The sequence below is a fragment of the Nocardia sp. NPDC127606 genome (assembly GCF_042671725.1).
Classification (GTDB): Bacteria; Actinomycetota; Actinomycetes; order Mycobacteriales; family Mycobacteriaceae; genus Nocardia.
On record NZ_JBHXWQ010000011.1, the window covers coordinates 145,946 to 201,714 of the forward strand.

The following is a 55,769-nucleotide window of genomic DNA, read 5'->3' on the forward strand; positions in this document are numbered from 1 at the left end:
GGTTCCACCACCCCTTATTTTTTTATCTGGCGGCCCCCCTGGCCAATCGGGTACCCCCGCCGCGACGCGGCTTTTTTATTTTTCCGGCGGGGTGCGGGGGGGGGGGGGGGGGGGCTCCCCCCCCCCCCCCACCGCTGCACACGTCATCGGAACTACTTGACCTGGTACATCCAGATCTGGATGTTGGCCAGCTCGCCGGTCTCGCCCCACTTGTACTGGCGGGCGACACCGGTGCCGTCGTAGTTGCGGACGTAGTCGACCAGCTCGGCGCGGGTGACCTTACCGGCATCGATCCCCTTGAGCAGGATCGTGGTCAGGTCGTAGCCCTCGACGGAGTAGACGCCGGGGGCCTGGCCGTTGAGCGCCTTGTAATCGGCGGCGAACTTCTCCGGCGCCGGGCTGCACGGGCACGACAGCAGCGCGTCCTTGGACGAGGAACCGGCCTGACGGACGAACTCGGGATCGTTGCTGCCGTCGGCGGAAACGAAGGCCGCGGTCACGCCGCCGGAACGCAGCTGCTGCACGAACGGCGCCGCCTCCGCGTAGTACCCGGCGTAGAAGATGGCGTCGGGCTTGGCCGCGGACAGCTTGGAAACCGCTGCCGAGAAGTCCTTGTCACCTTCCTTGACGCTCGTCCCGCAGGAGGCGTCGGCCGCGGGACCCGCGGCGGTGATGAACGCCTGCGCCAGACCGGCACCGTAGTCGGTGTTGTCCTGCACGACGCAGATCTTCTTGAAGCCCTTCTCGCCGGTCAGGTAGTTCGCGACCGCCGGGCCCTGCGAGTTGTCGTTACCCAGGCCGCGGAAGAAGGTCTTCCAGCCGTTCTGGGTCAGCGTGGGGTTCGTGGCCGACGCCGTCAGCGTGGGCATGCCTGCCTCGCTGAGGATTTGGCCGGTCGCCTTGGTCTCGCCCGAGAAGGTCGGGCCGACCAGCGCCACGATGTTCGGGTCGGCGACGATCGTCGGGACCACCTGGCTGGCGATCTGCGGCTTGCCCTCGGTGTCGAACTGCTTCACCGAGACCTGACAGTCCGGGTTGGCCTTGTTGTGCTTGTCGAGCGCCAGCTTCACGCCCATGATGATGTTGATGCCGAGGGCGGCGTTGCCGCCGGTCAGCGGGCCCGCCATGCCGAGGGTCAGGGGCGCGCACTTGGCCTTGCCGTCGCCTGCGGGGTCCGCGGCCGCACCGGCGTCGGTTGTCGCGACAGCCTTGCCCTGGGTATCGAGCTGAACGACCGACTGGATGGAGAGATCGGTGTTGCCGCCACCGCCGCCATCCGACGACTTGTCACTGCATCCGGACAACACCAACGACGCGGCAGCTCCGATTACCAGAACTCCCCGCGTCGACCGACTGCGCCATGTCGAACTGAGCACGTCTCACCTCTATGTCCTGTGCTCCCCGGGTTCACCGAGGGGGCCGACCACGTTCAGCCCGCAGAGAACATATCGCCGCTTTGTTAGATCCGCATCACATTCGCATCATGTCGGACGCCTCTTGTCCAGCAATAGTTCACATTATTGTTTCGCTTACGTAAACATTTTCTGCTTTCGGCCCGCGCGGCGGTAAGAGCCGAACCGCGTCACTGCGGGGTGAGGTTCTCCAGCACGACTTCGGCGACCGCCTTCATGGTCGTGCGGCGATCCATCGCGGTGCGCTGAATCCATTTGAACGCCTGCGGCTCCGAGAGACCCTGAGTCTGCATGAGCACACCCTTGGCCCGCTCGACCAGTTTGCGCGTCTCCAAACGGTCCGAGAGATTCGCGACTTCTGTTTCCAACGCGGTGATCTCGTGAAAACGACTGGCCGCCAGTTCGATCGCGGGGACCAGATCGGACTTGGTGAACGGCTTCACCAGATAGGCCATCGCGCCGGCGTCACGCGCGCGCTCGACCAGATCACGCTGACTGAAAGCGGTCAGGATCACCACGGGCGCAACACGTTTCGACGCGATCTCGGCGGCGGCGTCGATGCCGTCACGGCGCGGCATCTTCACGTCCATGATGACCAGATCGGGGCGAAGTTCCTCGGCGAGCTCGACGGCCTGCTGACCGTCGCCCGCTTCGCCGACGACGTCGTAGCCCTCTTCCTTGAGCATCTCGACGAGGTCCATCCGGATCAAGGCCTCATCCTCGGCGACGACGACCCGCTTGGCCGCGGCCTCACGCGTGGCGCCGGCTGCATTCGTGCTCATAGGTTCGACCCCTCTGGATTCCGATGCCTGTCGATCACACCACGACTGGCGATGTAAAGAGTACCTTTTGCTTCCGCGCAGAGAATGCGCCTGCGATGAGATCGCGCACACCCTGCGCCGGATACTCCCCCGCGGAGCGCGGCTACTTGCGCCGCGCTTCCGCCGTGGTGCCGAGTGTGGGACTCGAACCCACACGTCCTTCCGGACAACGGTTTTTGAGACCGTCGCGTCTGCCAGTTCCGCCAACCCGGCGCACCGCGGTCACTATAGCGTCTCGGCGCGCCGGGAAGCGAACCGCCGGTCGAACCGGACGTCCACCTCCCCCGTAGTACCTCGAAAGAGCACCGTGAAAGGGGCTGCGATCATGCGCGTGCACAGAACTACGGTCGACCTGGATGCCTACCCCGACCTGGTGATGATCCTGCTCGGCATGCGGGTACGCACCCCACGCGGCGTGCTGCGGCTGCTCGGCGTGGGCCCGAAGTTGTATCGCTCACATGTCGACCGGCCCGACGGTTTGCTGCTGCATGAGGACATCGTGTGGTCGATGTTTCCGCCGCATTGGGGCGCCCGGCAGTACTGGCGCGATCTGGATTCGCTCGAGCGCTGGACGCGATCGCAACCGCACCGGCAGTGGTGGGGCGAATTCCTGCGCGATTCCGGCGGCACCGGTTTCTGGCACGAGGCCTACTTCCGCCGCGGCGGCATCGACGCGGTCTACGACGACATGTCGACATCGACGGGACTGGCGGCGTTCGCGCCGGTCGTCCCCGCGCGCGGGCCGATGTTCTCCACCAGGGGCCGCGTGCACGGCACCCCACCGGCCGTGCCGCCGGTTATTTCCGAATCGAATTTTTATGACCCGAAAGAGTGATCACCGACACATATCACTGCGAGGTTTCCTTCCCCTATCTCGCGGGTATCACGGTCACACACAACAGATTTGCGCATCGTGAATGATGTACGGCGTTCAACCGAAAGGTGAATAAGTAGTACCGCGCTTGTGATGGTTACAATTCCTGCCTACTCCGTGACAATCGACCCGATTACGGTGTCGGTATGCACGTGCTCTTCGTCTGCAACTCCAATGTCTGCCGGTCGGTGATCGCCGAACGGCTCACCCGGGCGTTCGCGACGGAGCACGGTCTACCCGGCCTCACCGCGGAGAGCGCGGGCACCAGGGCCCTGGTCGGCTTCCCGCCCGATCCGATGGCCGTCGAGACCATCCTGGGCCTCGGCGGGGACACCACCGGCTTCAAGGCCCGAAAGCTCAAGCCCGAGATGGTCGATCGCGCCGATCTGGTGCTGACGATGACAGATTCCTTACGCGACCAGGTCGGCGAACTGGCCTTCGGTATCGCCCCGCGCACCTTCACCCTCGCCGAGGCCCATCGCATCGCCAAGGTCACCGGTGCGAAATCCATTGCCGCACTGCACCACGCGCGCAACAACCTGGCCTATGTGGGCCGCGAGAACATCGCCGACCCGATCGGCCTGTCGCCCGCGGCGTTCCTCGAGGTCGGCGACCGCATCGCCGAATTGCTGTTCCCCGTGCTGGGCGCGCTCGCCCCCCACGAGCAGACGAAACTCTCCGGCGACACCGATCGCCCCGGCCTCGTGATAGCTCCCGGTGGACCCGGCGGCCCACTGTCGGCATTCCTCGCCGCGCAGCGCAGGCGCTGAGCTAGGGCTGTTCGCCACGGCGCGCAGGGATTAGACTTCGGCGCGGACGTGGGTGGTTACCCCTTGCAGGTTCGACACACGACGGGACTACAGACTTGCCGAAACGCATTTCGGATGTTTCGCTCCATGTGTATGTGACGCCGGAGATCCTCGACCGCATCGTCGCCAGTGTCCGGACGGTCCTCGACGACCACGTACACGAGCGCGACGTCTACGCCTGGCGGTTCACCATGCCCGTCGACGCGAGCGATCCGGTGCATCACGAACTCGAATCACAGTGGCGCGGTAGCTATCCCGGCCTCGAGCCGAGCGCGGAGAGCACCTATGAGATCGCGCTGAGCCTGGTCGGCGATCCGGCCGATCTCACCGACGCCGACATCGCCGACCTCGAGCGCGGGCTGGCGCTGGCCGTGTACGGCGCGGCCCCACCGCACCACACGCACGGTGTGCCCTTCACGTTGCGCGCCCATCAGCGCACCGACGTCGTCGCACCCGAACTCGACCACGAACTGCGTTGAGCTGTCCGGCCGGGTGAGCCCTCAGCGCGGCCCCGCCGCGGCGCTCAGCGGGCCGGGAAGTGCCGGATGACGCCTTCCTGCACAGTGGTGGCGATCAATTCGCCTGTGCGCGAATAGAACCGGCCCGTCGCCAGACCACGCGAACCGGCCGCGACCGGCGACTCGGTGGAGTAGAGCACCCAGTCGTCGAACCGGAACGGGCGATGGAACCACATCGAGTGATTCACCGTCGCCGCGAGAATCCGGTCCAGCCCCCACGACAAACCGTGCGTGGTGATGATCGAATCGAGCACGGTGGTGTCGGAGGAATAGCCCAGCGCGGCCACGTGCAGCAGTTGATCATCCGGCAACGCGCCGTCGGTGCGCATCCAGACCCGGTTGTGGTTGAGCTTCTCGCCGGTGCCCTTGAGAATCCACGACGGATCGTTGGTGTAGCGCATATCGATCGGGTGCGGCGCCTTGATGAACATCTCCAGCTTGTCCTCGAAGCCGACGAAGCTCTCCTCCACCCGGGGCAGCGTTTCGGGATCCGGCACGTCCGGGCCCTCGTGCGCGTGCTCGAGGCCCTTGCCCCAGTCCTGGAACGCGGCCAGCATGACGAACAGCTCCTGGCCGTCCTGGCTGGCGGTCACCGTCCGGTTGGCGAGCGCGCGGCCGTCGCGGTGGCGCTGCACGTGGTATTCGATCGGCTTCTTCACATCGCCGCCGCGCACGAAATGCGCGTTGATCGCGTGCAGCGGCCGATCCCCCGCCGTGCGTCCGGCGGCGATGATCGCCTGCGACACCAGCTGCCCGCCGAAGGTCCGGCTCCACACCTTCTCGGGGTGGTTGCCCAAGAAGGTGTCCTCGCCGATCGACTCGAGATCGAGCAGGTCGAGCAACACCCGCAGATCGGGTGTCGGCTCGCCCTGCGTGGTCTCGATATCGATCGAACTGCTCACTATCAGTGGTCCTCTTCGCCGATGCGGTGCACGTGGATCAGGTTGGTGGAACCGACGGTACCCGGAGGGGAACCGGCGACGATGACCACCAGGTCACCCTTGCGATAACGCTCCAGCGACAATAGCGCCTGATCCACCTGGTGGATCATCGCGTCGGTGGTGTCCACCATGGGCACGATGAACGTTTCGGTGCCCCAGGTCAGCGTGAGCTGGCTGCGGACCTCCGGCATCGGGGTGAACGCCAGCAGCGGCAGCGGGGTGTGCAGGCGGGCCAGGCGGCGCACCGTGTCACCGGACTGGGTGAACGCCACGAGCGCCTTGGCGTTGAGCCGCTCGCCGATGTCGCGGGCGGCGTAGGAGATCACGCCGCGCTTGGTGCGCGGCACGTGGGTCAGGGGTGGCACCCGCGACGTCTCGGACTCGACCGCGGTGACGATGCGGGCCATGGTCCGCACCGCGTCGATCGGCCACGCGCCGACCGAGGTCTCTCCCGACAGCATCACCGCGTCGGCGCCGTCGAGCACCGCGTTGGCGACGTCGGAGGCTTCCGCGCGGGTCGGCCGGGAGTTCTCGATCATCGATTCGAGCATCTGGGTGGCGACGATGACCGGCTTGGCGTTCTCGCGCGCCATCTGGATCGCGCGCTTCTGCACCAGCGGCACCTGCTCAAGGGGCAGCTCGACGCCGAGGTCACCGCGGGCGACCATCACCGCGTCGAAGGCGAGCACGATCGCCTCGAGGTTCTCGATCGCCTCCGGCTTCTCCAGCTTGGCGATCACCGGGACACGACGGCCGACGCGGTCCATGATGTCGTGGACGAGTTCGATGTCGGACGGCGAGCGCACGAACGACAGTGCGATGAAGTCGACGCCCAGCTCCAGGGCGAATTCCAGGTCGGCGATGTCCTTTTCGGACAGGGCGGGCACCGACACGTTCATGCCGGGCAGCGACAGACCCTTGTTGTTGCTGACGGGGCCGCCCTCGGTCACCCGGCAGACGACGTCGTTGCCCTCGACCGATTCCACCGTGAGGCCGACCTTGCCGTCGTCGACGAGCAGCCGGTCACCGGCCTTGGCATCCTGGGCGAGCTCTTTGTACGTGGTCGAGACGCGGTCGTGGGTGCCGTCGACCTCGTCGACGGTGATCCGCACCTGCTCGCCGTTGGCCCACACGGTCTTGCCGTCGGCGAAGCGGCCGAGGCGGATCTTGGGGCCCTGGAGATCGGCGAGGATGCCGACCGCGCGGCCGGTCTCGTCCGAGGCCGCGCGAACCATCTTGTAGTTGTCGGCGTGGTCGGCGTGGTCGCCGTGGCTGAAGTTCAGCCGGGCTACATCCATGCCACTTTCGACGAGTTCACGAATACGATCCTGGGTGGCAGTGGCCGGGCCCAAGGTGCACACAATCTTCGTCCGTCGCATCACGGCCCCTAGCCTAGTACTCGGGCAGCGCCGAGTCTTTTCGCCTGCCGAGTTGCACGCCGAGTTCGACTCGTGTTCACGAAAACGCTTGCTACCGAACGGCAACGTGGCGCGACAGCCGCGTCTCGAGACGGCTCTGGCCGAAGCCGAGAATCAGGCAGATGACCCAGTAGTAGATCGCCGCGACGCCGTAGAGGGCGAAGAAGTCGAAGGTGGGCGCGGCGGCCAGCTGGGCGGTGCGCAGCAATTCGGTGACCAGGATGGTCGAGGCCAGCGAAGTGTCCTTGACCAGGGAGATCAGCGTGTTCGACAGCGGCGGCACCGCGATCCGCGCGGCTTGCGGGAACACGACGTACCAGAGCGTCTGGACATAGGTCATGCCCAGCGATTCCGCCGCCTCCCACTGCCCGTGCGCCACGCTCATGATCGACGAGCGCACCACCTCCGCGGCGTACCCGCCGACATTGAGACTGAACGCGATCACCGCGGCCGGGAAGGGATCGATGACGATCCCGAACTGCGGCAGCGCGTAGAACACGATGAACAGCTGCACCAGCAGCGGAGTGCCGCGGATGATCGAGATGTAGAAGCGGGCGGGCACCGACATCACCCGCCGCGTCGACATCCTGGCCAGCGCGACACCCACCGCGATGGCGAGGCCGAGAACGAAACTGATCGCGGTCAACGGCAACGTCATCGTGACCGTGGCCTTCAGCATCGGCACCAGGTTGTGCCGGATCAGCTCCCAGGTAGCCGGATCCATCCGTTATCTGCTGACGTCGGTGCCGAAGTACTTCTCCGACAGACGGGCCAGGGTGCCGTCGGCACGCAGCTCGGCGAGCGCCTTGTCGACGTCGGCGATCAGCGCGGTGTCGTCCTTGCGGGCGGCGAAGGCCTGCTTGCTGGTCTCGCCGGTCCGCGCCGCGATCTTGATGCCGGTGTCACCGGTCTTCTTGGTGTACTCCCCGACCGCGAGGGTGTCGTTGACGGTGGCGTCGACCCGACCGGCCTTCAGCAGCTGCACCGCCTGCACGAACCCTTCCACCGCTTCGACCTTCGCGCCGGCGCCCGAGGCGACCTTGCTCCAGTTGCTGGTGGCCGACTGCGCGGTGGTCTTGCCCGCCAGGCTCGCCAGCGAGGTGATGGTGGTGTTGTCGGACTTGGTGACGATCACGCCCTCGGAGGTCGTATACGGCTGCGACAGCGCGTACTTGGCCGTGCGCTCGGGGTTCACGGTGACCTGGTTGGCGACCAGATCGAAGCGCTTGGACTCGAGACCGGCGAAGATCGAGTCCCACGGGGTCTGCACGAATTCCACCTTCTTGCCGAGCTTCTCGCCGACCGCGCGCGCGACCTCGACGTCGTAGCCGGTGAGCGTGCCGCCCTCCTGGTAGCTGAACGGCGCGTAGGTGCCTTCCGTACCGATCTTCAGCACATTCGGGTCGGACGCGGACGAGCAGGCCGACAGGCCCGTCGCGGCGACGACAGCGAGTACGGCGGCGGCAATGAATTTGCGCACGGACATCCCTTTCTCCGCTGCGCGTAGGGGGCACGCGCAGGCCAAGCGACGCTACGGCGCCGCCACAGACCGACACAGAGTATCGCTCACCGTGATCGGAATACCGGCGGGGAAACACGAAACGGGCGCCCCGCCGTAGCAGAGCACCCGTTCATCCCCGTGTGGGCAGGATCAGTCGCGCAGCGGGCGACCCTGCGGGTCGGGCACCTTGCCGGTGAGCATCATGATGCCGTCGATCAGCGGCCAGATGGCGCCGAGACCACAGGTCAGCCAGGTCACCGCGATCTGGGCGATGCCGAGACCGGTGTAACCGAGGTAGAAGCGACCGACGCCGAAGCTGCCGAGGAAGATCTGCAGCAGACCGGCCATCAGCTTCTGCTTGTCCGAGAACGGCACACCGTACATGTCCCGGCCGTAGGGGGCTTCCGGGTCGTTCGGGTTGTAGCCCTGCGGCATGGCCCCGTACGGCGCGGCGCCGTAGCCCGGCTGCGGCTGCTGGGCGTACGGGTCGGCGGGCTGACCGTACTGCGGCTGCGGCGCACCGTACTGCGGCTGACCGTAGCCGGGCTGCTGCGGCTGCTGGGCATACGGATCGGAGGGCTGACCGTAGGCCGGCTGACCGTACTGCGGCTGCGAACCGGAGTCGGGCTGCTTGCTCAGGTCAGGGCCGTACTGTGGATTGGGGTTGTAGGGGTCGGTCACTCATGTCCTCCATCATTCGTGCGGGTACCCGTCGTGGCCCCCGGCCAGTGGCGATCGGCCGAACGGCGGTGCGCCCGCGACGATCACGGGTCATTGTTGCCGGTCCTGCCCACTGTTGTCTTGTCGGGTGCCACCCGATCCGCTCTCGCCATACATCAGGAATATCGCGGCGGGCGCCCGCGATGTTGCCGGGCGCCCGCCGATTCCACGAAAACTGTCGCGGATCAGGACTTCTTCGCGTCGCTGACCCTCTTCGCGTCATCAGCGTCGACGGAATCGGACACGTCGTCCGAATCGACCGAATCCTGGTCCACCGCAGTGGAATCCACCTTCTTCGTGACGTCGACGGTCTCGGTCTCGGACTCGGATTCCGTCGTCGCCACGGCGCCGGCCGCACCGGCGGCCCGCAGCGCGGAGAACTGCCACGGCCAGGGACGCGGCTCACCGTCGGGCTGCAACTGTGCCGGCGTCTCGCGGCCCTTGGTCGCCAAGGCGAAGTAGGCCATGGCGCCGAGGAAGACGAGTGCGGCGGTGAAGGAGTTGATCCTGATGCCGAGGATGTGGGTGGCTTCGTCGCTGCGCAGCAACTCGACGAAGAACCGGCCGAAGCTGTAGCCCGCGACGTAGAGCGCGAACAGGCGCCCGTGGCCGATCTTGTAGCGCTTGTCGAGCAGCACCAGGCCGATGACGACCAGGACGTTCCAGACGAGCTCGTACAGGAATGTCGGCTGCACGACCTCGAGCACCCGCCCGGTCGACACCCCGTTCATCATGTCGCGCGCGCCGGTCTCCGGGTCGAACCGCTCGTAGATCTCCAGACCCCATGGGACCTCGGTGGCGCGCCCGTACAGCTCCTGGTTGAAGTAGTTGCCGAGCCGGCCGATGGCCTGGGCGAGCAGCACCGCGGGCGCGACGGCGTCGCCGAGCGCGGGCAGCGGGATCTTGTACATCCGGCAGCCGATCCAGGCACCGATGGCACCGAAGAACACCGCACCCCAGATGCCGAGGCCGCCCTGCCAGATGTAGAGCGCCTCGACGGGATGCTTGCCCTCGCCGAAGTACTTCTGCCAGTCGGTGGCCACGTGATAGATCCGGCCGCCGACCAGGCCGAACGGCACCGCGAACATCGCGACATCGAGCACGGCGCCCGGCTGACCACCGCGCTCGCGCCACCGGCGTTCGCCCCACCAGATGGCGACGACGATGCCGAGAATGATGAACAGTGCGTACGCCCGCAGCGGGAAGGGTCCGAGGTGCCAGACCCCCTGGGGCGGACTCGGAATATAGGCCAGGACTGAGTTCACCCGGCCCACGTTAGTGGAGAGGCTTACGGGCGTGTTGCCGCGACCCGGACGGCGGACGACGGGCCGGTGACGAGCGATGGGCCCGGCCGCTGATCAGCGGCCGGGCCCATCGTGCGAACTGTCAGGAGCGAACGGTCGCCGAGCGCACGCCCTCGGCCAGTTCCGCCGTCAGTGCGCGGACCGCGTCGAGGCCCTCGGGTACGGCCGAGACCAGCGCCGAACCGACGATGACGCCGTCGGCGTACGCGGCGATCTCGGCGGCCTGCGCGCCCGAGCGCACGCCGAGGCCGACGCCGATCGGGATGTCGGAGTGCGCGCGGATGCGCGAGCACAGCGCGGGTGCGGCCGAGGAGACCGCGTCGCGCGCACCGGTGACGCCCATGGTCGAGGCCGCGTAGATGAAGCCACGCGAGGCCTCGAGGGTCTTGACCAGACGCTCTTCGGTCGAGGACGGTGCGACCAGGAAGATGCGATCGAGGTTGTGGGTGGACGAGGCGACGAACCAGTCGTCGGCCTCGTCGGGAATCAGGTTCGGGGTGATCATCCCGGCGCCACCGGCCGCGGCCAGATCGCGGGCGAAGGTGTCGACGCCGTACTTGAGCACCGGGTTCCAGTAGCTCATCACCACGGCCTGACCACCGGCGTCGGCGATGGCCTCGACGACGGAGAACACGTCGCGCACGCGCACCCCACTGCGCAGCGCCTGCTCGGCGGCGGCCTGGATGACCGGGCCGTCCATCACCGGATCGGAGTAGGCCACGCCCACTTCGACGATGTCGCAACCGGCTTCGACCAGGGCGCGGCAGGCGGCGATGGATCCGGCGAGGTCGGGAAAGCCCGCGGGCAGGTAGCCGATCAGGGCGGCCCGACCCTCGCTACGCGCGGCGGCGAAGGTGTTCGCGAGACGGGACTGCTGACTCACGGCCGTTCCTCGCTGACGCTCGTCGCGGCCGAAGTCACGGACGCTGTGTTGTTGGTTCGCTCGCTGCGCTCGCTCACTGCTTGTTCTCCTCGGCGGCGTCGTCATCGAACAGGCCGAACCAGCGGCCCGCGGTGTCCATGTCCTTGTCGCCACGACCGGACAGGTTGACCAGGATGACCGCGCCCTCGCCGAGCTCGGTGCCCAGCTTCAGCGCGCCCGCCACCGCGTGCGCGGACTCGATCGCCGGGATGATGCCCTCGGTGCGCGAGAGCAGCAGCAGCGCGTCCATCGCCTCGGTATCGGTGATCGGCCGGTATTCGGCGCGGCCGATGTCCTTGAGGTGGGCGTGCTCGGGACCGACGCCCGGGTAGTCCAGACCGGCCGAGATCGAATGCGATTCGATGGTCTGGCCGTCCTCGTCCTGCAGCAGGTACGAGTAGGCGCCCTGGAACGCGCCTGGCGTGCCACCGGTGAAGGTGGCAGCGTGGCGTCCGGTCTCGACGCCGTCACCGGCCGCTTCGAAACCGACGAGGCGCACGCCCGCGTCGGGAATGAAGGCGTGGAAGATGCCGATGGCGTTGGAACCGCCGCCGACACAGGCCACGACGGCATCGGGCAGCCTGCCCGCCTGCTCCTGGGTCTGGATCTGCTCGCGCGCTTCCAAGCCGATCACGCGCTGGAAATCACGCACCAGCAGCGGGAACGGGTGCGGGCCCGCGGCGGTGCCGAAGCAGTAGAAGGTGTCGTCGGCGTGGCTGACCCAGTCGCGCAACGCCTCGTTGATCGCGTCCTTGAGGGTCTGCGAACCCGAAGTCACCGGAATCACCTCGGCGCCGAGCAGCCGCATCCGGGCCACGTTCAGCGCCTGGCGGGCGGTGTCGACCGCGCCCATGTAGATCACGCAGTCGAGGCCGAGCAGCGCGCACGCGGTGGCGGTCGCGACGCCGTGCTGGCCGGCGCCGGTCTCGGCGATGACGCGGGTCTTGCCCATCCGCTTGGCGAGCAGGGCTTGGCCGAGCACATTGTTGATCTTGTGCGAGCCGGTGTGGTTGAGGTCCTCACGCTTGAGGAAGATCCGCGCGCCACCGGCGTGCGCGGCCAGCCGGGTGCATTCGAACACCGGCGACGGACGGCCGGTGTAGTCGCGCTGCAGCCGGTCGAGCTCGTCGAGGAAGCCGCGGTCGGTGCGGATCTTGTCGTACTCGGCGGTGACCTCTTCGATCACGGCCATCAGCGCCTCGGGGACGTGACGCCCGCCGTAGACGCCGAAGTGGCCGCCCGCGTCGGGTTCGTAGTCGGAGTGCTGGGCGACACCGGCGCTCGCCGGGGGAAGCACCGTCACCGGATGCTCCGGCGGGCCGGCTTCGGGCAGGACGGGTGCGTGCCCGCGGTCACCAGTTCCGACACGGCCGAACGCGGGTTGCCGCTGGTCACCAGGCCTTCGCCGACGAGCACGGCATCGGCGCCCGCACCGGCGTAGGCCAGCAGGTCGGCGGTGCCGCGGATGCCGGACTCGGCCACCCGGATGACCTCGGAGGGCAGACCGGGCGCGATCCGCGCGAACACATCGCGGTCGACCTCGAGGGTCTTGAGGTTGCGCGCGTTGATGCCGATCACCGTCGCACCGGCTTCGAGGGCGCGATCGGCCTCTTCCTCGGTGTGCACCTCCACCAGGGCGGTCATGCCGAGGGATTCGGTGCGGTCGATCAGCGAGGCCAGCACGTCCTGTTCGAGCGCGGCCACGATCAGCAGGATCACGTCGGCGCCGTGGGCACGGGCCTCGTGGATCTGGTACGGGCCGACGACGAAGTCCTTGCGCAGCACCGGGATGTTCACGGCGGCGCGCACGGCGTCGAGATCGTCGAGCGATCCACCGAAGCGGCGGCCCTCGGTGAGCACGCTGATGATGCGCGCGCCACCGTCTTCGTAGGCCTTGGCCAGCACGGCGGGATCGGGGATGTCGGCCAGCGCGCCCTTGGAGGGGCTGGCACGCTTCACCTCGGCGATGACACCGATTCCGTCCTCGTGCAGCGCGGCGTGTGCGTCCAGCGGTCCCTTGACCGCGGCAGCAGCAGCTTTGATCGCTTGAAAATCGAGGAGGGCTTCGCGAGCGGCAACATCCGCTCGGACCCCGTCGAGAATCGAGTCGAGTACCGTCATCTGGCTCGAATCCTTTCTGGGGAGACGCACTTCTCGCCCGAGAGTCCCCTCGGGCGCTGTCTCACCGATGCTGGTAAAGAATAAATGCCCGCCGCGCGTGTCACTGCGGCGGGGGTGCTGCCGGTCACTTGTTCTCCCCGGCCGGACCGCGCTCGGCGCCGGGGGTGTCAGGGGTATCGGTCGGGTCGGTGCCCGCGTCGAGCGCGTCCCACAGCACCCGGTCCGACAGTGGCGCCGCGGTTCCGGTCTCCGCGTTCTGCTTGCTCACCGCGGCGCTGGCGTCGGCCTTACGGAACACGGGGTTGTCGTACTTGTCGGAGACTTCGGCGCGTTCGCCGGTGCGGCGGGTGAGCAGGATGCCCGCGGCCAGCGCCAGGCTCGCCGCGACGATCGACAGGATCGCGGGACCCAGGTGCGTGTCGGCGGAGCTGACCACCGCGCGCACCGGCAGTTCGGCCAGCGTGCCCGCCCGGTCGGCGGTCTTGCCCGCACCGACGGCCAGCGCGAAGCCCGGCACCGCGGCGGCCGCGGCCACGACCGAGATCACCACCCCGAGCAGCTGCCGCAGCACGCCCTTGACCGCGAACACCGCCGCGATCGAGGCGACAAGCACCAGCGCGAGCGGGGTGAGCGCGCCGAACCACACGCCACCGTTGAGGTCGTCGGTGCGCGGTTCGGTGAGGCCGTCGGCCGAGTACACCGTCACCCATGTCATCCGCGAGGACGCCCACAGCCCTGCTGCCGCCAGCGCGAGCAAGACGACCGGAACGATGGGCTTGGCGGCCGGGGCGTCTCCTGGCGTTGCCGTCATAGGGCCCCGCCTTCGTAGGTGCGCAGGGTCTGCGCCGCCGCGATCGCCTTGAGTACCGCCATGGCCTTGTTGCGGGCCTCGGTGTCCTCGTAGACCGGATCGGAGTCGGCGACCACGCCCGCGCCCGCCTGGACGTAGGCGGTGCCGTCCTTGAGCAGGGCGGTGCGGATGGCGATGGCGGTGTCGGCGTCGCCGGCGAAGTCGAGGTAGCCGACCACGCCGCCGTAGACGCCGCGCCGGGTCGGTTCCAGCTCCTCGATCAGCTCCATCGCCCGCACCTTCGGCGCGCCCGACAATGTGCCGGCGGGGAAGCAGGCCCGCACCGCGTCGAGCGCGATCTTGCCCTCGGCGAGCATCCCGGACACCGTCGAGACCAGGTGCATCACGTGGCTGTACCGCTCGACGTGGCGGTACTGGGTGACCTTCACCGTGCCGGGACGGCAGACCCGGCCCAGATCGTTGCGACCGAGGTCGACGAGCATCAGGTGCTCGGCGTTCTCCTTCTCGTCGGCCAGCAGGTCCTTCTCGAGCAGGATGTCGTCCTCGGCGCTGTCGCCGCGCCAGCGGGTGCCCGCGATCGGATGTGTCGTGGCCACCCCGTCTTTCACGGTGACCAGCGATTCGGGACTCGAGCCGACGATCGAGAAGGCGGTGCCGCCCTCGCCGTCGGGGATGTGCATCAGATACATGTACGGGCTCGGGTTCGAGGCCCGCAGCATCCGGTAGACCGCGAGCGGGGACCCGGTGTAGTCCATTTCGAAGCGCTGCGAGAGCACCACCTGGAACGCCTCGCCCGCCTCGATCTCCTTGATCAGGCGGCGCACGCCCGCACCGAATTCCTCGGTGGTGCGCCTGCGCAGGAACTGCGGTTCGGGCTGGTCGAAGACCGACACCGTCGACGGCGCGGGGGTGGCCAGCGCGGCGGTCATCCGGTCGAGCCGGGCGACGGCGTCGTCGTAGGCGGCGTCGACCCGGGAGTCGGTGCCGTCCCAGTTCACCGCGTTGGCGATGAGGGTGATCGCGCCTTCGTGGTGGTCGAACGCGGCCAGATCGGTGGCCAGCATGAGCACCAGTTCGGGCAGCCGCAGATCGTCGGCGGCGAGCTCGGGCAGCCGTTCGATCCGGCGCACCGCGTCGTAGCCGAGGAAGCCGACCATGCCGCCGGTGAGCGGCGGCAGACCGGGCAGCCGTTCGGTGCGCAGCAATTCGAGGGTCTCGTGCAGCACGCGCAGCGGGTCACCACCGGTGGGTGCGTCGGCGGGCACCGTGCCGAGCCAGGCGGCTTCGCCGTCGACGACGGTCAGCGCCGACGGGCTGCCCGCGCCGATGAACGACCAGCGCGACCACGAACGGCCGTTCTCCGCGGATTCGAACAGGAAGGTGCCCGGCCGGTCACCCGCCAGTTTGGAATAGGCCGAGAGCGGAGTTTCGGAGTCCGCCAGCACCTTTCGGGTCACCGGGACGACCCGGTGCTCGGCGGCGAGCAGCCGGAACTGTTCGCGGGTCGTGGTGGTTGGTGTCGACGCGCCCTGCATGGGCCCATCATCCCAGGCGTGCCGCCGCCGACGCGCGCGGACCCGACCCCGCGCCGAATCGGGCGGTGACCGGCATCACTACACTCGCGCGCGTTCCATGTCGCATGCGGTAATCCCCTTTCCGAGAGGAGCAATGTTGTACCCCTCGCACCAGGGCGCACAGGACGGCCGGCTGGCCGTCCCGTCGCAGCAACACTTCGGTCCCGGCCAGCAGGCGGTGGCGACGAGCGCGATCAATTCGTTCGTCACCTACGCCAAGGCCATCCAGGACCTCGACAAGAAGAATTTCCCCGACGAGTACGCCGGGCACAGCGACCGTATCCGCGAGCTGGAACCACTGCTGCGCGCGCACGGCATCCTCGACGTGATGCAGATCCGCAATCCCGACATCGCGGCACTGCTCGGGCAATAGGACCCCAGATCCCCGTTCGTGGACGCGAACGGGGATCTTCCTTACTCGGCCGCCGGTCGTTACTGTCTGGGACATGCAGCCAGGCCAGCGCGCTCCGCAATTCGAGCTCCCCGATCAGTCCGCCCAGCTCCGCTCGCTCGACGGCTTGCTCGCCGACGGCCCGGTGGTGCTCTTCTTCTATCCCGCCGCCAATACCCCGGTGTGCACCGCCGAGGCCTGCCACTTCCGTGATCTGAGCGGCGAGTTCGCCGCGCTGGGCGCCTCGTGTGTCGGGATCAGCACCGACAGCACCGAGGTGCAGGCCGGTTTCGCCACCAAGCAGCGCCTCGACTACCCGGTGCTGTCCGACAGCGACGGCGCGGTGGCCGCCGCGTTCGGCGTGAAGCGTGGGCTGCTCGGCAAGCTCGCCCCGGTCAAGCGGCACACCTTCGTCATCGACACCGACCGCACGATTCTCAAGATCGTCACCGGCGAGCTGAGGGCGGCCGTACATGCCGACGAAGCGCTGGCCTTCCTGCGCGAACGCAGCATCACTCCGGAGTAGTACCGGTCGGCGAATCGCCGGGCGGCGGATCGACGCCCGGCGACCCCGACGCACTTACGCTGGGCAGATGACAACCGGCGAGGTGCAGTCGAGCGGTCAGAAGTCCACGGCCGTCGTATGGCGTAACCGGGCGATCATGACGCTGGCCACGGTGGTGGTGCTGGTGGCCGCCTACTTCATCCTGTCCTCGTTCATCCCCCGATGGTGGGCACAGCGGCTGGCCAACACCGTGCACGGCAGTTTCAGCTCGGGCATCTGGTGGGGCCTGGTCTACGGCTTCGTCTTCACCCTGCTGCCGCTGTTGCTGCTGATATTCGCGGTGCGGGTGTGGAAGCGCAAGGGCGGCAAGTTCATGGCGGGCGCGGCGGTGATCGTCGCGCTGGCCTGCTCGCTGCCGAATCTGATGACGTTGACGATCGTGCTCGGTGGCAACAATGCCGCACACGCGGGTCAGCGCATTCTGGATGTCGACGCGCCCGCGTTCCGCGGCGCCTGCCTGGTCGGCGCCATCGTCGCGGCGGTGGTGTTCGCGCTGGTGCTCGCCCTGATGGGCAAGCGTGGATTCAGCCGTCACAAGGCCGCCAAGGCCGCCGCGCAGCCACTGGAGCCCACCACACCGCCGATGACCGGCGATCGGTAACCTCACCCCGTACCCCGCGGTGATGTGAGTGACCTCACGACCACCGCCAACTCGCGGACGCCACAGCGACGTCGTGGCAAACTCTTCCCTGTGCGCGCCTCACTCCACCATGTCCGCCGTCCGGCCGCGAGGCAGTACCGGCGATGACCCAGTGGCTCGACCCCGTCGAACAACGCGCATGGCAGGCGATCGTCGCGCTCATGACCCGGATTCCCGGCGCGCTGGACACCCGGCTGCAGCGCGAGTCCGGGCTCACCCATTTCGAGTTCCGGGTGCTCAGCCTGCTCTCCGAGGAGGCGGGCCATCGGCTGCAATTGAGTGATCTCGCCCACAAGGCAAATGCGTCGCTATCGCGGTTGTCCCATGTGGTCTCGAAGCTGGAACGCCTCGGCTGGGTGCGGCGCGACACCACCGCGGGCAGACGCGGGGTGTACGCGGTTCTCACCGACGCGGGTTTCGAGAAGGTGATCGAGGCGGCCCCCGGCTATGTGGACGCGGTACGCAGGCTCGTTCTGGACGGTCTCACCGATAAGCAGACCGCGCAACTCGCGGTGCTCGGGGAATCCCTGTCCGACCGTTTGAACCGGGTCCTCGCCGAAGACGGCGACTAGTCGGCGGCGAGCAGTACGTCGGTGTCGAAGCAGGTGTGGGTGCCGGTGTGGCAGGCCGCGCCCTCCTGATCGACGATCAGCAGCAGCGTGTCGCCGTCGCAATCCAGGCGTACCTCGTGCACGTACTGGGTGTGCCCGGAGGTCTCGCCCTTGACCCAGTACTGCTGACGCGACCGCGAATAGTAGGTCGCCTTGCGGGTTTCCAGCGTGCGGGCCAGCGCCTCGTCGTCCATCCAGGCCATCATCAGCACGTCGCCGGTGGCCTTTTCCTGCGCGATCGCGGCGATCAGTCCGTCCTCGGTGCGCTTGAGGCGGGCGGCGATGGCGGGGTCGAGGCTCATGCCTCGTTTATAACAGCAGCCAGTTCGATGGCCACCAGCAGTTCCACGAGGTCGTTCACGCTGCGCACATTGCGACCGGTGAGCTCCTGGATCCGGCCCAGCCGGTACTTGGCCGTATTGAGGTGGATGTGGAGGGTATCGGCGGCTTCGCGCAGATTCATGTCGGCGGCCGCGAACGCGCGGATCGTCTCGGCCAATGTCCCGCCGCGAACGCGATCCTCGGCCAGCGCGCTCCCGATGCGGGGGTCGACCAGCTGACGGGTGGTGTCATCGGCGCGCAGGAGCAGGTATTCGAACGGCGTGAGCTGCGGTAACGCGAGTACCCCGCCGTCTTCGGGCAGCAGTTCGAGCGCGGCCTGCGCCTGCCGGTAGGCACGCGGGATCTGGGCGACCTCGGTGACCGCGGTGCTCACCCCGATGGCCAGGGTGATGCCCTCGGCGCCCAACTCGTCCTGCGTCGCGCGCAGGCGCTCGCACAGTCCGTCGGCCGCGCCGCCCGCACCGAGCGCGGGCACGGCGACGATCTCGGATCCGCGCACCACCGACAGCGTCCGCAATCCGTTGACCGTGCACCGGGCCACCGCGGCGGATACCAATTGCCTTGCCTGACCCAGACTTTCGGACGAATCCTCGCTCCGCTCCGCCCGATCGAGCACCACGGCGGTGACCACCACCACCGGTGCGGTGCGTTCGGCGCCGATTCCGTGCGCGGTGGCCACGGACAGATGCGGACCGCTCGCGGGCAGCGCGCCGTCGAGCAGCGCGTCCATCAGCGCCTGCGAGTCGCGTCCGGATTCGGCGGCCACGTACTGCTGGAATTCCAGATACGCGTCGGTGGCCTGGGTACTGATCAGATCGGTGTAGCGGGCCAGCGGCCCGGCCAAGGACAGCACGGCGGCCTGCCCTGCCTCGGAGTCGCCCGCGTGCGCGAGCAGCGTTTTCCAGATGGCGCGCTGGCCGAGGCGGAACGCGGCGATGTAGTCGACCAGCGGCAGCCCGGTGCGGGCTCGTCGCGCCGCCGCCTGCCGGGCGTAGGCGACGTCGGCCGGGCAGACGCGTCGGTGTTCGAGCAGCGCGCCGAGCCCGGTGCGGCTGAGCCGGGCGAGCTGATCGTGTACATCGTCGAGGACGCCGGGTCCCGCGGTGGCGTATCCGGGCAGCTCGGCGCGGATCTTGGCCATCACGTCGTCGGCGATCTCGTCGGCGTGTTCATAGGCGCAGCCCGCTATCCGCCGACGCTCGGCCTGCACCTGAGCAGACTCGGACGAAACGGATAAACGTGATCCAGCTGACATGTTCGGGGAGTGTGCATGGACGCGCTCACAGTGTCAACCACGTCACACTGTCCGCAGCGGACGAGCAACGGCCCGGTTCTTGGTCCCTAACGTCCGATGTGGGCTCCGACCTGCGATCTTAGTGTTCTCCGCATGCTCGAGATAACCAACCTGACGGTGCGCTTCGGCGGTATCACCGCCCTGCAGGACGTCGGGTTCACGGTCGCCCCCGGCGACATGGTCGGCCTGATCGGACCCAACGGCGCGGGCAAGACCACCCTGTTCAATTGCCTGACGCGGCGCAATCGGCCGACGTCGGGCACCCTGCGCTACCGCGATACCGATCTGTCGACAGTGCGTCCCGACGCTCTCGCCGGGCTCGGCATCGCCCGCACTTTCCAGAACCTCGGCCTGTTCCCCCGCCTTTCGGTGCGCGACAACATCCTCGTCGGCGCCCATCACCGGGCCTGCGCGGGCTTCGTGTCGGCGGGACTGCGGTTGCCGAAGGTCCGCCGGGAGGAAAAGCTGCTGCGCGCCGAAGCCGACGAGCTGCTCGAGCGCCTCGAGCTGACCGCGGTCGCCGACCATGTGGCCGCGGGCCTGCCTTTCGGCACCCTCAAGCGCATCGAACTGGCCAGGGCGCTCGCGGTGCGCCCACAACTGCTGCTGCTCGACGAACCGGTGAACGGTCTGAGCCACGGTGAGGTCGACGAATTCGCCGACCGGCTGCGCGCGCTGCAAGCCGACCTCGCACTGACCGTGATCGTGGTCGAACACCACATGGGTTTCGTGATGGGCACCTGCGATCGGGTGATCTGCCTCGAGTTCGGCCAGGTGATCGCCGAAGGCGAACCCGAAGCGGTGCAGCGCAACCCCGCCGTCATCCGCGCCTACCTCGGAGCTTCGGCATGAGCGGTCAGCGGCCGGAGGCGGAAGCGGAGCGTAACCACGCAGGCCGCCCGAGCATGCCCGAGGAAAACAGCATGAGCGAATTCTTGACGGTCACCGACCTGCACGCCGGATACGGTGCGGCGAAAGTCCTGCACGGGGTGAGTTTTTCGGTCGAGCAGGGCACCGTGTGCGCGATCCTCGGTCCCAACGGTGCGGGCAAGACCACCTTGTTGCGCGCCCTGTGCGGCATGGTCAAGGTTCGCGGCAGCCTGCTGCTCGACGGCGACGAGGTGTCCGGTCGCGCGCCGGAATCCATGGCGCGCCGCGGCGTCGCCCATGTTCCGGAGGGCCGCGGCACCTTCGCCCCGCTCACCGTCGAGGAGAACCTGCGCCTGGGCGCCTACCCCCGACGCGACCGCGCCGGCGTCGAAGCCGACCTGCGCCGGGTCTACGACTACTTCCCGATCCTGCGCGACAAGCGGCGCGACGCGGCGGGCGGCCTGTCCGGCGGACAGCAGCAGATGCTGGCCATCGGCCGAGCGCTGATGCTGCGTCCGCGGCTGTTGCTGCTGGACGAACCCTCGCTCGGTCTCTCACCGCTGGTGACCCAGGAGCTGTTCGGGATCGTGCACACCATCAACGAAGAGGAACGCACCACCGTGATAGTCGTCGAACAGAACGCCCACCTCGCCCTCGGCGTCGCGCATCAGGCGCATGTGCTCGAGACCGGCCGAGTCGTGTTGTCGGGCACTGCGGATCGGATCAGGGCCGACGAGCAGGTTATCCGCTCCTACCTGGGATACAAGGTGGCCCCGTGACCGAATTCGTCCAGCAACTCGTCGAGGGACTCTCGGCGGGCGCGATCTACGCGGGCCTGGCGCTGGCGCTGGTGCTGATCTACCGGTTCACCGGGATCGTCAACTTCGCCCAGGGTGAGCTGGCCATGTTCTCGGCGTTCCTGGCCTGGCAGTTGAGCCAGACCATGCCGTTCTGGGCGGCGCTGATCCTCACCCTGGCGATCTCGCTCGCCGCGGGCGCGGTGATCGAACGGGTGGTGATCCGGCCGGTCGAGGGTGCGCCCGAGATCACCCTGGTGATCGTCACCGTCGGCTTGTTCTTCACCGTCAACGCCGCCGCGGGCTGGATCTGGTCGTACCAGGTGAAGTCGTTCCCCAATCCCTTTCCCGACGGCGCGTTGCGCGGTGGCGGGATCAGCGTCGGCTACGGCAGCCTCGGCATTCTCGCCGTGGTGGCCGTGGTGATGACGCTGCTGTATCTGCTGTTCCGCTACACCAGGATCGGGCTCGCGATGCGGGCGGTGGCGTGTAATCCGCAGTCGGCCCGACTAGTCGGGATCCGGGTCGGCACCGTGCTCGCCCTCGGCTGGGGTCTGGCCGCGCTGGTCGGCTCGGTATCGGGCGTGCTGTCGGCGCCACTGCTGTTCCTCGAACCCAACATGATGGGCGGGGTCCTCATCTACGCCTTCGCGGCGGCCACGCTGGGCGGGTTCGACTCCCCCGGCGGCGCGGTGGCGGGCGGTCTGATCGTCGGCGTCGCCGAAACCCTCACCGGCGCTTACGTCGACGCGATCGGCACCGAACTCAAGATCGGTGTGCCGCTGGTGATCATCCTGGGCGTGCTGTTGCTGCGCCCGCAAGGTCTGTTCGGACACGCGGCGGTGGAAAGAGTATGAGCGAAGTGAAACTCTCCGACAAGCCAGTGACCACGACACCGGTTGCCGCACAGAAGAATTCCGTCCCAACTCGTATCGGTGCCATCCGGTGGCCACTGCTCGCGACGGCAGCGCTACTGCTGCTCGCCTGCGCGGCCCCGTTCCAGCTGGTGCCGTTCCACACCTTCCAGCTGGCCATGGCGATGATCTACGCGGTCACCCTGCTCGGACTGAACCTGCTGGTCGGTCACACCGGCCAGATCTCATTGGGCCACGGTGCGTTCTTCGCGGTCGGCGCCTACACCGCCGCGATCGCGATGGAACGCTGGGACATACCGTATTTCGCGACCATCCCGATCGCCGCCGTCATCACCTTCGTCCTCGGTTTCGCACTCGGCGTCCCGGCGCTGCGACTGCGCGGGCTGTACCTGGCGCTGGTCACCCTGGCCATCGCGATCTTCCTGGTCCCCCTGCTCAAGCGGTTCGACAGCCTCACCGGCGGCTCGATGGGACTCGTCGTCGACAAGCCGGTGCCGCCCGCGTGGACCGGCCTCGCCGAGGACCAGTGGCTGTACTTCCTGGCGCTAGCCACCACCGTGCTGAGCTTCGTGCTGGTCGCCGGGATGCTGCGCTCGCGAGTCGGCCGCGCGCTGCACGCGGTGCGCGACAACGAGATCGCCGCCGAGGTGCTCGGGGTGAATCTGGCGCACTACAAGACCCTCGCCTTCGCCTGGAGCGCGCTACTGGCCGGTGTGGCCGGCTGTGTCTACACCTGGGTGATCGCGTTCGTCTCGCCCGACTCCTTCGCGCTGACACTGTCGATCACCCTGCTGGCCGGGCTGGTCGTGGGCGGGCTCGGCACCACCTGGGGCCCGCTGCTGGGCGGACTGTTCGTGATGTTCGTGCCCAGTTTCGCCCAGGACGTCAATCAGGCCGCGCCCGGCGTCATCTTCGGACTGCTGATCATCGCGGTCATGTACCTCGCGCCGAAGGGTTTGGCCGGCCTGGCCACCCAGTGGACGCAATGGCTCGGACATCGTGTCCGGAAAGGGAGAACTCATGCGCACTAGGGCAATCCGCTCCATCGGTGTGACGGCCGCGCTGCTCGCGACGCTCACCGCGTGTGGCGGTCGTGGCGAGGAGACCGGCACCGTCGGGCTCGGCGACTGCCAGGGTCAGCAGACCACCGGCATCACCGACAGCACGATCAAACTCGGCGGGGCGTACCCGCTGTCGGGCCCGGCCTCGGCCTACAGCGAGGTACCCAAGGGCATCAGGGCCTACTTCGACTACATCAACGCCGAGCAGGGCGGCATCGACGGACGCAGAGTCGAGTACATCGTCCGCGACGACGGCTACCAGCCCCCCAAGACGGTCGAGGAGACCCGTCGACTGGTCGAACAGGACCAGGTGTTCGCGGTCTTCCAAACCCTGGGCACCGCCACCTCTTCGGCGGTGGCCGACTACCTCAACCAGCGCAAGGTGCCCCAGGTCTTCGTGGCCACCGGGGCGAACAAATTCGGTTCCGGCACCGACCACCCGTGGACCATCGGCTGGCAGCCCAGTTACCGCACCGAGGGTCTGGCCTACGCGCAGTACGTGAAAGCGCAGCGGCCGAACGCCACCGTGGCGGTGCTCTACCAGAACGACGATTTCGGCAAGGACCTCCTGGCAGCGTTCACCGAGGGCGTCGCGGGCAGCGGGGTGAAGGTGATCGCCGAGCAGAGCTTCGAGGTCACCGACCCCACCGTCGATGCCCAGGTGCGCAACCTGGCCAACTCCAAGGCCGATGTGCTGCTGAACTTCTCGACTCCGAAGTTCGCCTCGCAGGCGCTGGCCGCGGACGTGCGCAACGCCGACTGGAATCCGTTGCACGTGCTCGCCGTGGTCTCCAACACCATGGCCACCCTGCGCCCGGTCGGGCTGCCCAACGTCCAGGGCACGGTGACCGCGGCGTTCCTCAAGGACGCCGCCGACCCGCGCTGGGCCACGGACGCGGGCATGCGGACCTACCGATCCAAGCTGGCGCAATACGCGCCCGGCGCCGATCCCGAGAACCAGCACGCGATGGCCGGATGGACGATGGCCGAGAGCTTCCGCAAGACCATGGAAGCGGCGAAGTGCCCGACCCGCGAGGGCCTGCGCGACGCGATGCGCTCGCTGGACAACGTCGCCGCCGACCTGATGCTGCCGGGCATCGCGATGAAAACCGGTGCGGACGACGGCTATCCGCTCGAGGCGGTCGGCATCCAGACCTTCGTCGGCGAGCACTGGTCGCTCACCGACGGCGGCCTGATCGACACCACCGGCAAGTAGTCGCCCCCTCGACGTTGCGCAGCGCGGCCCAGCGTGCGCGGCATTTCCGAAATACCCGAATGATGAGGATCCGACAATGAAGTTGTCCACCACTCTGGCCACGGCGGCGATGACCGCCCTGGCCCTGTGCGTCAGTACCGGGACCGGCAACGCCGATCCGGCACCGCAGACCGAGGTGCGCTACGAGGTGAGCAGGCAGGGCGACTCCGCGGTGCTGTCCACCGACGGCAAACTGCAGGTCGTCGACGGCCAGCTGGTGCTCACCACCGGCGCCGACACCCCGGTGGCCGCACTGCCGCTGACCTACCGCATGGACGACAAGGTGTTTCCGATCGCCGCCACCATCGACGGCGGCACCGCGACCCTGACCCCGTCCAAGGAGGGCGGCGCTCCGGTGGTCCCGGCGACGAACCTGATCACCCAGGACGTGGCCGCCCAGCAGATCGCCGAGTCCTTCACTCCGCGTGATCAGGCCGCGCTCGGCGTCCTCAGCCAGCGCCTCGGCGTCGGTGGCGCCGTGGCGGCCATCGTCGGCGCGGTGGTCGGCGGCGGCATCGGTTGCCTGGTCGGCGGCGCCGCGGGCGCGACCATCGCCAGCCCGGTGATCGTGCTGCTGGTGCCGTGGGTCGGCGCCACCGTGGCCGGTTGCGTGCTCGGCGCGGCCACGCTCGGTGCGGTCGGCACGATGATCGGCCTGGTCACCGTCGGCGGTCCGCTGGCGCTGTTCTCGGCCTACCAGTACTTCTCGACCATTCTCGCGCCGTGCCCGGCCGAGCTCGGCGCCTACTGCAAGGACCCGGCGGTCCCCACACCGCCGAAATAGTACGCACCGCCGTCTCGCCGGCCCGCCCGATCACCGCGTCGGGCGGGCCGGCTCGTGGCCGTTTCCGGCCGGTAAGGAATCCCCATGCGCAGAACAGTTTTCGATGCCGAGCACCGCGCCTTCCGCGCGAAGATGCGTGCGTTCATCGATGCCGAGGTCGTGCCGAGTTTCGGCAAGTGGTATGACGACGGACTGGTGCCGCGCGAATTCTATTACCGGCTGGGCGAACTCGGGATCCTCGGCCTGGAAGTGCCCGTCGAACACGGCGGATCCGGACTGGACTCGTTCCGGTACCGGGCGGTGCTCGCCGAGGAGATCGCCCGCGCCGCGGTGTCCTTCGGCGGCTCCAGCGCTCATGTGTCGCGCTGTCTGCCCCTGATCAACGACCTGGCGAGCGCCGAACAGCGGCAGCGCTGGCTGCCCGGATTCGTCACCGGCGAAACGATGTTCGCGCTCGCGGTCGCCGAACCGGGCACCGGCACGGAGCCGTCGGGTATGCGTACCACCGCGCCCCTGTCGCTGGACGGCGGCGAATACCTGCTCAACGGTTCGAAGACCTATGTCACCGGGGGGGTGCACGCCGACCGCGTCATCGTGTGCGCGCGCACCGCGCCCCCGAGCGCCGACGACCCCACCTACGGCCTGTCCCTGTTGGTCGTCGACAGCGCCGCCCCCGGCTATCGCGTCGGGCGCGCCCTCGACACTCTGGGCCGAAAGGTCGCCGACACAGTTCAACTCACCTTCACCGATGTGCGGGTGCCGGTGACCGATCGGCTCGGTGCCGCGCACCGCGGCGACGATCATCTCGCCGCACAGCTGCCACGGGAACGGCTCACCATCGCCGTCGGCGCCCACGCGCAGGCCAGGGCCGCGGTGCGTTTCGCGCACCGCTTCACCGCCGAGCGCACCGCGTTCACCCACTCGGTGGCGAGCTTCCAGAACACCAGGTTCGAGCTGGCCGCCTGCCGCGCCGAGGTCGACGCCATCGAGGCGGTGGTCGACCGCGCGCTCGCCGCCCACGACCGCGGCGACCTGACCCCCGCCGACGCGGCCTCGGCGAAGCTGTTCTGCACCGAGTCGGCGGGCCGGGTGATCGACCGCTGCCTCCAATTGCACGGCGGGGTCGGCTATCTCGCGGACTCCCCCATCGCCCGCCTCTACGCCGACCACCGCATCGATCGCATCGTGGGCGGCACCAGCGAAGTCCTGCGCACGATCATCGCCGCCGAGATGGGGTTGTGACGCCGGATCAGCGGGCGCGATTGAGCTCACCGAGCAGCCGCCAGGTGCGCTGCTGGTCCTCGGGCGTGGTGAGGTCGGTCTGGGAGAACACCACATCGGTGGCGCCCGCGGCGAAGTAGTCGGCCACGCGGGCGGCGACCGTCTCCTCGTCGCCGATCACCACGAGTTCGGCGGCCCGCTGAGCGCCCGAGAGCGCGACCACGCGCTGATACGACGGAATCGTGTCGTAGAAGGCGGTTTTCGCCTCGGCGATGCGCCGGGCCGCCGCGACGCCGGCGGTCACGACGCCGGGCACCATCGCCACGATGCGGGGGTGCGGCCTGCCCGCGGCCGCCGCGGCGGCGGTCAACGGCGCGACGATGTGTTCGGCCAGCGCCTCGGGACCGACCAGGAACGGCAACGTGCCGTCGGCCAGTTCGCCGGTGGCCCGCAGCGCCTGCGGCCCCATGGCCGCGACCAGCACCGGCACCGTCGGGTCGGCACCCGCCACCGCCGTGGGCATCGGACTGGCGGCGGTCACTGTCTCACCGCGGAAGTCGACCTCACCGGTGTCGAGAATCGATCGCAGCGCCGTGAGGAATTCACGCAACCGGAGGCCAGGGCGGTCGAACGGCCCACCGAATGCGCGATCGGACAGCGACCGAGCGCCGAGCCCCAACCCGAGCACGAACCGTCCACCGGTCGCCGCCTGCGCGGTCTGCGCCTGACCGGCCACCAGCAGCGGATGCCTGCCCGGCACCGGAACGACCGAGGTCCCCACTTCGATCCCGGGCACCGCCCGACCGATCAACGCCGCCAACACGATCGCGTCACTACTGAAGGTCTGCCCCAACCACACCGAGCTCAGCCCGACCTCGGCGGCAACTCCGCCCAGATCGACGGCCGCGTCCACGGCGTTGGCGGAGTTGTCGAGAACGAACGGGGACAACGCGATTCCGATGCTCATCCCCGCAACAACCTCGGCGACAACACCAGTCATCGCAATCCACGCACAGTGATTCCATCGTCTGCGCACGGATGGATCGCCGTGCGCAGCCACCGAAGGTTCTCGGCGTCAGGCGAATTCGGCCGGAGTCACGACCTGAATGCGCGTCAGCGGACGGTGATGCCGTCCGTGCGCATCGCGTCCTTCACCTGGCCGATGGTGAGGTCACCGAAGTGGAAGACGCTCGCGGCGAGGACCGCGTCGGCGCCGGCGTGGACAGCGGGCGGGAAGTGTTCGACCGCGCCCGCGCCGCCGCTGGCGATCACCGGTACCCGCACCGCGGCGCGCACCGCGGCGATCATCGGCAGGTCGAAGCCGGCCTTGGTGCCGTCGGCGTCCATCGAGTTCAGCAGGATCTCGCCCACACCGAGTTCGGCGCCGCGGATGGCCCATTCGACGGCGTCGATGCCGGTGCCGCGCTTGCCGCCGTGGGTGGTGACCTCCCAGCCGGACGGGGTGTCGGGCTGACCGTCGAGCACGGTGCGCGCGTCGACCGAGAGCACGATGCACTGGGCGCCGAAGCGTTGCGACATCTCGAACAGCACCTCGGGGCGCGCGATGGCGGCGGTGTTCACCGACACTTTGTCCGCGCCCGCGCGCAGCAGCCGGTCGACATCCTCGACCGTGCGTACGCCACCGCCGACGGTGAGCGGGATGAAGATCTGTTCGGCGGTGCGGGTCACCACGTCGAGCATGGTGCCGCGGTCGCCGGTGGAGGCGGTGACGTCGAGGAAGGTCAGTTCGTCGGCGCCCTGAGCGTCGTAGGTCGCGGCCAGTTCCACCGGATCGCCCGCGTCGCGCAGGTTCTGGAAGTTGACGCCCTTGACCACGCGACCCGCGTCGACGTCCAGGCACGGGATCACGCGGACCGCCAAGGTGCTCGGCGCCGTGGTACCCGGTCGTTCGTCGGTGCGCGGTGTCATGGGGTTCACCCTCGTTCTTCTTCGCTGACGGTGCAAATCATTTCCAGCAGTTCCGCGTGCACGCCCGGTGCGGCGGCCAGCACCGAACCGGAGGTGATCGTCCACGGCGCGCCCGCCAGGTCGGTGACCACGCCACCCGCGGCGCGCACCAGCGCGACCCCGGCCGCGTTGTCCCACGGATGATGCCCGAACACGACCGCGCCGCCGAGCACCCCCGACGCGGTGAACGCCAGGTCGATGCCGGTCGCGCCGTGCATACGCACCCGCGAGGACAACCGGCTCAGCGCACCGAGGAGATCGAATCGGAACTGGCCGGGGATGCGGCCCGCCGAGTCGAGGTTGAAGGCGCCGAATCCGATCATGGAGTTGGCGAGCTTGCCCGGTTCCAGCGGTGGCAGTGCCACACCGTCGAGGTACAGCGGTCCACCGGTCACCGCGGCGTAGCGGCGACCCAGCATGGGCAGCCAGGTCAGGCCGATCACCGGCTCGCCCTCGTGCACCAGCGCCAGCAGGGTGCCCGACATCGGGTGGCCCGAGGAGTAGTTGAAGGTGCCGTCGATCGGATCGAGCACCCAGGCCGTGCCCGAGGTGAGCGCCGGTCCGCCGAATTCCTCGCCGTGCACCGCGATGCCGGTCCGTTGCTGCAGTTCGGCGGAGATGGTGCGTTCCAGCTCGAGATCGAGTTCGGTGGCGAAGTCGTTGCGGCCCTTGGTCACCGCGCTCGGCGCGCCGAGTCCCTCGACGAAACGCGGGACCACGCCGTCCAGGATCTGGGTGGCGACGGTCAGCAGGTCGGTCAGTTCGGCAGTGCTCGGCGCGGCGGTCATCGGCGGTGTCAGCGCACCGCGGCCAGAGCTTCGGGCAGCGTGAAGCGGCCCGCGTACAACGCCTTGCCGATGATCGCGCCCTCCACACCGTCGTCGGCCAGGCCGGCGATGGCGACGAGGTCGTCGAGCACCGAGATGCCGCCGGAGGCGACCACCGGTGCCTCGGCGGCGTTGGCGACCTCGCTCAGCAGCTCGAGGTTGGGGCCGGTCAGCGTGCCGTCCTTGGAGACGTCGGTGACCACATAGCGCGCGCAACCGTCACGCTCGAGGCGTTCGAGTACCTCCCACAGGTCGCCGCCGTCGGTCACCCAGCCGCGACCGCGCAGCCGCCACTGCCCGTCGATCTGCTTGACGTCGAGCCCCACCGCGATCCGGTCGCCGTACTCGCCGAGCACTCGCGCGCACCACTGCGGATTCTCGATCGCCGCGGTGCCGATGTTCACCCGCGCGCACCCGGTCGCCAGCGCCGCTTTCAGCGAATCGTCGTCGCGGATACCACCGGACAGCTCGACCTTCACGTCGAGTTCGCCGACGACCTGGGCGATCAGTTCGCGATTGCTCCCCTTGCCGAAGGCCGCGTCGAGATCGACCAGATGCACCCACTCGGCTCCCGCTTGCTGCCACGCCAACGCCGCGTCCCGAGGCGACCCATAGCTCGTTTCGCTACCGGCCTCCCCTTGCACAAGGCGCACGGCCTCACCATTGGCGACATCGACAGCGGGCAACAGCACAAGACTCACGCATTCAGACTAGTAGGTCTGTGTCGCCGTTCCCGCAACGGTCCGCGACGGTGAGGCCCGTGTCACGCGAACCCCGCGCACAGACGCTCGGCGCGTCGAACGGGTCGGCCCGGATCCGACGACCCGGGCCGGGCTCGTAGGCACCGCCCTGCTGGCGCAGGATGACACCGAGCCGGTTGGCGGCGTTGATCTGGGCCACCACGGCGACCAACGCGGCGAGCTGCTCGTCGTCGTAGTGCTTGCGCACCTGGGCCCAGGTCTCGTCGGACACGCCCTGCACGGCGTCGGCGACGCGGGTGCCTTCCTCGGCCAGTGCCAGCGCGGCCCGTTCCGCGTCGGTGAACACGGTCGACTCACGCCATGCGGCAACGAGATTGATCCGCGTCGCGGACTGCCCGGAGTGGGCGAGATCCTTGCTGTGCGCGTCGGTGCAGTAGCCACAGCCGTTGATCTGGCTGACGCGCAGCATCACCAGGTCCTGGGTGGCTTTCGGCAGGGTCGACTGGATCAGTGCCAGGCTGGCGTTGCCGAATCGCTTGCCGAACTTGGCGCCGACCTCGGTGTCGAAAAGGTTGAATCGGGGTTCCATGATGTGTTCCTCACTGCTGGTGCCGAATCGAACGACCATGAGACGGCGGCGACCGGAGCTCCGTAACAGCTCGTCGACGTGATGCACGCCACTGCGGATCGGTGTTACGCGACGGCGTCGGCCGGCGTCTGGTGTGCGACACATCCCAGTGGAGAAGGAGTTACCCCATGGCGCCGCAGTCCGAGGGCACAGCGAAGGACCCGGCGACGGAGGTGTTCGTCGCCCATCGCAATCTGCTGTTCACGGTCGCCTACGAGATGCTCGGTTCGGCCGCCGACGCCGAGGACGTGCTGCAGGAGACGTGGTTGCGGTGGGTGGGCGTCGACCTCGACGCGGTGCGCGACCAGCGCGCGTATCTGGTCAGGATCACGACCCGCCGGTCCCTCGACCGGTTGCGCACGCTGGGTCGGCGCCGGGAGTCCTATGTCGGCCCCTGGCTACCCGAACCGCTGCTGACCACGCCTGACGTGGCCGAGGACGTCGAGTTGGCCGAGAGCGTCTCGATGGCGATGCTGCTCGTCCTCGAGACTCTGACGCCGATCGAAAGGGCGGTGTTCGTGCTGCGTGAAGTGTTCGATCTGGACTACGACGAGATCGCCGAGGCCGTCGACAAGAGCCCGGCCGCCGTCCGCCAGCTGGCGTACCGGGCGCGCGCCCATGTCGCTGCCCGCCGACCGCGCGGCATCGTGTCGGCGAGCGAATCCCGCGATGCGCTCGCGGCGTTCCAGCGGGCGATCGAGACCGGCGATCTCCAGAACCTGCTCGACCTGCTCGCACCGGATGTCGTGTTCCTCGGCGACGGCGGCGGAATCAAGCAGGCCGCGCTGTCGCCCATCGTGGGGGCCGACCTGGTCGCCGCCTTGCTCACCGCCAGTGTGCCGAGGATCGGCGCGGCGATGACTGTCGAATCGGCACAGCTCAACGGCCACCCGGCCCTGATCCTGCGCCTCGACGGCGTCATCGACACAGTCTTCGCGGTGCGCGTCGACGACGGCCTCATCACCGGCCTCTACTCCGTCCGCAACCCCGACAAACTGTCGCGGACCGGTACAGCGACCACGCTGCGACGCTGACCTGGTCGGCCTTCGCCGCCGGCAGGCGCGTGGTAGTCAGCCGAGGCGGCGGCGGAGTTCGGGGAGTCCGCCACCGGTGAGGTCGTCGAGTGCGGCCGTGCGGCCGACCACGGCCAGGGCGATGGCCTCGCCGGGGCCGCGCACTTCCGGGCCGTCGCCGGAGGACCAGTCGACGTCGGTGGCGACGAAACGCAGACCCTTGGCATACCTGGCCGGGAAGGCGAAGGGGTCGGGGTAGTTCAGGACCGCGATGAGACGGTCGGCGGGGATCGTGCGCGGGCGGCCGAGGGGACGGCGGATGTCCTGGTGGTGGACGACGAGGTCGGAGAGCATGAGCCGCGGTGAGTACTTCGACAGGCGCCCCGACTCGGTGTCGAGCTTGTCCACCATCTGCGCGGTCGTCAGCCCCGAGAACGACTGCGCGAGCGCGTTGTTGGTGCGGTCGACCGAGCCCCGGCTCTTCACCACGACCGCCGCGTAACCCAGCGGGCTGAGGGTGTCCTGCAACAGGTGCCCGACGACGTCACGAACCCGCCATCCCGCGCACAACGACGGCGTCTCCCATTCCTGCTCGCTCAACCCCCGCAGCAGTTCGACCAGTTCGGCTCGTTCGTCGAGCACCATCCCCCGATAACTCATCCCGCCAGCCTAGGCTCACCGACCGCCTTCCGAAACCCTCTTCGCGCAGTTCCCTTGGGACAGTGGCGATTACGAACGCACGATCGTCAGAGAAGTAACTGACCTGGCTCGTCAGTTCGACCAGGCCCGATGACCACGCGGCCGCGCGGGACCGATGCGCGACAATGGACGCCGCGAACACCGCCTACCCCCGTTGCGGGTAGCACCTCCACGAACAGGATCGGCGCAACCCCTTGGCCAAGCAGAATCGTCGGCGGCGGACAGGCCGTAAACCGGCCGCCGCTCCCGGACTTCCGATCGATGCCGCGCTGTCGGGCGACCGGTCGCAGGTGGCCGACGCGATCGCGACCGTGGCCTTCCTCGCCGCCCAGGGCGACAAGAACGCGATCGGTCGATTCGTCGAACAAGTCGCGGGCGCCGAATCGGCCGCCGGAGTTCAGCTCGCCGCTCAGCGAATCATCGGCCGCGCCTTCGAGTTCGGCTGGATGCCCCGCGATGTTCACGAGGCCGCGCGCAGGCGGGTGGACGAGTTCGCGGTGAGCTACCTGACCGATCTGATGGCCGAGCACCGGTCCGGTTTTCCCGCCGAGTCCGTCGACGAGATCTGGCAGTCGCAACTGGACGAGCTGGGCGCCACGGTCTGGTGGACATCCGAGCGCCCCCACCTCGATCAGTGGGCCGACCGCGCGCTCCTCACCCGCGACGAGGCCCTCACCTCAGCCCTGACCGCCCTCGCCCTGCTCGTCGAACTCCCGAAACTCGAGCAGATCGTCGCGCTCCCCGGCACCCACCGGCCGACCGCCACCCACCACCATGTCGACGAGAAGACCCTCGGCCGAGTGCGCGGTCTCCTCGCCAAGGCCGAATCGACGTCCTTCGCCGAGGAAGCGGAAACCCTGTCCGCCAAGGCGCAAGAACTCATGACCAAATACGCGATCGACCGCGCCCTGCTCGGCACCCAGCGCACCGACCCCGACCTCCCCGCCGCCCGCCGCGTCTGGCTGGAAACCCCCTACACCGACGCCAAAGCCCTGCTCGTCGACATGGTCACCCGAGCCAACCGCTGCCGCGCGATCTTCGTCGCCGACTGGGGTTTCGTCACGATCGTCGGCGACGACCCCGACCTCGACGCCGTGGAGATCCTGTCCACCTCCCTGCTCGTCCAAGCCACCCGCACCATGATCGACAACGCCACCACCGAGGAATCCCGCTCCCGCCACTACCGCAAGGCCTACCTCACCGCCTATGCCACAAGAGTCGGCGAACGCCTCGCCGAGGCCGCCGAAGCAACCATCGCCGACTCCCCCGACCCCACCCACCTCCTCCCCGCCCTGGCCACCCACCAACAACGCGTGGACAGAGCCTTCGCCACCTACTTCCCCACCGCCCGCACCCGAGGCATCACCATCCGCAGCGCCGAAGGCTGGACCGCGGGCACCGAAGCCGCCGACCGAGCCCACTTCGACAACCCCTGATCACCCGACAGGCCCCACGATTGTCGCGTCGTCCGTACGCTCGATGTGTGCGGCCCATCATGTCCGAACACGAGCTGGACGACGGCTGGGAGTTGGCGCGGTCGACCGGAGCGGCATCCACCGATGTCACGATGGAAGGATTCCGCGATCGGGTGTCCGCGGGGTGCGATATGCGGATCTTCCCTCGACCGGAAGTCACTGTGGTGATCCAGTTCGGAGACTGTCGGCTGATTGTCGAAGGCCCCGACCACCAGTCCACGTTCGACGGCCTGGTCGCCGGGCTCGACCCGGGTGTTCGCCGTGTTCACGCAGCACGTGTCGAATGTGTCGAGGTGCGAATGTCGCCGATCGCCGCCTACCGCCTGCTCGGTGTCGCGCCGGCCGCCCTGACCGGCACGATGATCGGCCTCGACGACCTCTGGGGTCCGGCGGCGCCATTGCTGCGCGAACAGCTGGCCGAAACAGCAACGTGGGCAGAAAGATTCGCACTGACGTCGCGGTTTCTCACCCTGCGTGAATCGACCAGGACGGCCGACCCGGAGGTCGCCGCAGCGTGGGACCGCATCGTCGCCGGCAACGGCGGCGTGCGGGTACGGGAGCTGACCGAGCTCACCGGCTGGAGCCGCAAACGCCTGTGGTCGAGGTTCACCGCCCAGGTCGGCGTGACACCGAAACGCGCCGCGATGCTCACCCGGTTCCGGCACGCGTTCGACCTGCTGACGACCGGCCACTCGCCCGCGAATACCGCTGTGGCATGCGGCTACTCGGATCAATCACACCTGCACCGCGACGTGTCGGCCTTCGCAGGCGTCACACCGGGTGCGCTCACGGCGCCCTGACCGCCGGAACATTCGTTCAAGACAGCGCACCCTGCCGCACCCCACAGTGAGTGCATGAGCAATTCCCGAGGTCTGCAACGCCGGATCCGCGCCGCCGAACAGCGCGTCGCCGACGCCTACGGACTCACGATCAGCGAGCACCTGTTCACGCTGCGCGACCCCTCGGTACAGGTCCGCGTCCTGACCGCCGGATCCGGCGAACCGGTCGTTCACATCAACGGCATCTCGGCACCCGCCATGGGTATGGCACCGCTGATCGCCCACCTGCCCGGCTTCCGACACATCCTCATCGACCTGCCGGGCCACAGTCTCGCACCCCCTTTCACCTGGCAGGGAAGTACCGTCCGCGAGCTGGCCACGGGTGTGCTCACCGGAACACTGGATGCGCTCGGCGTGGATCAGGCCGCGTTCGTCGGCAGCTCCCTCGGCGGCTTGTTCACCCTCTGGGCCACGCTGGACGCGCCGAAACGGCTCACGCGAGCAGCGATTGTCGCCACCCCCGCCACCGCCTTCCCCGGCATGCGCGGCATCGCCGAGATGGAGTCACTGACCTCCCCGCTCCGCGGCCCTATCGACGAAAGGCTGATGCGACTGCCGTCCCCGCGGTTCGTCGCCCGCTTCGCCCTCACCGAGGCGCTCGGGGCGACAGCGTCTCGTGCCATGTCCGACGACATGCTCGATCTGCACCGACTACCGCTGCGCCTGCCCGGCCAGGCCGCGTCCTACCGCGCGCTGCTGTGTCGCCTGATGCGGGGACGCATCGCGCGCCCCGACAACGTCCTGACCGATGACGAACTGGCTCGGATCACCACGCCGCTGCTGTTCGTCTGGGGCGAGCGCGACGTTTTCAGCTCCCCTGACCAGGCTCGACCATCGCTGAGGAAGATCCCCCGCGCGCGACTCGTCGTCGTCCCCGGCGGTCACGGCCCGTGGTTCGACGACGCGGTCCGCTGCGCGACACCGGTCCGCGCGTTCCTGTCGGGCGAGCCGGTGCACGCCGGAACCGAGCGGGAACGACACCGCGCCTGACCACGATCGCGCGCACGACAGTCAGCCGAGGTGGCCGGACTACAGCGAGCCGATCCAGTTGCGCAGCAGCTGCGCGCCCGCGTCGCCGGACTTCTCCGGGTGGAACTGGGTGGCCGAGAGCGGTCCGTTCTCGACGGCGGCCAGGAAGGGGACGCCGTGTTCGGCCCAGGTGAGCTTCGGGGGTGCGATGTGCTCGTTGTCGGGAAGTTCCCACTGCTGGGCCGCGTAGGAGTGGACGAAGTAGAAGCGGGTGTCGGCGTCCATGCCGGCGAACAGGGTGCTGTCGGCGGGTGCTTTGACCGTGTTCCAGCCCATGTGCGGAAGGACGGGAGCGTCCAGTCCCGCGACGGTGCCCGGCCATTCGCCGCAGCCTTCGGTCTCGACACCGAACTCGACGCCGCGGTCGAACATGATCTGCATGCCGACGCAGATGCCGAGCACGGGACGTCCACCGGCGAGGCGCTGGCCGATCATGCGATCACCGCGCACCGACAGCAGCCCGGCCATACAGGCCGCGTACGCGCCGACGCCCGGGACGACGAGGCCGTCGGCGGCCAAGGCGGCGGTGGGGTCGGCCGTGACTTCCACCTGTGCACCGGCACGTACCAGCGCGCGTTCGGCGGAGTGCAGATTGCCGGAGCCGTAGTCCAGCAGCACAACGGATTTCACAGCACACCCTTCGTCGACGGCACGCCGCTGACCCGGGGGTCGATTTCCACGGCGGCACGCAGAGCCCGTGCGACAGCCTTGAATTCGGCCTCGGTGATGTGGTGCTGGTCGCGGCCGTAGAGCACCCGCACGTGCAGCGCGATGCGGGCGTTCTGCGCGATCGACTCGAAGACGTGCTTGTTGAGCACCGTCGAGTACGAAGCGCCGGGGCCCGCGCTCGGGATGATGGTGTGCACGAGGTGTTCCGGCTCGCCGGTGAACACGCAGTACGGCCGGCCGGACACGTCGACGGCGGCGTGCGCGAGGGTTTCGTCCATCGGGATGAACGCGTCGCCGAAGCGGCGGATCCCCTTCTTGTCGCCCAGCGCCTGCCCGAGCGCCTGCCCGAGCACGATCGCGGTGTCCTCGACCGTGTGGTGCGCTTCGATCTCGATGTCGCCCTCGGCCCGCACGACCAGGTCGAACCCGGCGTGCGCGCCGAGCGCGGTCAGCATGTGGTCGTAGAACGGCACCCCGGTGGAGATCTCGGTCTGCCCGGTGCCGTCGAGGTTCAGCTCCACCAGAATCGAGGACTCTTTGGTGACGCGTTCCACCCGCGCTGTTCTGCTCATGATGTGTTCCTCCACAGGTGGATTCAGTGAGTAAGGTCGGTGCCCGCGATTTCGCGGCTCACGCGCAGGAATTCGTCGTTCTCGGCGGCGAGGCCGATGGTGGCGCGCAGGTACCCGGGAATGCCGACATCGCGGATCAGCACGCCCGCGTCGAGGTAGTGCTGCCACGCGGCGCCCGCATCGGTGAACCGGCCGAACAGCACGAAGTTGGCGTCGCTGGGAATCACGTCGAATCCGAGCGCGGCCAGTGCGGCGGCGACCCGATCACGCTGGGCCGCCAGTTCCGCGACGCTGCCCAGGGTTTCGTCAGCGTGACGCAATGCCGCGCGCGCGGCGGCCTGGGTGACCACCGACAGGTGATACGGCAAGCGCACCAGCAGAATCGCGTCGATCACCGCCGGCGAGGCGGCCAGGTAGCCCAGGCGCCCACCCGCGAAGGCGAACGCCTTGCTCATGGTGCGGGTGACCACGAGTTTGGTCGGGAACCGGTCGATCAACGTGATCGCGCTGGGTGCCGCGGAGAACTCGCCGTACGCCTCGTCCACCACGACGATGCCGGGCGCGGCCTCGAGGATACGCTCGAGCTCGTCGATCGGGATGCTGTGCCCGGTCGGGTTGTTCGGGCTCGTCACGAACACGACGTCGGGGCGGCGCTCGACGATCTGGGCCACCGCGTAGTCGATGTCGAGCGAGAAGTCACCGCTGCGCTTGGCCTCGACCCACTCGGTGTCGATGCCCTCCGAGATGATCGGGTGCATCGAGTACGAGGGCACGAAACCCAGTGCGCTGCGGCCCGGTCCGCCGAACGCCTGCAACAGCTGCTGCAGGATCTCGTTGGAGCCGTTGGCCGCCCACACATTCGCGGTGTCGACCGCGACGCCGGTCTGACGGGTCAGATACTCGGCCAGGTCGTGGCGCAGCGCGACAGCGTCGCGATCCGGGTACCGGTGCAGATCGGCCGCGGCCGCGCGCACCGACTCGGCGACATCGTCGATCAGCGCCTTGCTGGGCGGGTGCGGGTTCTCGTTGGTATTGAGCTGCACCGGCACCGTCAATTGCGGTGCGCCATAAGGAGACTTGCCCCGCAGGTTGTCGCGCAGCGGTAGCTGGTCCAGGGTCGCCGAGGCGCCGGGCACGGTGGGAGTGCTCACGAGAGTGCCTCGAAACGCGCCTGCACGGCCTGGCCGTGCGCGGGCAGATCCTCCGCGTTGGCCAGGGCGACAACGTGTCCGGCGACATCCTTCAACGCCGCCTCGGTGTACTCCACGATGTGGATGCCACGCAGGAACGTCTGCACGCTCAGTCCCGAGGAGTGCCGCGCGCAACCCGCGGTCGGCAGCACGTGGTTCGAACCCGCGCAGTAGTCGCCCAGGCTGACCGGCGCCCACGGGCCGACGAAGATCGCACCGGCACTGCGCACCCGCGCGGCGACAGCGGCCGCGTCGACGGTCTGGATCTCGAGGTGCTCGGCGGCATAGGCGTCGACCACACGCAGACCCTGCGCGATGTCGTCGACGAGCACGATGCCGGACTGCTTGCCGCTCAACGCTTCCCGCACCCGATCGTGGTGCTTGACCACGGCGAGCTGAGCGTTCAGCGCGGCGTCGACCGCGTCGGCCAGCGCCACCGAATCGGTGACCAGCACACTGGCGGCGAGCACATCGTGCTCGGCCTGGCTGATCAGGTCGGCGGCCACGTGCACCGGATCGGCCGTGGCGTCCGCCAGCACCGCGATCTCGGTCGGGCCCGCCTCGGCATCGATGCCGACCAGCCCACGGCACAGCCGTTTGGCCGCGGTGACGTAGATATTGCCGGGCCCGGTGATCAGGTCGACCGGCTCGAGCGCCCCACCGTCGGTATCGACACCGCCGTAGGACAGCAACGCCACCGCCTGCGCGCCCCCGACCGCCCACACCTCGTCGACGCCGAGCAGCGCGGCGGCCGCCATGATCGTCGGGTGCGGCAGCCCACCGAACTGCGCCTGCGGCGGCGAGGCCACCACCAGCGACTCGACACCGGCGGCCTGCGCGGGCACCACGTTCATCACGACCGACGACGGGTACACGGCATTGCCGCCGGGCACGTACAGCCCGACCCGCTCCACCGGCAGCCACTTCTCGGTGACGGTGCCACCGGGCACGACCTCGGTCACCGTGTCGGTGCGCCGCTGATCGGCGTGCACCTTCCTGGTCCGCTCGATCGCCACCTCGAGCGCGGCGCGCACCGCCGGGTCCAGCTCGGCGAGAGCCTTGGTCAGCTCGCCGACCGGTACCCGCACCACGGCGGGCCGCACGCCGTCGAACTTCTCGCTGTAGTCCAGCGCCGCCTCGGCGCCCCGGTCACGAATGTCCTCGACGACCGGCCGCACATGATGCAGCACCGAGTCCACGTCGACCCCTCCGCGCGGCAGCGCGGTGCGCAGCTCGGCAGCGGAAGGAGTACGACCGCGCAGATCGACGCGGGCGAGCTCGATGCGGGGAGTCATATCGGGGTACGGTCCTGTTCTGTGGTGGGGCTCAGGTCAGGTACCAGCCTAATGGTCGCCCGCCATCGCTTTTCCACCCACATCCCGCCGACGCGACGGACCCGACCGGCGGATCCGTCGCGGACACCAGCTAGCGGGTGTCTCCGTCGATGCGCAGACTGCCGCCGGAGCTCACCACGCGCATGACCATGGCCTTGGTCGAGCCGTCGATGGTGATGCTGGCCAGGCGCATATTCGTGGAGCCGTCGGCGTTGTTGCCGCTGACCGCGGTGATACTGGCGAAGGTGTCGACAGTGCGGGCGTTCCAGTACTCACGGAACGCGGACTCGCTGCCGTAGACCTGCTGTGCGGCGGGGGTCAGCAGCGACCACGAACCGGCCGGGTTGCTGAAGAAGTTCTCGACCAGCAAACCCGCCGACCCGATATCGACGGTGCCGACGTTGCTGGCCTGCCCGAGCGGCGGAACCGCCGCGCTGGGCTTCGGCGCCGCGGAGGACTGCACCGAGGTCTGCGGACCGGCCTGCACCTGCGGCGAATCCGAATCCGAGCTGTTCAACGCACTGAACGCGACGGCGACCGCCGCGACCACCGCACCCACCGCGGACCCGATCAGCACCGCGCGCCCCTTGCCTGCCTGCTTGCGCGGGGCGGGCATGGGATGGGCCTGGGTCTGCGGGTGCGCCGCGGTGTCCTGACGGACCTGCGGACGCGGGTTCGAGCGGATCTGGCGGGTCGTGGCCGTGGACGCGCCCGCATGGGAGGCCCGGCGACCGGACTGCCGGATCACCTGGGTGGTCGCCGCGGAGTTGCGACGATTGAAAGCCTCGCTGGCAGGCACGAATCCGGCGGGGACCGCGTTCTCGTCCTCGGCGAACGCGGCCAGCGCGTCGCGGGCCTCGGTCATCGTCGGACGGTCGAGGGGGTCCGGGCTGAGCAGGTCGAGCAGGAAGTCGGTGGCCGGGCCCGCGTTGTGGGGCTCGCGCACCTGCCCGTTGGCGGCGGCGTAGAGCACCGCGAGCGGGTTGGCGTTGGCGCCGTAGGGCGGTTCGCCTTCCAGCGCGTGGAAAAGCGTTGCGCCGAGGGCGAATACGTCGGCGGCGGGGGTCGGATCGGAACCGCGCGCGACCTCGGGTGCCAGATAGGCGGCGGTACCGCAGATCAGGCCGGTCTCGGTGAGCGTCACGTCGCCGGCCGCGCGGGAGATGCCGAAGTCGGTGATCTTCACCTCACCGTGGTCGCCGAGCAGGATATTGCCCGGTTTCACGTCGCGGTGCACCAAGCCCGCCTGGTGGGCGGCGATCAGGGAGGAAGCCACCTTCTCACCGATGCGGGCGACCTCGAGCAGCGGCAGCGGGCCCTTCTGACCCAGCTCCCCTGCGAGGCTGACCGACTTGAGGTACTCCATCACCAGGCACGGATCACCGTTGTGCTCGGTGATGTCGAATACCACGATGGCATTGGGATGCTGGAAGCGAGCCGCGTTGCGGGCTTCCCGAATCGCGCGCTGGCGCAACACATCCCGCTCGCCCTCGGGCAAGCTGGGTTTGATGTGGATCTGCTTCACTGCCACGGAGCGTTGGAGGCGTTCGTCGACAGCACGCCATACAACGCCTGTGCCGCCGCTACCAATACGCTCGACCAGGCGGTAATGCTCCGCGATCTTCTGACCGGTATCGATGGCGCCTACTCCGAACCTTCTCGAAATTGTGACATCCCGCGTATTGACCATGGGTATGGTCCGCCGCCGAGTGTAGCTGGCTGGGTGATGACCGCGTGCGGCAGCGGGGGGATTGCTCGCCTGCGGGGGGAAAGACGACTCATGGTGTCACACGTAGCATCCGTCCCGCTGCCTCGACCGCCGGTCCGGAGCTTCCGGCGTCCGCGACGAACACCGCGAACGCCCGGTCACCGTCGATGCCGACGAACCAGCCGTGGGCATGGGTGTCGTCGAGGTACTCGGCGGTACCGGTCTTGCCGAGCAAGCCGGGGATGTCACGCAGGGCGGTGGCCGTACCCGCACTAACCGTCTCCCCCATCATGGTCTCTAGCTGCGATGTCACCGTCGCGGGCACCGGCGCCGAAGGCCGATCGGGGGTGCCGGGACGGCCCCGGATGATGCTCGGAGCCGGCGCGGAACCGTGCGCGAGGGAGGCCGCGACGAGCGCCATTCCGAACGGCGAAGCCGTCACCGTGCCCTGTCCGATGCTCGATTCCACCCGTTGCGCCGGACTTTCGGCGGGTGGAACTTTCCCTGTGACAGTCGTCAAGCCGGGTGTCACATAGTCCACCCCGAGACCCAGCTGTTGGGCCGCCGCGGTGAGTCCGTCGGCAGGCAATTTCACTCCCAGCTCGGCCATCGTGGTGTTGCACGAGCGTGCGAACGCGGTGTGCAGGGGCACCATACCCAGGTCGAAGCCGTTGTCGTTGGGAATCGTGCGGCCCTCGATGGTGGCGCGGCCGGGGCACGGCAGCACGGTGTCGGGTGTGACCCCGCCCGCTTGCAGCGCCGCCGAGACCGTGACGGTCTTGAACGTGGAGCCCGGCGGGTAGAGCCCGGTGAGCGCGATCGGGCCCTGCGCGTCGGCGGGCGCGTTCTGGGCCACGGCGAGCACCTCCCCGGTCGAGGGGCGCAGCGCGACGATGGCGGCCGGAGTGGCGATCGGGGTGAGCGCGTCCTCGGCGGCGTGCTGTAGATCGATGTCGAGGGTGCTGGCGATGTCGGCGGTGGGCTTCGCGTCGGGTCCGGCGATGCGCTGGGTGCCTTCGGCGGTCTGCGCGCGGATCGCCCAGCCCGCGGCGGTGTCGGCCTGTTCCTGCCAGATCTCGGCCAATCCCCCGATGGTGGGTCCGGCGAGGGTCTTGTCGACGGTGAGCAACCGGGTCTGTGGCGCGAGCGTCACCCCGCGCACGCCCGTCAGCGCCTGCTGCACCGGCGCGATGTCGGCATCGCGCAGCGCCACGGCGGTGATCGGTTTACCCTGTGCCGCAGGGAGATCCGTCCGCAGCGTGGCCTCGGTGACGCCCTGCGGCGCGAGCAGCGCGGCGACGGCGGGCAGGTCGGCGTCGGGTGCGACGTTGACCAGCGTCACCACCTGCTGGGTCATCAGGTCACCGCCGGAGGCGTCGAGGACGCGCGCCGGTTTCGCCGCGACCGGGCTGTAGCTGAGCGCGCCGAGGTCGAGGCCGGGCGCGACGGTCGTCGGCTGCCAGGCGATCTTCCACTCGTCGTCGCCGGTGGTGGTCCCGGCGCTCGAGTAGGTCCACGCGTTGCGGCCGTCGGGGCCGAATTTCCAGGTGGATTCCAGCGTGAAGGACTTGTCGTCGGTGGACGAGACCCGAACCGTGTCGTTCTTGCCGAGGTTGTCGAACAGCGCGGTCAGGACCGGGAGGGCCTGCTCCGGCGCGTCGGTGAGTGCGGCGGCGGCGGACGCGTCTCCGCTGGTGAGAGCGGCGGCAAAGGACTCGGCGACAGTCTGGGGTTGGTCGGGTCCGGAGGAACAAGCCAGGGGCAGCGCAGCGAGCGCGACGAGCAGGACCGATGCCTTCCGTGGTGTGCGCACGAGTCCGAGACTAGCTCGATCCGTGGTGCCGGTGGGGTTGTCGTTTCTGCTGTGACGAGCCCGGCGGCTACCACCAACCGGTGATCGCCCCGATCTGGCGGCCGAGTTCGGGGGCGAGCGAGCGAGCGTAGCTGGCGGTCAGGTGGTGCTCGTCGCGATAGATGAGCACATTGCCCTCGACCACCCGGCAGCGCTGCGGTCGGCAGACGGCATCGGACAGGTCCAGCGGATGGACGTTCGGGTAGCCGGCCGCCGGTTCCTGGGCGGGATCGTGCGGGTCGAGCACGTCGGCGCGATCGAGCCCGCAGCTGTCGGGGTCGCCACGGTGGGCGAGGCAATCGGTGGCGCGGTAGAGGACACCGTCGCGGCGTAACCGTGGCGTGTCACGCAGGGCGAGCACATTGAGGCCGCGGTCCTGCAACGCCGTCCAGACTTCGAGGTATTCGTTGGGCACCTCGTCGCCCGCGCCGTTCTGGCGGTAGCGGGTGGACAGGGTCAGCACCCAGTTCGGGGGGTCGGCGGCCAGCCGGTCGAGCACCTCGACCGACCATTCGTGACATTCGGGGAAGGGCCACTCGGCGTAGGACGGCTGATCGGCGAGGACGACCGGACAGCCTTCCTTGAGGTAGGAGACCACCCGGAACCCGTGTTCGAGGGCGAGCGGTTCCAGCGCGGGCAGCCAGTGCTCGGAGTGCGACCCACCGACCAGCGCGATCGAGCGGGCGGCGGTGGGGTCGCCGTAGGTACAGACGCGGACTTCCCGGTTGGGGGTGATGCAGCCGTCGGTGGTCGGCGGCGGGGTGTCGGCCTGTCCTTCGAAGACGGTGGGCCGCATGGGTTCCGGTGAGTACTCGGCGCCGGAGAGCAGAGCGGCGGCGCCCGGATAGCGGTGGGTGTCCAGCGCCTGCGGCGGCACCGCCGGGTTGGCCACCAGCACCACCTGCCACCCCAGCGAGGCGATCAATACCGCGACCGCCGTGGCGGTGACCAGGGCGCCGGTCAGCCTGCGGTTCTCGACCTCCTGGCCGCGCGGTGGCATCCGCAGCGGCGTCTCGATCAGACGGGTGGTCGCGTAGGCCAGGACCAGCGAGGCGCCGATCACCACCACACCGTCGGCGACTCCGGCATTCGCCCGCCCGGTCTCGCCGAGGTAGAAGATCAGGATCGGCCAGTGCCACAGGTACAGCGGGTAGGCCAGCGCGCCGAGCTCGGTGCAGAACCGTCCGCCCAGCAGGCGGTTCGGCCACGACCGCGCGGCCACGCCGAATCCGGAGGCGATCACCAGGCAGGCGGCCGCCACCGGCCAGAGCGCCGCGACACCGGGGAACTGATTCGCGCCGTCGAACAGCGGCCCACACGACAGCACCATGGCCAGACCGAGGGCGGCCGCGAGCCCACGCAGCCGGTCCGGTATCCGCAGCCAGGGCGCCGCGACGGCCAGCATCGCACCGGCCAGCAGCTCCCAGCCGCGCGCGACGCTGTCGTAGTAGGTCCAGGCCTGGTGCTGCGCGGTGCCCGATGCCGCGTACCAGAACGACAGCGACGCCAGCCCGGCCAGCACAGTCAGCAAGGTGAGCCGCCCGGCCGAACCGCGCCTGCGTAACCAGGCCCACCCCGCCAATAATACGAAGATCGCCAGGTAGAACTGCCCCTGCACCGACATCGACCACAGGTGCTGGAGCGGGCTCACCGACGGATCGGGCGAGAGATAGTCGAGTTCGGCGGTGGCCAGATACCAGTTCTGGCCGTAGAACATCGACGCCAGCGTCTGCGCGGCGGCTTCGCCCAGCTGGGTATACGGCCGCAACACCACCGTGGCGAGCAGAATCGCCGCTGACACCACCACCAACGACGGCATCAGTCTGCGCGCGGTGCGTCGCGCGGTCTCCACGGTGGACACCCCGCCGCGCCGCTCCACCCCGCGCACCACGGCGCCGGTGAAGAAGAACCCCGACAGCACCAGAAAGACATCGACGCCGCCGGATACGCGGCCCGCCCACACATGGAACGCCACCACGAGCGCGATCGCTACCCCGCGCAGCCCGTCCAGATCCCGGCGGCGTTCGACGGTGCCACGGACCGCCGCACCCGGCGATGCGGTCCGAACATTCGGCACCAACGACCCCACAGAATCGGCCCCCACAAAGGAATTGTTTCCCGGCAAGTAACCATCAATTTGCCGTAGCGCCATCCAGGAAGCAAACCGCCGTGCCGTGCGGGGAGGGTGTTATCCGGTTCGCCAGGGCGTGGTCGTCAGGGTGGCGGCGTCGGTTTCGTCGAGGTCGATGTCGAACACCTCCGCCAGTACCTTGGGCAGCTCGGTGGGATCGAGATCACGCGAAGTGGCAGTGCCGTCGGGGTATTCCGAGCTCAGCGTCAAGTCGTCGAGCACGTGGTGGACGTCGGGCAGGAATCGCTGGAGGAACGGTCGCGTGGTGAACGGCGAACGTGGCGAGGTCGACACGAAGTGGTTGCCGACCGCGTAGTCGATGCGGAACTGCGGGTTCTCGGTGAAGGTGTAGCGGTCGATCCAGCCGTCGCGGCTGAACTGGAACAGCACCCACAGATCACCGGCCCGGCGTTCCAGCCGGTAGCGCCAGTCGCCGAGCGCGAATTCGCCTCTGCTGTCGACCAGTTCGAACGGCTCCAGGGGACCGAACCCGAAACCGACATCGCAGATCCAGACACGATCGTCGTCGGGCGTGGTCACGCGCAGCAGGGCATGGGTCGCGGGCCGCAGGGCGCCGGTATCGGCCACACCGTAGGTGACCCGACCGCTGAGCCCCGCGACACCGAACCCGAACCGTTCGAGCGCGGCGGCGAAGATCCCGACATTCTCGTAGCAATAGCCGCCACGACTGCTACGGATCAGTTTGTCCTGCAGGGAATTCAGATCCAGCGGGATACCGCGTCCGAGGATGATCTCCAGATTCTCGAACGGGATGGTGGTCGTGTGGGCGCGCACCAGGGCGCGCAAGATGTCGACCGACGCGGTGCGTGGCCCGTCGTAGCCGATCCTGGACAGATAGGCGTCCAGATCGAGCTCGGCACCGCGCCAGCCGTGATCGTCGGGCACTACGTCGGTCATCGCATCCTCGTTCCGGTCGGTGTCCTCTCGCACAACCTCGGTTCGGCGAACGTTGTTCCCGGGCGGCTCAGGCCGCGCACTTCGCGCCCGGCGGCGCCGCCGGCGCGGTGACCGAGCCGTGCTCGACATCGACGATATAGTCGCTGACCTGGGGCGCGAGCGGTTCGGTCCCCGCGAGCAGCCGCAACACCACGCACCCACCTTCGAACAGCGCGGGGCCGACAGAGTGATCACCGGGCACGATCGCGCCGGTCAGGTCACGCCCGCTGACCACCGTGTAGAAGGAGAACGGTTTGCCCGCCGCGGTCAGCGCCGCGCGCAACTCCACACTGGTCGCGAAGGGCACGATGGCATCAGCGGTGCCGTGGATCAGGAAGGCCCTGCGCATGGTCAGCCGGTCGGCGAGCAGCGCGGGCGAACGCTCGATGTAGGCGAGCGGGCAGATCATCGGCGTGCAGCTGCCCGCGTCGCGTTCGATCTGGCGTGGCAGTGCGGGATCCACCGAGCCGCCGGCCGCCCACATCGTGAAATCGTCGGAGGGGCCGTAGTTGTCGACCCAGTAGTCGAACAGCCCGGGCGGACCGTGTGCCACCGCGAGCCCGCTGGTGATGCCGCCCTGACTCCACCCCCACAGGACGGTGGACGCGATAGCGGGATGCTCGCCGCGATACCACTGTGTGGCCGCCACCAGGTCGTGCCAGCCCGCCCACAGATTCCAGTCGCCGGTGCGCCACGGTCCGTCGGCGCTGCGCAGATCCATGAGCAGAATCGGCGACCCGCCCGTGCGCGCGAGCGCGGACATATACGGGGCGAAATCGGCCGACGACCCTCCGTGCCCGTGCACCGCGACCACCAGCTTCGCGGCCGGGATATCGCCGGGAACACAGCGATACGGCTCGTACACCCGCCCGGTCGCACGCTCGCCGTCCACGGTGATCGCGACCTGTCGCAGGTCGACGCCCGGCGCGCACGGCGGTTGACCGTGCAGGGCGGGTCCGACCGCGGCCGATATGGCGACCAGCAGCGCGCACACCGCCACGACGACCCCGACCCGCTTCATGTCGCGATTGTCCGCCACGGGTGGACGGGGGTCCAGCACATCGTCGCGCGTTCCTCGCCGACATGGCACGGTCCCCGCAGCCCACCGAGTAGGGGTTGCGAGGACCGCCGGAACCCACGTGTCGGCGTGGATCCGTTCGAGGTGACGTCAGCGCAGTGCGACCTCCGACCCGCGATGCAACAGCACCGGCGCCGTCTTGCTCGCAGTGTCGGCGTTGATTCCCTTGGCGGCCGGATTCGCCTGTTCCAGTTGGGGTTTGCGATCCAGCAACGTCTCGGTGAGCACGCAGGCCAGATTCGCGTCGAGGTCGTCGCGCACCACGAGCAGGTTGGGCACCACGATGGTCGGCGCGTCGGCGGGCAGCCCGTAGGTGGCGGCCGGGATCGAGCCCGTCTCGTAGACCGGGTTGATCTCCTTCAGCTTCGGTAGCACGCCGGTGATGTCGAGGAAGCGGACTTTGTCCTTGGCGGTGGTGAACAGGTCGGTGATGCCCGGCGTCGGCAGGCCGCCGGACCAGAACATCGCGTCGATGGAGCCGTCCTTGAGGCCGTCGACGGTCTTGGTCAGGTCGAGGCGCTGAGCGGCGACGTCGCTGTCGGGATCGAGTCCCGCGGCTTGCAGCACGCGCTGGGCGATCACCTCGGTACCCGATTTGGGCGAGCCGGTGGAGACCCGTTTGCCGCGCAAGTCGGCGAGGGAGTTGATGCCGGCGTCGGTGCGCACGATGACCTGGGTGTAGTTGTCGTAGAGCCGGGCCAGTGCGCGGATCGGCTGCGCGCTGGTGAAGCTGCCCGTGCCCGCGACCGCGTCGGCCGCCGAGTCGGCGAGCGAGAAGCCGACCTGGTAGGTGCCGCCGACCACCTGCTGGATGTTCTGCACGGACGCGCCGGTCTCGGCCGCGGTGGCCTTCACGGTCCCGCCGGTGGCGGCGGAGATCTGCTCGGCGTAGGCGTTGCCCAGCGCGAAGTACACGCCGGTCGCGTTGCCGGTGGCGATGCCGATCCTGGTGTCCTGCTTCACCGCACAGGTCACCTCGCCGCCCGCGTCGGCGGTCGGGGTGTCCTGCCGGCCACCGCAGCCGGTGAGTAACGCGGCGGCCGCGACCACGGCGACAATTGTTCTGACCATGAGGTCCCCTTCCGTCGACGGCAAGGCCGCCTGCCGATTCCCGCGGATCACGGTGTGTCCGTGGATGTTCTGTTCGCCCGATCGAGAAGGCCCGCCGCCACGGCGACGACCAGCACCCCGAGCCCGATTCCGGTGGCGACCGGATGCGGGTACAGCAGGATCAGGCCCGCGGCGGCGGCGATGACGCGCGGGATGGGGCCGATCGCGCCGATTCCGAACAGCCACCCGCCGGTCGCCGCCGCCAGCGCCGCGACGCCGACGCAGGCGGCCGCGCTGACCCACAGCACGTCGAGCACCGCACCGCGGCCGAGCAGGTGCTGCCCGGAATCGGTGAGCACGAACATCAGCGGCACCAGGAACGCGGGCAGCGCGTACCGCAGGGCGTGCCACATCGTCGGCATCGCCTTCGCACCGGTCACCGCGGCCGCGCCGACGGCGGCCAGCGCGGTCGGCGGCGTCACCTCCGAGAGCACCGAGAAGTAGAAGACGAACATGGCGGCGGCGGGTGCGGCGACGTGCAGGTCGAGCAGCGCGGGCCCGATGATCACCCAGCCGATGACGAACGACGCCGTCACCGGGACCGCCAGACCGAGCAGCGACAACGCGATCGCCGCCAGCACCGCGGTGGTCGCCAGCACGACGGCGGGATCGTCGGACAGCGCCGAGCCGGCCTTGACCAGCAGCGCGGCCAGTTGCGCACCGAGGCCGGTCTTGGTGGTCATCGCGGTGATCACACCCGCCGCCGCACACACCGCGACCACCGGCAGCGCCGAGCGCATTCCGTACGACAGCGAGCGCAGGGCCTCGATCACGAACTGCCCCACACTCTTCCGTGACCAGCGATACCCCTGCGCTCTCGCCGAGCCGCCCTCGGCCGACTCCGTCTCGCGCTGTCCAGCGGGCGTTTTCGTGAGGTCGATGACCACCGCCGAGGCCCCCTCGGTCGCCGCGGCACTGCGCAGCATCCGGTCCGGGATCGCGAGCAGCAACGCGAGCACCGTCGCGTAGACAACCGCGCGGGTCGCGCTCACGCCTGCCAGCAGGAGCACGACGATCACGATCAGCGACGAGAAGTGATACCCGAAGCGGCCCAGCAGCTTCCACCACGGCGTCGGCAGTGGACCGTCGGCCGGATCCGCGGGCGCTCGTCCGTCGGCGTGGATCCGGCGCGCGTCGATCTCGACCGACAGCAGGATGCCCAGGTAGTACAGCAGCGTCGGGATCAGCGCCCAGCCCAGCACCGTCACATACGACACGTCGAGATATTCGGCGACGATGAATGCCGCGACTCCCAGCGTGGGCGGAGACAGAATCGCACCGACACCCGCCGCCGCGAGCATCCCGCCCGCCTGTTCGGGCCGGTAGCCGGCCTTACGCAGAATCGGCCAGGTCACCGCACCGGTGCTCACCGCGGTCGCGGTCCCCGATCCCGAGACGGTCCCGAGCAGAAATCCCGACGCCACGGCCGTGCGCCCCGCCGCGCTGTGCGAGCGACGGAACAATGAGACCGACAGATCGACGAAGAACCTTGCCGCACCGGAGAATTCGAGCACCGCCCCGTAGAGCGTGAACAACACGATGTAGCTGGCCGCGACGTCGAGGGGCGTGCCGTAGAAGCCGCTGCCGGAGTTGTACAGCGCGTCGACGATCTGATCGACGTCGAGTCCCGCGTGCGCGATCGACCAATCCTGCGGCAGCAGACCGCCGTAATACCCGTACCCGAGGAACACCAGACACACCACCGGCAGGATCACCCCGGTGGTGCGCCTGCACGCCTCGAGCACGAGCACCAGCAGCAACCCGCCCATCACGACATCGAGCGGCGCGAGCATCCCCTGCCGATCGAGAAACGCGTCGTATCCCCCACCCGCGTCACCGATCCGAATCGGCAGCACCGGATACAGACACACCACCAGGGTGATCGCGGCCAGCACCCAGTCGAGCACGGACGGGCCGTCGGCCCGATCGAGTGGACCCCACCACGACCGATAGCTCAGGTACACCAGCGGCAACGCGACAGCCAGAAAGATGACCAGGTAGTACTGACTGCCCTGCGCCAACGGCCGAAACACCTGCCACACCGACAGCAGCGCGAGCCCGAGCGCGACGACACCGACCAGCCGACCGGGGAATCCGGAGAGCACCCGCGCGGGCCGCTCCTCGTCGTCCACCCCCAGCTCAGCCGCAGTGACAACCGGTGGCGCTGCGTTCATGAGCGGACGATAGCAACGAGATTCACGACCGGTGACGAAATCGACAACCGTGCAGTCTGTACAAAATGGACACTACCCGGGCCTCGCTCACCGCCGTGTCGTCCCGCGATCCACTTCCGCACCCCGGCGCAGCGCGAAGGTGGCGCCCGCGAGGGCGGCGGCCGCGACGACGATCGCGAATACCGTGGTGGCCGTGGCCAACCCCGCCGCATCGCCGAGAAAACCGGTCGCCAGCGGCAACACCGCGGCGGGGAGATAACCGCCCACGTTCTGCGCGGCATTGGCCTCGGCCAGCCGATCCGGCGGCACCGTCGACCCGATCGCGGTCAAACCACCGAGCTGTCCGAGCCCCTGTCCCATCCCGGCCAGCACCGCGGCGACGCCGAACACCGGCACCGCCGCCGTCGCGACCGCGCCGATCAGCGCGACCGCACTCCCGGCCGTCGCCACCGAGCTGCCGAGTAGGATCGCGCGAATGCTCTTTCGCCGCACCGCGAATTGGATGCTCGTCGCGGCCAGGAACATCCCGAAGGCCAGCGCACCCGCCACGACCCGATTCGCCGATCCGAGCATGCCGAGAACCGACGGGCCCAGCGACAGAACGAAGGACGTGGCCGTGATGCCGGGGGCGAAGGCGACAATCCCGAGCAGCACCGCTGTCCTGCCCCGCGCCGGGACCGCGGGCAATCGGATCCACGGACCGCGCCCGCCCGCACCGCTCGGCAGATCCATTCGCAGCACCACCACGAAAGCCACTGCCAGTAGCACGATTTCGACCACGAACACTGTCACCGTCGCACCGGGTACGGCCTCCGACAAGACCCCGGCCAGCAGCGGACCCAGTCCGGCACCCAGCACCATGGCCACCGAAGCCGCCAACGCGCCTCTCGCCGACCGCTCCCGGCCCGCGATATCGGTCACCGCCGCCATCCCCGCCGAGACCGCGCAGCCCACCGCGACGCCGGTGAGCAATCGCGCGAGCGCGAGCACGAGCACCGAACCGGCACAGGCGAACAGCACACAGGCCCCCATCGCCACCACGATCGCGGGCAGCAGCACCGGCTTACGCCCCACCCGATCGGAGACCACGCCTGCGACGGTCAGCGCGCCGAGCAATCCCGCGATGTAGCAGGCGAAGACGAGGGTGAGCGTGCCCGAGGAGAATCCCATCTCCCGCTGCCACACGACGTAGAGCGGCGTGGCCGCGTTCGAGAGCACGAACACCGCGAGCACCGGCCACGCCGCCACCCAGATCGCCCCATCGCGCGCCGGTGGCGCCGCTGCCTGGATCGTCATGCCCACTCCTTTGTTCGATTATTCTCGTACTGGTACGACAGAAGTCGAACATACTCAGTACGATAAGATTCGTACAACCCCCGACCTGAAGGTGTCCGATGCAGGCAACGACCGAAGCCGAACGACTCCCCGAGCCCGCCCGCGCCGACCTGCGTCTCGACATCGTCCTCGGCGCGCTCAGCGATCCGCTCCGTCTCGGCATCGTGCGGAAGCTGCTCACCGAATCCCCCGACCTCGACCGCCCCTGCGGCTGGTTCGGCATCGACCGCCCCAAGTCGACCCTCACCCACCACTTCCGCGCCCTCCGCGAAGCAGGCATCACCCGCCAGCACCGCTACGGGCTCGAACGCCGCAGCCAGGTCCGGGTAGCCGACCTCGACGCCCGATTCCCCGGTCTCCTCGACCTCGTCCGCGCCTGGCGCCTCGAATAACCGCGCGACCCAGGCCGAAGCGGCGTGGATAATGTCGTGGTGGCTGTGATGCGACGAATCGTTGTGATGGGGACATCGGGGTCGGGCAAGAGCACGCTGGCCCGGCAGATCTCGCATCAGCTCGACATCCCGCACATCGAACTCGACGCGATCCACCATCAGCCGAACTGGACACCGATGGCCGCGCCCGAATTCCAGGCCGCGGTCGCCGAGCGGATCGCCGGAGATGCCTGGGTGGTCGACGGCAACTACCGAGGCAAACTCGGTGATCTGGTGTGGCGACGCGCCGATACGGTGGCCTGGTTCGATCTGCCCCGGTCGCTGGTCATGCGTCAGATCGTCGGCCGGACGGTGGGCCGGGCGCTGACCGGGCGTGAGCTGTGGAACGGCAATCGGGAGCGCTGGCGCGAGATGGTCTCGCTCGACCCGGCACGATCGGTGATCATGTGGGCCTGGACGACCCATGCGAAGAACCGGGCGAACTACCTTGCGGCACAGAATGATCCGGCATTCCGCAATCTCACCTTCGTCCGGCTGGGCTCCCATCGCGAGGCCGCGGCGTTCCTCGACGGTCTCACCAACGCACCACCGCCGACGTAGCCCGATTCGGCCATCACCGTCCACCCCACCGGGCTTGCGCCGCGATTGTCGGTACCCCCGCCTACGATCCGCTCATGCACTCGATCGATACCGCGCAGCGTCGCGCCCGATTGGCCACCAGGCATCGCCTCGCGCCGTCGGCGCGTTCGGCCGACCCCGTGGACATCGCCCGTTCGATGGTGGTTCTGCACGCCACCGATCCGGCGACGGTGTACCTGTCGGTCGGTGCTCGAGGCGTCGATCTCACTCCCGCCGATGTCGAGAAGGCGCTGTACGACGACCGGGCCCTGCTTCGCATGCTGGCCATGCGCCGCACGATGTTCGTCGCGCCGACCGAGTTGCTACCGGTTCTGCAGGCCTCCACCTGCGATGCGCTGGCCCACAAACAACGCCGCACGTACGGTCGCTATATCGAGCAGGCGGGCGTCATCGACGGTGACATTTCGACGTGGCTGGCCGACGTCGAAGCCGAGACCCACGCGGCGCTGCTGACCCGCGGCGCGGCAACCGGTGTCCAGCTGAGCAAGGACGTGCCACGTCTGCGCACCCAGATCGACGCCGCCCCCGGAAAGTCCTATTCCAAACCGACCAGCATCACCACCTGGGTGCTGGTGGTGCTCGGCGCCGAGGGCCGAATCGTGCGCGGCCGCCCGAACGGCAGCTGGACCAGCAGCCAGTACACCTGGGCCCCCGTGGAAACCTGGCTACCCCAGGGGTTTTCACCGCTGTCCGCCGCCGAGGCTCGCGTCGAACTGGTGCGCCAGTGGTTGCACGCCTTCGGCCCGGCCCCGATCACCGACCTGAAATGGTGGACCGGCTGGACCCTCGGTGAAGTCCGGAAAGCTCTGGCCGAACTCGACACAGTCGAAGTAGACCTCGACGGCACCGCCGGCATAATCCTCGCCGACGACCTCACCCCCGTCCCCACCCCCGAACCCTGGGCAGCCCTGCTCCCCGCCCTTGACCCCACCCCGATGGGCTGGCAATCCCGGGACTGGTTCCTCGGCCCCCACGCCCCCGCCCTCTTCGACACCAACGGCAACATCGGCCCCTCCATCTGGGCCGACGGCCGCATAGTAGGCGGCTGGGCCCAACGCCCCGACGGCGAAGTGGTCACCCGCCTCCTGGAAGACGTGGACACCGACACCCAGAAGCTGATCGACGCCGAAATAGACCGCACCACAATCTGGTTCGGCGATATCCGAGCCATCCCCCGCTTCCGAACCCCACTACAACGCGAACTCACCGCCTGAACCGACAACTATTCGGAAATATCTTGCCGATTCGACCAGAACGGGCCGGGCCCTGGTCAGCGCAGATACGAGGCACCGTTGACGTCGAGCACGGTCCCGGATGCCCAGGTCGCCTCGGGCGATGCCAGGAACCGCACCGCCGCGGCGATCTCCTCGGGGGTGCCGACGCGGCCGAACGGACTCTGTGCCTTGACCGCCTCGGTCACCCGCTCGGCAACACGTTCGGTCGCGACGAACCCGGGCGCGACTGCGGCAACCGAAATACCGTGTGGCGCCAGCGATACCGCCAAGGACTGTGCGAGTGCGTGCACCCCAGCCTTGCTCGCCCCATAGGCGGGGTGATCCGGTTCGCCGCGAAAAGCGCCACGCGAACCGATGTTCACGATGCGCCCGGCGACTCCACGCTCGATCATGTGCCTGGCCGCACAGTACGACGTGTTCGCGGTACCGAGCAGATTCACGTCCACCGTTCGGCGCCAAGCCCGCTGCCATTCCTCATAACTGGTGTCGGCCAGCGGATGCGCGATGTTCACCGCCGCATTGTTCACCAGCACATGCACCGTCCCGAGGCTCTCGATCGCCGCATCGACCACCGACGCCGCACCCTCCGCGGTCCCGAGATCACCACAGATCGACACATGCCCCACACCCGGCAACTGCGCCAACGTCGCAGCCGCGTCCGCGCGCCGCGACGAATAATGCACCGCGACCCGATCCCCCTGCTCCGCGAACGCCACCGCGATCGCCCGCCCGATCCCCCGCGAAGCACCGGTTACCAACACTCCACGACTCTCCTCAACCACACCACCCACCCTGCCACAGCAGCCCCATCCCATCCGCACCCCACATTGCGCACCTACCACCTGCGCAGAAGAGTTCGTCACAATGGTCAGGTGAATGCTGAAGAGCCCGAATGGATTCGGCTGATGACCTACGAGGCCACCGAGGACGCGCCGCGACCGATCAGCGCCCTGCGCGGTTGACTGCGCGACCGTGGAATCGACTGGATGCCCTTCTCCGCCGACGACATCCGTATCGATCTCATGCGAGCCCGGCATTCCGACGGCCGCATCGGCTGCGCCGTCGGCATAGCCATCCGCAGCAAGGCCCTGCGCCCACTGGGTCTGCACCCCGACCAACCGGAAGCGCAGCCCACATACCCGTCACCACCGGCGTGGTGGCATGCCGCCGCCGACCGCAGCCCCTGGGCACAGACCTGAGCTATCGGTCGGCGACGTCGATCAGCACGTCTTGATCGTCGGCGGTTCGACGCGACCTCACATGTCCAGGCCGAGGTCGAGTACGCGGACCGAGTGGGTGAGGGCGCCGATGGCGAGGTAGTCGACGCCGGTGCCCGCGTATTCGGCGGCTCGGTCGAGTGACAGTCCGCCGGAGGACTCGAGTTTCGTCGCGGGGGCCGCAGCATCGCGGCGCTGGACGGCGGCCTGGGTCTGCCAGAGGGGGAAGTTGTCCAGCAGGACGAGTTCGACGTTTTCGGCGAGGACAGCGTCGAGTTGTTCGAGGCTGTCGACCTCGACCTCGCAGGCGATGTCCGGTGCCAATGCGCGGACCGCGCGCAGGGCGTTGACGACCGAACCGGCGGCCACCACGTGGTTGTCCTTGATGAGGGCGGCATCGCCGAGCCCCATGCGGTGGTTGACGCCGCCGCCGACCCGGACCGCGTACTTCTGCAGGGCGCGCAGGCCGGGCAGCGTCTTGCGGCTGTCGCGGATCTTGCACTCGGTGCCGTCGACCGCGTCGACCCAGTCGGCGGTGGCGGTGG

Annotated in this window: 56 protein-coding genes, 1 tRNA gene and 1 pseudogene (1 of these 58 cut by a window edge); 22 read left to right on the forward strand and 36 right to left on the reverse strand. The window is 68.7% G+C overall.

What is annotated here, in order from left to right; translation table 11 throughout:
* Positions 1-152 precede the first annotated feature (152 nt).
* From ACFVJ5_RS33000 to ACFVJ5_RS33010, 3 genes are all read right to left on the reverse strand, one after another.
* Positions 153-1,310, reverse strand: a complete 1,158-nt coding sequence (locus ACFVJ5_RS33000; RefSeq protein WP_379226250.1) for a branched-chain amino acid ABC transporter substrate-binding protein — start codon at positions 1,308-1,310, stop codon at positions 153-155.
* Between the two features lie 272 nt (positions 1,311-1,582).
* Positions 1,583-2,194 carry an ANTAR domain-containing response regulator gene (locus ACFVJ5_RS33005; RefSeq protein WP_056824610.1) on the reverse strand — a complete coding sequence of 204 codons (612 nt, stop codon included), beginning with the start codon at positions 2,192-2,194 and terminating at the stop codon, positions 1,583-1,585.
* A 165-nt stretch (positions 2,195-2,359) separates the two neighbouring features.
* Positions 2,360-2,446: transfer RNA gene (locus tag ACFVJ5_RS33010), tRNA-Leu, on the reverse strand.
* Between the two features lie 112 nt (positions 2,447-2,558).
* On the opposite strand from ACFVJ5_RS33010, the gene ACFVJ5_RS33015 reads away from it, so the two are divergent.
* The 3 genes from ACFVJ5_RS33015 to ACFVJ5_RS33025 all read left to right on the forward strand — a co-directional run bounded on the left by ACFVJ5_RS33015 (position 2,559) and on the right by ACFVJ5_RS33025 (position 4,395).
* Positions 2,559-3,068: a monooxygenase family protein gene (locus tag ACFVJ5_RS33015; RefSeq protein WP_379226252.1), complete on the forward strand. Its 510-nt coding sequence runs from the start codon at positions 2,559-2,561 to the stop codon at positions 3,066-3,068.
* Between the two features lie 185 nt (positions 3,069-3,253).
* On the forward strand, positions 3,254-3,877 hold the full coding sequence (locus ACFVJ5_RS33020) for a low molecular weight phosphatase family protein (RefSeq protein WP_379226254.1): 624 nt from the start codon (positions 3,254-3,256) through the stop codon (positions 3,875-3,877).
* A gap of 134 nt (positions 3,878-4,011) precedes the next feature.
* Positions 4,012-4,395: a hypothetical protein gene (locus ACFVJ5_RS33025; RefSeq protein WP_379226256.1), complete on the forward strand. Its 384-nt coding sequence runs from the start codon at positions 4,012-4,014 to the stop codon at positions 4,393-4,395.
* A gap of 44 nt (positions 4,396-4,439) precedes the next feature.
* Here the strand turns inward: ACFVJ5_RS33025 and ACFVJ5_RS33030 are convergent, their stop codons facing one another.
* The 11 genes from ACFVJ5_RS33030 to ACFVJ5_RS33080 form a co-directional block, all read right to left on the reverse strand.
* Complete coding sequence (locus ACFVJ5_RS33030; RefSeq protein ID WP_379226258.1) at positions 4,440-5,336, reverse strand: acyl-CoA thioesterase; 897 nt, start codon at positions 5,334-5,336, stop codon at positions 4,440-4,442.
* Between the two features lie 2 nt (positions 5,337-5,338).
* Positions 5,339-6,757 (reverse strand): pyruvate kinase, encoded by a 1,419-nt coding sequence (pyk, locus tag ACFVJ5_RS33035; protein WP_357221334.1) that lies wholly within the window; start codon positions 6,755-6,757, stop codon positions 5,339-5,341.
* An 88-nt stretch (positions 6,758-6,845) separates the two neighbouring features.
* Positions 6,846-7,517: an amino acid ABC transporter permease gene (locus ACFVJ5_RS33040; RefSeq protein ID WP_379226261.1), complete on the reverse strand. Its 672-nt coding sequence runs from the start codon at positions 7,515-7,517 to the stop codon at positions 6,846-6,848.
* 3 nt (positions 7,518-7,520) lie between these two features.
* Complete coding sequence (locus ACFVJ5_RS33045; RefSeq protein WP_379226408.1) at positions 7,521-8,273, reverse strand: amino acid ABC transporter substrate-binding protein; 753 nt, start codon at positions 8,271-8,273, stop codon at positions 7,521-7,523.
* A 171-nt stretch (positions 8,274-8,444) separates the two neighbouring features.
* Complete coding sequence (locus ACFVJ5_RS33050; protein WP_379226263.1) at positions 8,445-8,975, reverse strand: NINE protein; 531 nt, start codon at positions 8,973-8,975, stop codon at positions 8,445-8,447.
* Positions 8,976-9,199: 224 nt separating this feature from the next.
* Complete coding sequence (gene lgt / locus ACFVJ5_RS33055) at positions 9,200-10,279, reverse strand: prolipoprotein diacylglyceryl transferase (protein ID WP_379226265.1); 1,080 nt, start codon at positions 10,277-10,279, stop codon at positions 9,200-9,202.
* A 121-nt stretch (positions 10,280-10,400) separates the two neighbouring features.
* Positions 10,401-11,201: a tryptophan synthase subunit alpha gene (gene trpA / locus ACFVJ5_RS33060; protein WP_379226267.1), complete on the reverse strand. Its 801-nt coding sequence runs from the start codon at positions 11,199-11,201 to the stop codon at positions 10,401-10,403.
* Between the two features lie 73 nt (positions 11,202-11,274).
* Positions 11,275-12,543 (reverse strand): tryptophan synthase subunit beta, encoded by a 1,269-nt coding sequence (gene trpB, locus ACFVJ5_RS33065; protein ID WP_379226268.1) that lies wholly within the window; start codon positions 12,541-12,543, stop codon positions 11,275-11,277.
* Positions 12,540-13,361, reverse strand: a complete 822-nt coding sequence (gene trpC / locus ACFVJ5_RS33070) for an indole-3-glycerol phosphate synthase TrpC (protein WP_056824640.1) — start codon at positions 13,359-13,361, stop codon at positions 12,540-12,542. Before trpC ends, trpB begins: the two co-directional genes overlap by 4 nt.
* Before the next feature lie 124 nt (positions 13,362-13,485).
* Positions 13,486-14,172 carry a TIGR02234 family membrane protein gene (locus ACFVJ5_RS33075; protein ID WP_379226269.1) on the reverse strand — a complete coding sequence of 229 codons (687 nt, stop codon included), beginning with the start codon at positions 14,170-14,172 and terminating at the stop codon, positions 13,486-13,488.
* Entirely contained in the window at positions 14,169-15,707 is a 1,539-nt protein-coding gene (locus tag ACFVJ5_RS33080; protein WP_379226271.1) for an anthranilate synthase component I, read from the reverse strand. Before ACFVJ5_RS33080 ends, ACFVJ5_RS33075 begins: the two co-directional genes overlap by 4 nt.
* A 133-nt stretch (positions 15,708-15,840) precedes the next feature.
* On the opposite strand from ACFVJ5_RS33080, the gene ACFVJ5_RS33085 reads away from it, so the two are divergent.
* The 4 genes from ACFVJ5_RS33085 (at position 15,841) to ACFVJ5_RS33100 (ending at position 17,914) form a co-directional block, all read left to right on the forward strand.
* A complete protein-coding gene (locus tag ACFVJ5_RS33085) occupies positions 15,841-16,119 on the forward strand; it encodes a hypothetical protein (protein WP_379226273.1) in 279 nt (92 codons plus the stop codon).
* Between the two features lie 73 nt (positions 16,120-16,192).
* On the forward strand, positions 16,193-16,663 hold the full coding sequence (locus tag ACFVJ5_RS33090) for a peroxiredoxin (protein ID WP_101463475.1): 471 nt from the start codon (positions 16,193-16,195) through the stop codon (positions 16,661-16,663).
* Positions 16,664-16,730: 67 nt separating this feature from the next.
* Positions 16,731-17,303, forward strand: coding sequence for a permease (locus tag ACFVJ5_RS33095; protein WP_379226275.1), 573 nt, complete (start codon positions 16,731-16,733; stop codon positions 17,301-17,303).
* A gap of 143 nt (positions 17,304-17,446) precedes the next feature.
* Entirely contained in the window at positions 17,447-17,914 is a 468-nt protein-coding gene (locus ACFVJ5_RS33100) for a MarR family winged helix-turn-helix transcriptional regulator (RefSeq protein WP_379226277.1), read from the forward strand.
* On the opposite strand, the gene hisI is transcribed toward ACFVJ5_RS33100, so the two are convergent.
* The gene (hisI, locus tag ACFVJ5_RS33105; RefSeq protein WP_378637196.1) at positions 17,911-18,255 is read right to left on the reverse strand and encodes a phosphoribosyl-AMP cyclohydrolase; all 345 of its coding nucleotides are present in this window, start codon (positions 18,253-18,255) and stop codon (positions 17,911-17,913) included. The two genes, ACFVJ5_RS33100 and hisI, sit on opposite strands and share 4 nt — an antisense overlap.
* Complete coding sequence (locus ACFVJ5_RS33110; RefSeq protein ID WP_379226279.1) at positions 18,252-19,505, reverse strand: PucR family transcriptional regulator; 1,254 nt, start codon at positions 19,503-19,505, stop codon at positions 18,252-18,254. The genes hisI and ACFVJ5_RS33110 overlap by 4 nt, the downstream gene beginning before the upstream one ends.
* 177 nt (positions 19,506-19,682) lie before the next feature.
* Between ACFVJ5_RS33110 and ACFVJ5_RS33115 the strand changes: the two genes are divergently transcribed.
* The 7 genes from ACFVJ5_RS33115 to ACFVJ5_RS33145 all read left to right on the forward strand — a co-directional run bounded on the left by ACFVJ5_RS33115 (position 19,683) and on the right by ACFVJ5_RS33145 (position 26,473).
* Positions 19,683-20,441: an ABC transporter ATP-binding protein gene (locus ACFVJ5_RS33115; RefSeq protein WP_379226281.1), complete on the forward strand. Its 759-nt coding sequence runs from the start codon at positions 19,683-19,685 to the stop codon at positions 20,439-20,441.
* 71 nt (positions 20,442-20,512) lie between these two features.
* On the forward strand, positions 20,513-21,238 hold the full coding sequence (locus ACFVJ5_RS33120) for an ABC transporter ATP-binding protein (protein WP_379226283.1): 726 nt from the start codon (positions 20,513-20,515) through the stop codon (positions 21,236-21,238).
* Positions 21,235-22,113: a branched-chain amino acid ABC transporter permease gene (locus ACFVJ5_RS33125; RefSeq protein ID WP_379226285.1), complete on the forward strand. Its 879-nt coding sequence runs from the start codon at positions 21,235-21,237 to the stop codon at positions 22,111-22,113. The genes ACFVJ5_RS33120 and ACFVJ5_RS33125 overlap by 4 nt, the downstream gene beginning before the upstream one ends.
* Positions 22,110-23,162, forward strand: a complete 1,053-nt coding sequence (locus ACFVJ5_RS33130; RefSeq protein WP_379226287.1) for a branched-chain amino acid ABC transporter permease — start codon at positions 22,110-22,112, stop codon at positions 23,160-23,162. The genes ACFVJ5_RS33125 and ACFVJ5_RS33130 overlap by 4 nt, the downstream gene beginning before the upstream one ends.
* Positions 23,152-24,408, forward strand: coding sequence for an ABC transporter substrate-binding protein (locus ACFVJ5_RS33135; protein WP_379226289.1), 1,257 nt, complete (start codon positions 23,152-23,154; stop codon positions 24,406-24,408). Before ACFVJ5_RS33130 ends, ACFVJ5_RS33135 begins: the two co-directional genes overlap by 11 nt.
* 76 nt (positions 24,409-24,484) lie before the next feature.
* Positions 24,485-25,231: a hypothetical protein gene (locus tag ACFVJ5_RS33140; RefSeq protein ID WP_379226291.1), complete on the forward strand. Its 747-nt coding sequence runs from the start codon at positions 24,485-24,487 to the stop codon at positions 25,229-25,231.
* Positions 25,232-25,315: 84 nt separating this feature from the next.
* Positions 25,316-26,473, forward strand: coding sequence for an acyl-CoA dehydrogenase family protein (locus tag ACFVJ5_RS33145; protein ID WP_379226293.1), 1,158 nt, complete (start codon positions 25,316-25,318; stop codon positions 26,471-26,473).
* A 7-nt stretch (positions 26,474-26,480) separates the two neighbouring features.
* On the opposite strand, the gene ACFVJ5_RS33150 is transcribed toward ACFVJ5_RS33145, so the two are convergent.
* The 5 genes and pseudogenes from ACFVJ5_RS33150 to ACFVJ5_RS33170 form a co-directional block, all read right to left on the reverse strand.
* Entirely contained in the window at positions 26,481-27,419 is a 939-nt protein-coding gene (locus ACFVJ5_RS33150; protein ID WP_379226295.1) for a TIGR03564 family F420-dependent LLM class oxidoreductase, read from the reverse strand.
* A gap of 146 nt (positions 27,420-27,565) precedes the next feature.
* The gene (hisF, locus tag ACFVJ5_RS33155; RefSeq protein WP_379226297.1) at positions 27,566-28,381 is read right to left on the reverse strand and encodes an imidazole glycerol phosphate synthase subunit HisF; all 816 of its coding nucleotides are present in this window, start codon (positions 28,379-28,381) and stop codon (positions 27,566-27,568) included.
* Between the two features lie 5 nt (positions 28,382-28,386).
* Entirely contained in the window at positions 28,387-29,208 is an 822-nt protein-coding gene (locus tag ACFVJ5_RS33160) for an inositol monophosphatase family protein (protein ID WP_379226299.1), read from the reverse strand.
* Between the two features lie 8 nt (positions 29,209-29,216).
* Positions 29,217-29,948 (reverse strand): bifunctional 1-(5-phosphoribosyl)-5-((5-phosphoribosylamino)methylideneamino)imidazole-4-carboxamide isomerase/phosphoribosylanthranilate isomerase PriA, encoded by a 732-nt coding sequence (gene priA / locus ACFVJ5_RS33165; RefSeq protein WP_378637223.1) that lies wholly within the window; start codon positions 29,946-29,948, stop codon positions 29,217-29,219.
* Positions 29,949-30,075: 127 nt separating this feature from the next.
* A pseudogene (locus ACFVJ5_RS33170) lies at positions 30,076-30,537 on the reverse strand (carboxymuconolactone decarboxylase family protein); the annotation flags it as partial.
* A gap of 167 nt (positions 30,538-30,704) precedes the next feature.
* On the opposite strand from ACFVJ5_RS33170, the gene ACFVJ5_RS33175 reads away from it, so the two are divergent.
* On the forward strand, positions 30,705-31,610 hold the full coding sequence (locus ACFVJ5_RS33175) for an RNA polymerase sigma-70 factor (protein WP_379226301.1): 906 nt from the start codon (positions 30,705-30,707) through the stop codon (positions 31,608-31,610).
* Between the two features lie 36 nt (positions 31,611-31,646).
* Here ACFVJ5_RS33175 and ACFVJ5_RS33180 read toward each other — a convergent pair whose 3' ends face one another.
* Positions 31,647-32,249, reverse strand: coding sequence for a maleylpyruvate isomerase family mycothiol-dependent enzyme (locus ACFVJ5_RS33180; RefSeq protein ID WP_379226303.1), 603 nt, complete (start codon positions 32,247-32,249; stop codon positions 31,647-31,649).
* Between the two features lie 233 nt (positions 32,250-32,482).
* Between ACFVJ5_RS33180 and ACFVJ5_RS33185 the strand changes: the two genes are divergently transcribed.
* Genes ACFVJ5_RS33185 through ACFVJ5_RS33195 form a run of 3 tightly spaced genes read left to right on the forward strand, consistent with a single transcriptional unit; the run spans position 32,483 to position 35,592 of the window.
* Positions 32,483-33,724, forward strand: a complete 1,242-nt coding sequence (locus ACFVJ5_RS33185) for a DUF2786 domain-containing protein (protein ID WP_379226305.1) — start codon at positions 32,483-32,485, stop codon at positions 33,722-33,724.
* A gap of 47 nt (positions 33,725-33,771) precedes the next feature.
* Positions 33,772-34,563: a helix-turn-helix domain-containing protein gene (locus tag ACFVJ5_RS33190; RefSeq protein WP_379226307.1), complete on the forward strand. Its 792-nt coding sequence runs from the start codon at positions 33,772-33,774 to the stop codon at positions 34,561-34,563.
* Positions 34,564-34,617: 54 nt separating this feature from the next.
* Complete coding sequence (locus ACFVJ5_RS33195) at positions 34,618-35,592, forward strand: alpha/beta fold hydrolase (RefSeq protein WP_379226309.1); 975 nt, start codon at positions 34,618-34,620, stop codon at positions 35,590-35,592.
* A gap of 39 nt (positions 35,593-35,631) precedes the next feature.
* Here ACFVJ5_RS33195 and hisH read toward each other — a convergent pair whose 3' ends face one another.
* The 12 genes from hisH to ACFVJ5_RS33255 form a co-directional block, all read right to left on the reverse strand.
* Positions 35,632-36,261 carry an imidazole glycerol phosphate synthase subunit HisH gene (gene hisH, locus ACFVJ5_RS33200; RefSeq protein WP_379226311.1) on the reverse strand — a complete coding sequence of 210 codons (630 nt, stop codon included), beginning with the start codon at positions 36,259-36,261 and terminating at the stop codon, positions 35,632-35,634.
* Positions 36,258-36,872, reverse strand: coding sequence for an imidazoleglycerol-phosphate dehydratase HisB (hisB, locus tag ACFVJ5_RS33205; protein WP_056824871.1), 615 nt, complete (start codon positions 36,870-36,872; stop codon positions 36,258-36,260). The genes hisH and hisB overlap by 4 nt, the downstream gene beginning before the upstream one ends.
* Before the next feature lie 23 nt (positions 36,873-36,895).
* Entirely contained in the window at positions 36,896-38,023 is a 1,128-nt protein-coding gene (locus ACFVJ5_RS33210; protein WP_379226313.1) for a histidinol-phosphate transaminase, read from the reverse strand.
* Positions 38,020-39,357, reverse strand: a complete 1,338-nt coding sequence (gene hisD / locus ACFVJ5_RS33215) for a histidinol dehydrogenase (RefSeq protein WP_379226315.1) — start codon at positions 39,355-39,357, stop codon at positions 38,020-38,022. The genes ACFVJ5_RS33210 and hisD overlap by 4 nt, the downstream gene beginning before the upstream one ends.
* Before the next feature lie 130 nt (positions 39,358-39,487).
* Positions 39,488-41,062, reverse strand: coding sequence for a protein kinase (locus ACFVJ5_RS33220; RefSeq protein ID WP_379226410.1), 1,575 nt, complete (start codon positions 41,060-41,062; stop codon positions 39,488-39,490).
* A gap of 112 nt (positions 41,063-41,174) precedes the next feature.
* On the reverse strand, positions 41,175-42,917 hold the full coding sequence (locus ACFVJ5_RS33225; protein WP_379226317.1) for a penicillin-binding transpeptidase domain-containing protein: 1,743 nt from the start codon (positions 42,915-42,917) through the stop codon (positions 41,175-41,177).
* Between the two features lie 67 nt (positions 42,918-42,984).
* The gene (locus ACFVJ5_RS33230) at positions 42,985-45,033 is read right to left on the reverse strand and encodes an acyltransferase family protein (protein ID WP_379226319.1); all 2,049 of its coding nucleotides are present in this window, start codon (positions 45,031-45,033) and stop codon (positions 42,985-42,987) included.
* 111 nt (positions 45,034-45,144) lie between these two features.
* Entirely contained in the window at positions 45,145-46,005 is an 861-nt protein-coding gene (locus ACFVJ5_RS33235; protein WP_379226321.1) for an arylamine N-acetyltransferase, read from the reverse strand.
* 67 nt (positions 46,006-46,072) lie between these two features.
* On the reverse strand, positions 46,073-47,065 hold the full coding sequence (locus ACFVJ5_RS33240; protein WP_379226323.1) for an alpha/beta hydrolase family protein: 993 nt from the start codon (positions 47,063-47,065) through the stop codon (positions 46,073-46,075).
* Between the two features lie 147 nt (positions 47,066-47,212).
* Entirely contained in the window at positions 47,213-48,193 is a 981-nt protein-coding gene (locus ACFVJ5_RS33245; protein WP_379226325.1) for a TAXI family TRAP transporter solute-binding subunit, read from the reverse strand.
* 47 nt (positions 48,194-48,240) lie between these two features.
* The gene (locus ACFVJ5_RS33250) at positions 48,241-50,406 is read right to left on the reverse strand and encodes a TRAP transporter permease (RefSeq protein WP_379226327.1); all 2,166 of its coding nucleotides are present in this window, start codon (positions 50,404-50,406) and stop codon (positions 48,241-48,243) included.
* An 87-nt stretch (positions 50,407-50,493) separates the two neighbouring features.
* A complete protein-coding gene (locus ACFVJ5_RS33255) occupies positions 50,494-51,702 on the reverse strand; it encodes an MFS transporter (RefSeq protein ID WP_379226329.1) in 1,209 nt (402 codons plus the stop codon).
* Positions 51,703-51,800: 98 nt separating this feature from the next.
* Here ACFVJ5_RS33255 and ACFVJ5_RS33260 point away from each other — a divergent pair, with 98 nt between their 5' ends.
* The 3 genes from ACFVJ5_RS33260 to ACFVJ5_RS33270 all read left to right on the forward strand — a co-directional run bounded on the left by ACFVJ5_RS33260 (position 51,801) and on the right by ACFVJ5_RS33270 (position 53,986).
* Entirely contained in the window at positions 51,801-52,133 is a 333-nt protein-coding gene (locus ACFVJ5_RS33260; RefSeq protein ID WP_379226331.1) for an ArsR/SmtB family transcription factor, read from the forward strand.
* A gap of 48 nt (positions 52,134-52,181) precedes the next feature.
* Complete coding sequence (locus ACFVJ5_RS33265) at positions 52,182-52,733, forward strand: hypothetical protein (protein WP_379226333.1); 552 nt, start codon at positions 52,182-52,184, stop codon at positions 52,731-52,733.
* A gap of 74 nt (positions 52,734-52,807) precedes the next feature.
* The gene (locus ACFVJ5_RS33270) at positions 52,808-53,986 is read left to right on the forward strand and encodes a winged helix DNA-binding domain-containing protein (protein WP_379226335.1); all 1,179 of its coding nucleotides are present in this window, start codon (positions 52,808-52,810) and stop codon (positions 53,984-53,986) included.
* A gap of 56 nt (positions 53,987-54,042) precedes the next feature.
* Here the strand turns inward: ACFVJ5_RS33270 and ACFVJ5_RS33275 are convergent, their stop codons facing one another.
* Complete coding sequence (locus ACFVJ5_RS33275; protein ID WP_379226337.1) at positions 54,043-54,768, reverse strand: SDR family NAD(P)-dependent oxidoreductase; 726 nt, start codon at positions 54,766-54,768, stop codon at positions 54,043-54,045.
* A 225-nt stretch (positions 54,769-54,993) separates the two neighbouring features.
* Here ACFVJ5_RS33275 and ACFVJ5_RS33280 point away from each other — a divergent pair, with 225 nt between their 5' ends.
* Positions 54,994-55,206, forward strand: coding sequence for a hypothetical protein (locus tag ACFVJ5_RS33280; protein ID WP_379226339.1), 213 nt, complete (start codon positions 54,994-54,996; stop codon positions 55,204-55,206).
* A 57-nt stretch (positions 55,207-55,263) separates the two neighbouring features.
* Here the strand turns inward: ACFVJ5_RS33280 and nadC are convergent, their stop codons facing one another.
* A protein-coding gene (gene nadC, locus ACFVJ5_RS33285) for a carboxylating nicotinate-nucleotide diphosphorylase (RefSeq protein WP_379226341.1) crosses the window boundary here: on the reverse strand, positions 55,264-55,769 show its 3' portion. The gene runs 355 nt beyond the window's last position; the window shows 506 of its 861 coding nt (coding positions 356-861); its start codon lies off the right edge, out of view; it ends in the stop codon at positions 55,264-55,266.

What these genes read in the sequence shown, in the direction of transcription:
- ACFVJ5_RS33005 (WP_056824610.1), bottom strand. Translation starts at nt 2,194, where the DNA reads ATGAGCACGAATGCAGCCGGCGCCACGCGTGAGGCCGCGGCCAAGCGG.
- ACFVJ5_RS33015 (WP_379226252.1), top strand. Translation starts at nt 2,559, where the DNA reads ATGCGCGTGCACAGAACTACGGTCGACCTGGATGCCTACCCCGACCTG.
- ACFVJ5_RS33020 (WP_379226254.1), top strand. Translation starts at nt 3,254, where the DNA reads ATGCACGTGCTCTTCGTCTGCAACTCCAATGTCTGCCGGTCGGTGATC.
- ACFVJ5_RS33040 (WP_379226261.1), bottom strand. Translation starts at nt 7,517, where the DNA reads ATGGATCCGGCTACCTGGGAGCTGATCCGGCACAACCTGGTGCCGATG.
- trpC (WP_056824640.1), bottom strand. Translation starts at nt 13,361, where the DNA reads ATGACGGTACTCGACTCGATTCTCGACGGGGTCCGAGCGGATGTTGCC.
- ACFVJ5_RS33075 (WP_379226269.1), bottom strand. Translation starts at nt 14,172, where the DNA reads ATGACGGCAACGCCAGGAGACGCCCCGGCCGCCAAGCCCATCGTTCCG.
- ACFVJ5_RS33080 (WP_379226271.1), bottom strand. Translation starts at nt 15,707, where the DNA reads ATGCAGGGCGCGTCGACACCAACCACCACGACCCGCGAACAGTTCCGG.
- ACFVJ5_RS33085 (WP_379226273.1), top strand. Translation starts at nt 15,841, where the DNA reads ATGTTGTACCCCTCGCACCAGGGCGCACAGGACGGCCGGCTGGCCGTC.
- ACFVJ5_RS33090 (WP_101463475.1), top strand. Translation starts at nt 16,193, where the DNA reads ATGCAGCCAGGCCAGCGCGCTCCGCAATTCGAGCTCCCCGATCAGTCC.
- ACFVJ5_RS33095 (WP_379226275.1), top strand. Translation starts at nt 16,731, where the DNA reads ATGACAACCGGCGAGGTGCAGTCGAGCGGTCAGAAGTCCACGGCCGTC.
- ACFVJ5_RS33100 (WP_379226277.1), top strand. Translation starts at nt 17,447, where the DNA reads ATGACCCAGTGGCTCGACCCCGTCGAACAACGCGCATGGCAGGCGATC.
- hisI (WP_378637196.1), bottom strand. Translation starts at nt 18,255, where the DNA reads ATGAGCCTCGACCCCGCCATCGCCGCCCGCCTCAAGCGCACCGAGGAC.
- ACFVJ5_RS33115 (WP_379226281.1), top strand. Translation starts at nt 19,683, where the DNA reads ATGCTCGAGATAACCAACCTGACGGTGCGCTTCGGCGGTATCACCGCC.
- ACFVJ5_RS33120 (WP_379226283.1), top strand. Translation starts at nt 20,513, where the DNA reads ATGAGCGAATTCTTGACGGTCACCGACCTGCACGCCGGATACGGTGCG.
- ACFVJ5_RS33130 (WP_379226287.1), top strand. Translation starts at nt 22,110, where the DNA reads ATGAGCGAAGTGAAACTCTCCGACAAGCCAGTGACCACGACACCGGTT.
- ACFVJ5_RS33135 (WP_379226289.1), top strand. Translation starts at nt 23,152, where the DNA reads ATGCGCACTAGGGCAATCCGCTCCATCGGTGTGACGGCCGCGCTGCTC.
- ACFVJ5_RS33140 (WP_379226291.1), top strand. Translation starts at nt 24,485, where the DNA reads ATGAAGTTGTCCACCACTCTGGCCACGGCGGCGATGACCGCCCTGGCC.
- ACFVJ5_RS33145 (WP_379226293.1), top strand. Translation starts at nt 25,316, where the DNA reads ATGCGCAGAACAGTTTTCGATGCCGAGCACCGCGCCTTCCGCGCGAAG.
- ACFVJ5_RS33150 (WP_379226295.1), bottom strand. Translation starts at nt 27,419, where the DNA reads ATGAGCATCGGAATCGCGTTGTCCCCGTTCGTTCTCGACAACTCCGCC.
- hisF (WP_379226297.1), bottom strand. Translation starts at nt 28,381, where the DNA reads ATGACACCGCGCACCGACGAACGACCGGGTACCACGGCGCCGAGCACC.
- ACFVJ5_RS33160 (WP_379226299.1), bottom strand. Translation starts at nt 29,208, where the DNA reads ATGACCGCCGCGCCGAGCACTGCCGAACTGACCGACCTGCTGACCGTC.
- ACFVJ5_RS33175 (WP_379226301.1), top strand. Translation starts at nt 30,705, where the DNA reads ATGGCGCCGCAGTCCGAGGGCACAGCGAAGGACCCGGCGACGGAGGTG.
- ACFVJ5_RS33180 (WP_379226303.1), bottom strand. Translation starts at nt 32,249, where the DNA reads ATGAGTTATCGGGGGATGGTGCTCGACGAACGAGCCGAACTGGTCGAA.
- ACFVJ5_RS33195 (WP_379226309.1), top strand. Translation starts at nt 34,618, where the DNA reads ATGAGCAATTCCCGAGGTCTGCAACGCCGGATCCGCGCCGCCGAACAG.
- hisB (WP_056824871.1), bottom strand. Translation starts at nt 36,872, where the DNA reads ATGAGCAGAACAGCGCGGGTGGAACGCGTCACCAAAGAGTCCTCGATT.
- hisD (WP_379226315.1), bottom strand. Translation starts at nt 39,357, where the DNA reads ATGACTCCCCGCATCGAGCTCGCCCGCGTCGATCTGCGCGGTCGTACT.
- ACFVJ5_RS33235 (WP_379226321.1), bottom strand. Translation starts at nt 46,005, where the DNA reads ATGACCGACGTAGTGCCCGACGATCACGGCTGGCGCGGTGCCGAGCTC.
- ACFVJ5_RS33240 (WP_379226323.1), bottom strand. Translation starts at nt 47,065, where the DNA reads ATGAAGCGGGTCGGGGTCGTCGTGGCGGTGTGCGCGCTGCTGGTCGCC.
- ACFVJ5_RS33245 (WP_379226325.1), bottom strand. Translation starts at nt 48,193, where the DNA reads ATGGTCAGAACAATTGTCGCCGTGGTCGCGGCCGCCGCGTTACTCACC.
- ACFVJ5_RS33250 (WP_379226327.1), bottom strand. Translation starts at nt 50,406, where the DNA reads ATGAACGCAGCGCCACCGGTTGTCACTGCGGCTGAGCTGGGGGTGGAC.
- ACFVJ5_RS33255 (WP_379226329.1), bottom strand. Translation starts at nt 51,702, where the DNA reads ATGACGATCCAGGCAGCGGCGCCACCGGCGCGCGATGGGGCGATCTGG.
- ACFVJ5_RS33260 (WP_379226331.1), top strand. Translation starts at nt 51,801, where the DNA reads ATGCAGGCAACGACCGAAGCCGAACGACTCCCCGAGCCCGCCCGCGCC.
- ACFVJ5_RS33265 (WP_379226333.1), top strand. Translation starts at nt 52,182, where the DNA reads ATGCGACGAATCGTTGTGATGGGGACATCGGGGTCGGGCAAGAGCACG.
- ACFVJ5_RS33270 (WP_379226335.1), top strand. Translation starts at nt 52,808, where the DNA reads ATGCACTCGATCGATACCGCGCAGCGTCGCGCCCGATTGGCCACCAGG.
- ACFVJ5_RS33280 (WP_379226339.1), top strand. Translation starts at nt 54,994, where the DNA reads ATGCCCTTCTCCGCCGACGACATCCGTATCGATCTCATGCGAGCCCGG.